This is a genomic window from Actinacidiphila sp. bgisy144 (assembly GCF_057708105.1).
Window position 1 is genome coordinate 1 of record NZ_JBYIRM010000005.1, and the last position, 57,671, is coordinate 57,671.

Below are 57,671 nucleotides of genomic sequence, written 5' to 3' on the forward strand. Positions count from 1 at the left end.
GGTCAGCCGATGAAGTCGGACAGGTCCTTCACCAGGGCGCCCTTCGGCTTGGCGCCGACGATGGTCTTGACGACCTCGCCGCCCTTGTAGACGTTGAGCGTCGGGATCGACATGACGCCGTACTTGGCGGCCGTCACCGGGTTCTCGTCGATGTTGAGCTTCACGATGGTGATGGCGTCCGCGTGCTCCGCGGCGATCGCCTCGAGCGACGGGGCGATCTGGCGGCACGGGCCGCACCACTCGGCCCAGAAGTCGACCAGCACGGGCTTGTCGCTGGCGAGGACCTCCTGCGCGAAGGTTGCGTCGGTCACGGGCTTGGGCTTGGTGCTGCCCGCGGTGTTCTCGGCCACGGTGGGCCTCCTCAGTTTCGGGTGCGGATGGAGGGTCAGAAAGCGCTGACGCGAGGTCAGGCGGTCTTCTCGGCGTCGGAGAGCGCGGCGAGGTAGCGCTCGGCGTCCAGCGCGGCCGAACAGCCGGTGCCGGCCGCGGTGATCGCCTGACGGTAGGTGTGGTCCACCACGTCGCCCGCGGCGAAGACCCCGGGGACGTTGGTGCGGGTGGTCGGCGACTGGACGGTGAGGTACCCCTCGGCGTCCAGGTCGAGCACGCCCTTGAACAGCTCGGTCCGCGGGTCGTGGCCGATCGCGATGAACAGCCCGGTGACCGGCAGCTCGGAGGTCTCGCCGGTCTTCGTGTTCCGCAGCGTCAGGCCCGCGAGCTTGCCCTCGCCCTTGATCTCCTTCACCTCGCTGTCCCAGACGAAGGAGATCTTCGGGTCGGCGAACGCCCGCTCCTGCATCGCCTTGGACGCCCGCAGGGTGTCCCGGCGGTGCACGATCTTCACCGACGACGCGAACCGCGAGAGGAAGGTCGCTTCCTCGATCGCGGTGTCGCCACCGCCGATGACGGCGATCTCCTGGTCGCGGAAGAAGAAGCCGTCGCAGGTGGCACACCATGAGACGCCGCGGCCGGAGAGCTGGTCCTCGTTGGGTAGGTTCAGCTTGCGGTGCTGCGAACCGGTGGTCACGATGACCGCCCGTGCCCGGTGGACCGTCCCGGCCGAGTCGGTGACCGTCTTGATGTCACCGCTGAAGTCGACTGCGACGATGTCGTCCGGGATCAGCTCCGCGCCGAACCGCTCGGCCTGGGCCCGCATGTTGTCCATCAGGTCGGGTCCGAGGATGCCGTCCCGGAACCCGGGGAAGTTCTCCACCTCGGTGGTGTTCATGAGCGCTCCACCCGCGGTCACGGAGCCTTCGAAGACCAGCGGGTTGAGAGAGGCACGCGCCGTGTAGAGCGCCGCGGTGTAACCCGCGGGCCCTGAGCCGATGATGATCACATTACGGACGTCGGTCACGGATGTCTTCCTCGTCTCTGCGAACTGCTGCGGGGCCCTGGCTGGACTCTCGTCCTGCCTAACGGATACTACGGGCCGCGCATTCCCCTGTCGGTACGCCGCTCGTGCGCGCCCTCGGGGCCGGGGCGGAGGCGCCCCCTAGCGTCGCGGGTAGGTGCTCTGGAAGAGCACGGTGCCCGGACTGCCGGCCGAACACGAGGCATCGACGACATACGCGTCCACCTGGCTGCTGTCGGCCGGGTGCGGCAGCACCACGAGATAGGACGCGGTGCCCTGGAAGCGGTCGGCGCCGACCGCCAACGGCGTCTCGCTCCGCTGTGTGGCCTTGAGCACGCAGGAGGGCGCGTCGGTCCCGTTCTGGTCCTGCTTCTGCCCGTGGCTCGGTGTGCGCGTCTCCGGACCGGTGCCGTTCCCCTCGATCATCGGGGTGTTGCCGAGATCGGGTGCCACGGTCGTGCCGCCGTCACCGCCGGCGGCGCGGTTCGGCGAGTAGGGCGTGGCGAGCAATTGCCGCACCTGCTCCTCGATCGACCCCGACACCTGAGCGGAGGCCACCCGCCGGGCATCGGACGTGCTGGAACCCTCGCTTGACGAGCTTCCGGCCGACACCACGCCGTAGACGACGCCGCCGAGCACCACTGCACCGGCCGCCAAGCCGGCCGCAAGCACGATGCTCCGGCGCCGTGTCCGGCCGGCCCGTCCGGGACCCGTGCCCGCGGCAGGACGACCGTCCGGGGCCGCGGGGAAGGTCGACGTTCCACGTGGAACACGACTCGCCCCACCCGCCGATGTTCCACGTGGAACATCGCGCTGGGGAACGTCGGCGGCGCCGCTTTCGGCCGCCGCCTCGACGACCAGTGCCGCGTCGATGCGGGCAGCCACGTCCGCAGGCATGGGCTCGGGTGCCGGAAGCTCCCCGAGCAGCCCGCTGATCTCGGTGAGGGCGGTCAGCACGTCGGCGCAGGTCGGGCAGCCCGCCAGATGCCGACGGACCTGTGCCGCCTGCTCCGGTGGAAGCAGGTCTTCGGTCAGGTCGGAGATCTCCGCGACCTCGGGATGTCCCCCGTTCTCGGGTGCCGATGTCATCGGTGTCCACCTCCGTCCTGCGTCGAGCCTGTCGGTGGGACGGCTGTCCCCTCCGCCCGGTTCCGTCCGCTCCCCGCGGCGGACCGCGGCCCGGGTGGGCGGTCGACGGGCGGACCGTCCGCGGCGGACCGGTCACCCGCGACGGACGCGGCCGGCGACGGCGGCTGTGCCGCCCCGGCCCGCAGATGGCTCAGGAGCGGCAGCAGCCTGGCCCGGCCGCGGGCACAGCGGCTCTTCACGGTGCCGACCGGTACGTCCAGGACTGCGGCGGCCTCGGCGACGGGATAACCCTGCATGTCGACGAGAACCAGGGCGGCGCGCTGCTCCACCGGGAGGGTGGCGAGCGCCGCCAGCAACTCACGGTGCAGCTCACCGCGCTCCGCCGGTGCCTCCGCGGACTCGTGCGGCTCGAGGAGAGCGTCGAGGTGCTGCTCGTCCGCGACCGGCGACGTACGGCGGGAGGCGGCCCGGCGCACCCGGTCCAGGCAGGCGTTCACGGTGATGCGGTGCAGCCAGGTGGTGACGGCCGACTGGCCCCGGAAGGTGTGGGCGGAGCGGAAGGCGGACACCAGGGCGTCCTGGACCGCGTCAGCGGCTTCCTCCCGGTCCCCCAGGGTGCGCAGGGCGACCGCCCAGAGCCGGTCCCGGTGACGCCGTACCAGCTCCCCGAAGGCGTCGGGATCGCCCGCGACATGACGGGCCAGAAGCTCGGCGTCACCGAGCGCGCTTCCCTCCACCGCAGGCCCCCTCATCCGCCGACCGTCGAGTGATCAGCTGCCCGTGACGTGGACCTCGGACACCTGGCCGCGGAAGTGGCCGTCCGAGGTGGGCGGCAGTGCGGTGAGCCAGACCAGCAGGAAGCGGGCGGACACCTTGCTGCTCGGGGTGAGCGTCACCTCGGTGCCGCTCCCACTGGCGACCTTGCTGAAGGCGCTGAAGTCGGTCGGCATCGTAGAAGTCGACGCGGGCGCCGCCATCAGGTCCACCGACGTCTGCCCGAGGAAGTCCACCTTCACGTTGCTGACGTTCTTGGTGCTGCCCAGGTCCAGGATGAGCCCCACCCCGGACTTGAGGTTCCCGAAGTGCGCGTCGGTGTACCAGCTGGTCTCCCAGGAGGTCGACGCCTTGCCGTCGTAGGCGAACTTGACCGAGTCCGGGTTCTCGCTGCCGTCCGAGCCGAACGGGTCGTAGTCCTTGGCCGTGGCGATGGTGAGCGGTCCGGCGGTCGGTCCTGTCTGCGCCTGGCCGCCCTTCTGGCTGGTGGGCGTGGGAGTGGCGGAGCCGCCCTCCCGGGACTGGAGGGTGTCCGCGAGCTGCCAGCTGCCCAGGCCGATGGCGACGATCAGCAGCGCGGCCACGGCCCACTTGAGCGCCTGCCCGGTGCGGCCGGGCAGTGCGGGCGGCGGTCCGGCCGGCACCGGCGCCTGGCGGGGGGCACGGGGGCCCGGCGGTGCGGGGGGCCGCTGGAGCGCCGCCACACCGTAGGCCGGCGAGGGCTGCTCCGGCGGCCGGACACGCGGCAGGCCCGCGACGGCCTTGGCCAGCTCCTCGGGGGTCGTGCAGGGCGGCTCCTCGCGGGAGGCGGTGGCACCGTCGTTGGCGAGGGCGCGCATCGCGATCTCCGACAGGCCGCGGTGGACGCCGGCCCGGACCTGGTCCGGCGCGATCAGCCCGACGCCCTTGGGCAGGCCGGTCAGGCCGTGCTCGTCCTCCTCGTAGGGCCAGCGCTGGGTCAGCGCGGCGTACAGCAGCGCGCCGATCGCCTCGGTGTCCTGCCGGCGCGGCTGGTCCGAGGTGATGCCGCGCAGGGCGGCCGCGACGGCGAGGCCGCGGATGCGGTACTGGCCGGATACCGTGCGCAGCACCGCGCCGGGGTCGAGCCGCAGGTGCGACAGGCCCTCGCGGTGGGCGGCCGCCATGCCCTGGGAGACCTGGCTGACCATCTGGTAGGCCTCGTGGGCCTCCAGCGGGCCGGTCCTGAGCAGGTCGGCCAGCGAGGTGGCGTCGGGCAGCCACTCGTGGATCACGTAGACGAGGTCGTTGTCCTCGACGGCGTCGAGGACCTGGACGAAGCGGGGGTCGCCGAGTAGCGCGGCGGAGCGGGCCGCGGCCATCACCGGGCGGGCCTGCGGGTGGTCGGCGGGCAGCACATGCACCCCGACCGCCCGGCGCAGCTTCTCGTCGACCGCGCGCCAGCTGCTGAAGCCGTCGACCCGGGTCACGCACTCGGCGAGCTGGTAGCGGCGGGCGAGCTTGTGGCCGCTGTGCAGATCGGGGGCGGCGATCCGGGGCTTGGCAGGGGTCGGTGCGGGCGCGGACGGCGCGTCCGCGGTCTTGGTGGCAGCCTTGGTCGCACTGCCGGCGGCGAGATGCCGGGCCGGTTCGGCCGGCTCGGACGCTTCGGCGGCTTCAGGTTCGTCGTCGGCCGCGGCGTCGAACTGCACGGTGTCCTGCGCTGTGCTCTCGCTCGGCGGCCCCGCGATCGGTTCGACGGCGGGCTTGGTGTCGGGCTGCTCCTGGGCTGTGGTGTCCTCGGCGGTGCCGCTGGTCTGCTCGTCCGTCGTGGTGCCGTCGGGAGTGCCGCCCTGCCGGGCGGAGGATGAAGCCTCGCCGCCCTCGTTGGCCACTCCGACGGCGGCCGTGCTCCGATCCGCCACCGTCGTTCCTGCCTCCCCATCCATTGCACGTTCTCACGTCACGCCGATGACAATTGTGCCCGCACTCCGGCTCTCTGCACGACACACAGTCCACCGAGAAGGTTGTGCGGGAGGGAAGAGGAACGCCCATCCGGTCCGTCAGCGGCCCAGACGGCCGCGCACCATCCCGATCATCGCGGTCATCTCCTCGATCCTCATCCGCTTCGCCGCGATCACGAACACGCCCATCATCAGCCCGCCGCCGACGACGAGGGCGGCCAGCGAGCCGGCCGCGCCCCCGCCGAGCGCCTTGAGGATGACGATCACCGCGATCCCCGCCAGCACCGCCGCAGGCAGGCAGGCGCCGGCCAGCCGGGCGTAGGTGCGCATCACCCTTCTCCCGTCCAGGTCGCCCTGCAGCCGGGCCCGCAGCCGCTTGGCGGCCACCCCGACCCCGACCGCGTACGCGAGGCCGTAGGAGAAGGCCATGCCGACCACGGCCCAGCGGGTGGGCAGCACCAGGAAGGCGACGACGGAGGCGAGCGCGTTCACCGCGGCCACCACCACCGTGTTGTAGAAGGGGGTGCGGGTGTCCTCGAAGGCGTAGAACCCGCGCAGGATCACGTACTGGGCCGAGAACGGGATCAGCCCGACGCCGAACGCCATGACGGTGAAGCCGATGTTGCGGGCGGACTCGGCACCGGTGCTGGCGTACAGCAGGCCGCACATCGGCACGCCCAGCGCCAGGAACGCGAAGCCGGCGGGCACGATCGCCACCGCCGAGGTCCGCAGGCCGTAGGAGATGTCGTCGCGGACCGACGCGATGTCGCCGTCGGCCGCCGCCCGGGAGATCCGCGGCAGCACCGCCGCCATCACCGAGACGGTGATGATGGCCTGCGGCATCTGCCAGATCAGCAGGGCGTTGTTGTAGGCGGTGATGCCGGTGCCCTGGTAGCCGCTCTTGTCGGCGTCCGCGCCCGCCCAGGTGGCGAGCTCGGTGACGACGATCAGGCCCGCCTGGTTGGCCAGCACGAAGAAGAACGTCCACTTGGCGAGCTTGGCGGTGTGTCCCAGGCCGTGGCCGCGCCAGTCGAAGCGCGGCCGGAACTTGAAGCCCGCGTCCCTCAGGTACGGCAGCATCGACACCGACTGGACCACCAGGCCCAGCAGCGTGCCCAGGCCGAGGAGCCGGACGCCCTGCGACGTGATCGTGCCGGAGTCCATCCGCGTGCTGCTGAAGGGGCCGTAGACCCAGATGAACATCACGAAGGTGAAGATCACCACGACGTTGTTGAGCACGGGGGTCCACATCATGGCCCCGAACCGGCCGCGGGCATTGAGCACCTGGCCCATCACCACGTGGACGCCCATGAAGAAGATCGTCGGCAGGCAGTAGCGGGCGAAGGCGATCGCCACGTCGTACGAGTCCGGGTTCTGCGCGATCTTCGGGGACATCAGCTTGATCAGCAGCGGCGCCCCGGCCACCGTGACGGCCACGATGCCGCCCAGCGCCACCATGACGACGGTCAGCAGCCGGTTGGCGTACGCCGAGCCGCCGTCCGCGTCGTTCTTCATCGCGCGGGCCAGCTGCGGCACGAAGACGGAGTTCAGGCCGCCGCCGATGGTGAGGATGTAGATCATCGTCGGCAGCGTGTTGGCGACCGCGTACGAGTCGCCGAGGGTGGCCACGCCGATCGCGGCGGCGATGACCAGGGTGCGCACGAAGCCGGTCACCCGGGAGACGAGGGTGCCCGCGGCCATGAGCGCGCTGGACTTGAGGATGTTGCCGGCCTTGCCGCCGGTGGCGGCGGGCGCGACGACGGGGATCGGGCCGGTGGCGTCGCGCGGCGGCATCTGCATGGTGCCGTCCGCGGGGGCGCCGGCCGGCGCCCCCGCGGGCACGGGCTGCCCGGGCTGCGGCTGGTACGCCGGGGCGTACCGGGGATCGGCCTGCCGCGGATCGGCGTATCCGGCCCCGGTGCCCTGGCCGTACTGCGTGGGGCCCGGCTGCTGGGGGTCGGCGTAGCCCTGCTGCCCGTAGGGGTGGTCGCCCTGGTAGGTCGTCGGCTGGCCGTACGGCTGCTCCTCGTACCCGGGCTGGGCGTAGCCGGCGGCCTCGCCCGGGGCCTGCGGGTAGCCGTAGGACTGGTCGTAGCCCGGCTGCTGGGGCTGCTGGTAGTAGCCCTGCGGGTCCTGCGGCTGCTGGTACGCCTGCTGGTAGCCCTGGCCCTGCTGCTGCGGGTCCTGCTGCGCGGGGTAGCCGCCCTGCTGCTGGTCGCGGAAGAGGTGCTCGTAGGAGTCGAAGACGGGGAGCGCGCCGGTCTGCCCGAGGTCGTCGACGTAGAGCGAGGCGGGGTTGTCGCCGTAGGTCATCGGCTGGTAGCCGGCCGGCTGCCACTGCTGGCCGCCGTGCTGCTGCTGCGCCTGCGGGTTGTACGGGTACTGCTGCTGGTGCTGCTGCGGGGCCGCCGGCCGGCCGTACTGGTCGTACTGGCCGTACTGGTCGTAGAACTGGTCGCCGGAGGGGCCGGGCCCCGCGGGGCCCGGCTGGGGGTACTGCTGCTGCGGGTACGGCTGCTGGTAGGCGTAACCGTCCTGCGCATAGGGATCGGGTGGCGCGGGGTGCTGGCCGGGCGTGTGAGGCATCTGGCCCGCAGCGTCGCGGTCACCGTCGTACGGCGCGTTCATCAGTGCCCCACCTTATTGTCCGCTGGCTACCCGTCCACTTTCTCACCTGCCGGGGACGGCTCGGTGCTGTCCTGGCCGGTGTCAGCTGCAGGGTCACCCGGGTGCTCGGGGCCGGTGCCGTCGGTGTCACCACCGTCGTCGCCGTCCGCTCCGCCGCCGGTGCCGCCGTTCGCGCCGCCTTCGGCGGCCGCGTGCCGCTTGCGCTGACGATAGATCCGTACCCCGGCGAGCACCAGGAGCAGCAGACCGGCCGCGATGATCAGCATCACCAGGTCGGTGACGTTGGTGAGCTGGACCTTGAAGTCCACGGTGTCGCCGTACAGCGCGCCGCTCTGGGTGTAGAGGTGTGCGGTGATCTGCGCCGGACCGTTGGCGCTCGCCGTGGTCTGGAACTTCAGGGTACGGGTATGGCCGCCGTCGATGGTGATCGGCTGCTGGGGGTCCTTGATCTTGAGCCGGATGTTGGAGTTCGAGCTGAGCCGCAGCACCAGGCCGTTGATCTGCTGCCCCAGCTCGTTCTTCACGGTCACCGGGATGGTGCCGCTGCGTCCGGAGAGCGTGAGGTCGGACTTCTGCAGGATGTGGACCGAGCCGATCAGGTCGGTGAGATAGGTGCCGACCGAGTCGCGGTACGCCTTCTCCCCGGAAGCGTCGCCGCGCCACCCGGTGGAGGTCGCCCGCAGCATCGCGTTGCGGAACGGCACGGTCACGCGGTCCTTGATGGTGAGGATCACCACGAAGTCGTTGAGGTTGACCTGGACCTGGTGCAGCTGCCGGAACGCGTCGGTGGGCAGCTCCTGCTTGCGCAGCGACTTCGGGTAGGAGCTCGACGAGGGCACCTTGTGGTTGGCCCGCGGGTCGGCGGTCGCCTTCACCGCGCTGCCGTAGTCGGACGAGTCGGCCCACTGGCTGCCGTCCGCCGCGTCGATCGCGGTCGCCATCGCCTTGGCCTGCGCGATGCTCGGCGTCCGCTGCGGCGCCACCACGATGCTGCGCTGGGTGTCCGGCGCCTCCAGGGTGATCAGCAGGCTCTGCGCGAGGTAGTCCTGCACCGCGAGGGTGGAGTTCTGCTGCGTGCCCATGTCGCCGTCGAAGGCCGTGGACAGCGCCGCGTCGGTGTTCACCGCGGTGGTGCCGCTCCCGATCGAGCGGGCCGAGGTCGGGGTGTAGTCGAGGCTCGCGTGCTCCCGCAGGGAGTCGTTGCGGGTGATGATCTGCTTCGCTCCGGAGGAGCGCGCCACGGACACCACGGACGAGTCGATCGCGCCGTCGACCGGCCAGGCCACGTTGGTGACGGACTGCACACCGAGGATGAGGTCGACCGTGGTCTTGCCGAGCGCGGTGCCGGTCTTCACCAGGTCGAGGTCGCTGGTCGTGCCCTTGGCGTGGTGGGCGAGCGAGGCGATGTCCGGGTCGCCGAACGGCAGCGCCACCACCTGGTGTCCCGCGACCGCCGACTTGAGTGAGTTCAGCCACTGCTTGGCGACCGCCGAGCCGGTGCCCTGGGTGGGGTTGGTGACGTCGCCGCCGGAACCGGCCACCCGGTAGGGCTTCGTCATCGCCTCGACGGTGGCCAGCAGGTCCGGGTCGACGACCCAGGTGACCGGCAGGGTGCTGCCGAGCTTGACCATCTGGCCGAGCCGACCGCCGGGCTTCAGCTCCTTCACCAGGTCGTCGTCGGTGAAGATCGGGCTCTGCTGGGAGTCGCTGTCGCCGCGCGGGTCGATGTGCGGCCGGTCGGTCAGCGGCCACAGGTTGGTGAGCTTGGTCGCCTTGGCGCCGCCGCTGTTGCCGTACCAGGGCAGGAAGATCCGCTTGATGCCGACGACGTGGTCGGCGGCCACGTCGGCGTTCTGGCCGTCCAGGGCGATGCCGACGACGTACACGCCCCCGGAGTCGCCGAAGTAGAGGGCGCTCACCGGGATCTTCATGGTGAACGGCGCGCTCTGCCCGGGCGCCAGGTCCGGCATGTCGACCTGGTGGCCGTTGATGTCCTTGCCGTCCAGGGCGACGTCGAAGCCGGTCCTGGACTCCTCGCTCTCCAGCGCGCTGCGCGTGTGCACCGCGCCGCCGGGCGCCACGTGGGCGGCCATCCGCGCGTCGGTGATCTTGGACTTGCCGTTGTTCACGACGGTGCCGCTCACCGTGATCGTGCTGCCCGAGGTCGGGATGCGCGGGCTCAGGTCGTCGATGGTCACCGCGGCCGCACGTGAGCCGGTGGCGGCCGTCGCGGCGAGTTCCGGGACGGCGTGCGAGGCGGTGGCTCCCACGGCCTGCAGCAGGCCCGTGAGGAGCGCGGCTCCGGCAAGCAGTGCTGTGCCCCGCAGCCACCGCCGGCGCGGTGCCGTCGGAGCCCTACCGGCTGCCTGTGCCGCCTCGCCCACGCGCTCGCCCGTCCCTTGTTCGTCGTCTGCCGGTGAGTGCCACCGGTCGGTCGTCCGTATGTGTTGTGCGTCCTGCGGAAGTGCGTGGTGGCATGTTAACGATCGCGGGGGTGTCCAAGTGCCCGGCGTCCGCCACAGATAGGCCACAGCTCCCGGGAAACCGGCGCGCGGGCGCCCGCCCGGGCCCCGTACCCTTTGACGTTGTGCCGAACGTCAGCAATGCCGCCCAGTCCCCGCAGGCCCACCACCGCGTCGAGCCGGTGGCCGAAGAGCTCGGCGGGCTGTTCAGCGCCGCCGGCTTCCAGCTCGCCCTCGTCGGCGGCTCGGTCCGGGACACCCTGCTGGGTCGGCTCGGCAACGACCTGGACTTCACCACGGACGCCCGGCCCGAGCAGGTGCTGAAGATCCTGCGGCCGTGGGCGGACGCGGTGTGGGAGGTCGGTATCGCCTTCGGCACGGTCGGCGCCCGCAAGGACGTGCCCGCCGCCGGGGACGGCCGTCCCCGGAGCTTCCAGATCGAGGTCACCACCTACCGGTCGGAGGTGTACGACCGGACCTCGCGCAAGCCGGAGGTGTCCTACGGCGACACCATCGAGGAGGACCTGGTCCGTCGGGACTTCACGGTGAACGCCATGGCCGTGGCGCTGCCCGAGACCCGGTTCGTCGACCCCCACCACGGCCTGGACGACCTGGCCGCACGGGTGCTGCGCACACCGGGCACCCCCGAGTCGTCGTTCTCCGACGACCCGCTGCGGATGCTGCGGGCCGCCCGGTTCGCCGCGCAGCTCGACTTCGAGGTGGCCCCCGAGGTGGTCGCCGCGATGACGGCGATGGCCGACCGCATCACGATCGTCTCCGCGGAGCGGGTCCGGGACGAGCTGAACAAGCTGCTGCTGTCCGACCACCCCCGCAAGGGCCTGCGGCTGCTGGTGGACACCGGCCTCGCCGACCAGGTGCTGCCCGAGCTGTCGGCACTGCGGCTGGAGCGTGACGAGCACTTCCGGCACAAGGACGTCTACGAGCACACCCTGACGGTGCTGGAGCAGGCGATCGACCTGGAGACCGACGGCCCCGACCTGGTGCTGCGGCTGGCCGCACTGCTGCACGACATCGGCAAGCCCCGTACCCGGCGCTTCGAGCCGGACGGCCGGGTCTCCTTCCACCACCACGAGGTGGTGGGCGCGAAGATGACCAAGTCCCGGATGACGAAGCTCAAGTACCCCAACGAGCTGGTGAAGGACGTCTCCCGGCTGGTCGAGCTGCACCTGCGCTTCCACGGCTACGGCAGCGGTGAGTGGACCGACTCGGCCGTGCGCCGCTACGTGCGCGACGCCGGCCCGCTGCTGGAGCGGCTGCACAAGCTGACCCGTTCCGACTGCACGACCCGCAACAAGCGCAAGGCGGCGGCGCTGGCCCGCACGTATGACGGGCTGGAGGCGCGCATCGCGGAGCTGCAGGAGCAGGAGGAGCTGGACGCGATCCGGCCGGATCTGGACGGCAACCAGATCATGGCGATCCTCGGGGTGCCGCCCGGGCCGGTGGTCGGGAGGGCGTACCAGCACCTGCTGGAGCTGCGGCTGGAGAACGGCCCGCTCGGCGAGGACGCGGCCGTGGCGGCGCTCAAGGAGTGGTGGGCGGCGCAGGGCTGATCCCTTGCGCGGCCGACGGCCGGCGGCTGCGGCCGGCGGCCGCAGTGGACGACAGGCCGCAAGCATCCGACGGGTCGATGTTCCACGTGGAACATCGACCCGTTTTCACGCCTCCCTGCGGTGCCGCCTGCCGCCTGCCGCCTGCCGCCCTGCCTCGCGCCGCGCCCCCGCGCCTCAGCCGCTCTCCTCCGCTTCATGTTCCACGTGGAACATCACCGGCCGATGCTGCCGATGTTCCACGTGGAACATCGCATAGCCGACCGACGCGTAGATCAGGGCCAGGGCGACCACCAGCGCCGGTGACCGGCCGTCCGACGGCAGGATCAGCGCGGAGATCGCGGCGGCGCCGACGAAGGCGACGTTGAACGCCACGTCGTACAGCGAGAAGACCCGGCCGCGGTAGGTGTCGTCGACGTGGGTCTGTACGACCGTGTCCGTGGCGATCTTCGCGCCCTGTGTGGTGATCCCGAGCGCGAAGGCGGCCACCATCATCGGGGCCCGGGTGAACGGCAGCGCCAGCGGCGGCAGCAGGACCGCGGAGGCGGCCGAGCAGAGGGTGATCCACCGGCTGGTGCCGAACCGGACGGTCGCCCAGGGGGTGATGGCCGCGGCGACGAGGAAGCCGGCGGCGGACAGGCCGAGCGCGGCACCGAGCAGTGCCAGACCGGCGTCGCTGTCGGACGGGTCGGACCAGGCGTAGCGGCAGAGCATCAGCAGCGTGACGGTCAGGGCGCCGTAGCAGAACCGCATCGCCGTCATCGCGGAGAGCGCCGAGCGGGCGGCCGGTCGCCGCCGCAGGTGCCCCAGCCCCGCGGCGAGGCCGCGCGCGGTGCCGGCGAGTTCGGCGAGCACCCGGGTCCGGCCGCTGCGGAGGTCCGGGCCGAGCAGGTCGCGGCCGAGGGTGAGTGCGGACAGGCCCGCGCACAGGTAGAGCGCGGCGGCCAGCAATACGGTGGCCGCGTCGGCGCCCGCTCCCGCGGCGTGGAAGAGGTGCACCACGAACGCGGCGCCGCCGCCCACCGCGGCGGCGAGCGTGCCCGCTGTGGGGGACAGGGAGTTCGCCGTCACCAGGCGCTCGCCGTCCACCACCCGCGGCAGCGCGGCGGACAGTCCGGCGAGTACGAACCGGTTGACGCCGGTGACCGACAGGGCGGACAGGTAGAAGAGCCAGTCCGGCACATGGAGCAGGATCAGCCCGGCGGTGCCGCAGGACAGCACGGCCCGCAGCGCGTTGCAGTACAGCAGCACCTGGCGCCGCCGCCAGCGGTCGAGCAGCACACCGGTGAACGGGCCGAGTAGCGAGTACGGCAGCAGCAGTACCGCCATCGCGGAGGCGACCGCCCCGGGCGACGCCTGCTTCTCGGGCGAGAAGACCACGTAGGCGGCCAGCGCGACCTGGAAGACGCCGTCGGAGAGTTGCGACAGCAGCCGTACCGCCAGCAGCCGCCGGAAGTCCGGCAGCCGCAGCAGCACCCGAAGGTCACGCAGAACACCCATGTGCACACCTTCACACGACGGACAGAGCCCCGGGGACGTGCCCCGGGGCTCTGCTCAGTCGATCGGGTCGGTCCACCGACCGTCACATCGTCGTCCCACCGGCCACCGTTTCAGCGTGCACTGCTGCCGGACGGTGGCCGGCGGTACGGACCGGACGGGGTGTCAGCGCTCGACCTCGCCGCGGATGAACTTCTCGACGTTCTCGCGGGCCTGGTCGTCGAAGTACTGCACCGGCGGGGACTTCATGAAGTACGAGGACGCCGACAGGATCGGGCCGCCGATGCCGCGGTCCTTGGCGATCTTCGCGGCGCGCAGCGCGTCGATGATGACGCCGGCGGAGTTCGGGGAGTCCCAGACCTCGAGCTTGTACTCCAGGTTCAGCGGGACGTCGCCGAACGCGCGGCCCTCGAGGCGGACGTACGCCCACTTGCGGTCGTCGAGCCACTGGACGTAGTCGGACGGGCCGATGTGCACGTTCTTGGCGCCGAGGTCGCGGTCGGGGATCTGCGAGGTGACGGCCTGCGTCTTGGAGATCTTCTTGGACTCCAGGCGCTCGCGCTCGAGCATGTTCTTGAAGTCCATGTTGCCGCCGACGTTCAGCTGCATGGTGCGCTCCAGGACCACACCGCGGTCCTCGAAGAGCTTCGCCAGCACGCGGTGCGTGATGGTGGCGCCCACCTGGGACTTGATGTCGTCGCCGACGATCGGCACACCGGCCTCGGTGAACTTGTCCGCCCACTCCTTGGTGCCCGCGATGAAGACCGGGAGGGCGTTGACGAAGGCGACCTTGGCGTCGATGGCGCACTGGGCGTAGAACTTCGCCGCGTCCTCGGAGCCGACCGGCAGGTAGCAGACCAGGACGTCGACCTTGCGGTCCTTGAGGATCTGGACGACGTCGACCGGGGTCTCGTCGGACTCCTCGATGGTCTCGCGGTAGTACTTGCCGAGACCGTCGAGGGTGTGGCCGCGCTGGACCGACACGCCCGTCTGCGGGACGTCGGCGATCTTGATGGTGTTGTTCTCGCTGGCGCCGATGGCGTCGGCGAGGTCGAGGCCGACCTTCTTCGCGTCCACGTCGAAGGCGGCGACGAACTCGACGTCACGCACGTGGTACTCACCGAACTGCACGTGCATGAGACCAGGCACCTTGCTGTCCGGTTCGGCGTCCTTGTAGTACTCGACACCCTGCACCAGCGAGGTGGCGCAGTTGCCCACGCCGACAATGGCTACGCGGACCGAACCCATACCGGTTGCTCCTTGTGAAATAGTCACGCGGTTCCCCGATCCCGGGTCGGCCGCCGTTCTCTTGGTTGTTGTCTAGACGTCCCGCTCGGAGGCCGGGCGCTCCACGCGTCCGGCCCGCTCGGTCTCGATCAGCTCGTTGAGCCACCGGACCTCGCGCTCGACCGATTCCATGCCGTGCCGCTGGAGCTCGAGCGTGTAGTCGTCGAGCCGCTCGCGGGTGCGGGCCAGTGACCCGCGCATCTTCTCCAGGCGCTCTTCCAGGCGGCTGCGCCGCCCTTCGAGCACCCGCATCCGGACGTCCTTCGACGTCTGGCCGAAGAAGGCGAACCGGGCGGCGAAGTGCTCGTCCTCCCAGGCGTCCGGGCCGGAGTTGGAGAGCAGCTCCTCGAAGTGCTCCTTGCCCGCGGCCGTCAGCCGGTAGACGATCTTCGCTCGGCGGCCGGCGAGGGGCGCGGTCAGCGGGTCGCCGTCCAGCGCGGATTCCTCGATCAGCCACCCCTGGGCGACCAGCAGCTTCAGACACGGGTACAACGTCCCGTAGCTGAAGGCGCGGAACACCCCGAGCGATGTGTTGAGCCGCTTGCGCAGCTCGTAGCCGTGCATCGGGGACTCACGCAGCAGACCGAGAACCGCGAACTCGAGGATTCCGGAGCGCTTGCTCAATCCCTCGTCCCCTCGTCTCCCGATCGGATGTGCTGCGTGTGTGTCGACCCGATGTATCGAGCCGATACATCGTGACGATAGAACGGGCCGAGACATCATGCAAGGCGGGTTACGGTGACCGGCGTCACATCGGCAAACCTGTGAGCAGCCAACTGCCCGATATGTGACGAACGTTCGCGCCGAGCGGCATTTGACCGTGCGTACTCTGTTCGCCATGCGGAGCACCGGGAACCCCGCGGCGTCAGGACGCGTCATGATCCTTGGTGCAGTGCGGCCCGATCCAGCCGCGCGCAGGGGGACCCGACCGGAATGTCACCGATGCCTTCAGGCGATCCCGCCTGTCGAGGAGTAGCTGTTCAATGAGCGAGCACCGTCGCAAGCCGCCGCAGTCGCCGTCAGGCGGCCGTGCTGCCGCCCGGCGCGGGGGACAGCAGCCGCCGACGCCCCCTCCCCCGGGTGGCAGGCGCGCCGCTGGAGGGCCCCCGCCCGGAGACACCCCGCAGGCCGGCGGTGCGTACTCCTCGTCGTCGCCGTCCGGCGGCGTGGGCGGCGGCGTGGGCGGCGGCGACGAGCCGCAGCAGCCGTACGAGGGGCGCGCGGCCGCCCGCCGGGCCGCTCAGGGACGCGGCAAGGGCGGCCGGCGCCGTGCGGCACCCGGTGGCGGCGCCGCGGCCGGCAGTGCGAGCGGCCCCGGCGGGCGCGGCGGCCGCCGCCCGGGCAAGAAGCGGTTCATCGACTACCCCCGCTACGGCAAGGTGGGGTGGCGCCACTGGATGCCGTCCTGGCGCCAGGTCGCGGCCCTGTGCGTGGGCTTCGTCGGCGGGCTGGTCGGGCTGATCGGGATCGCGTACGCCATGGTGAGCGTGCCCAACGAGAACCTCGCCGCCCAGGCGCAGAACAACGTCTACTACTGGGCCGACGGCAGCCAAATGATTGCGACCGGCGGTGAGGTCAACCGCCAGAACATCACGATCGACGAGATCCCCCAGGCGATGCAGAACGCGGTGATCGCCGGCGAGAACAAGACCTTCGAGACCGACCGCGGCATCGACCCCAAGGGCATCGCCCGCGCACTGGTCAACATGGCCAAGGGCGGCGAGACCCAGGGCGGCTCGACCATCACCCAGCAGTACGTGAAGAACACCCGGCTCGACCAGCAGCAGACCCTCAGCCGGAAGTTCAAGGAACTCTTCATCTCGATCAAGGTCGGGGCGACGATGAAGAAGTCCGAGATCATGGAGGGCTACCTCAACACCTCCTACTTCGGCCGCGGCGCCTACGGCATCCAGGCGGCGGCCCGCACGTACTACGGCGTCGACGCCATCAAGCTCAACCCGAGCCAGTGCGCCTTCCTCGCCGCGCTGCTCAAGGGCCCGACGTACTACGACCCCGCCGGCAACACCAGCATCGACCCGATCGCCACGGCGGCGAGCAACAAGAAAAACTCGATGATCCGGTGGAAGGACATCCTCGACCTCGAGGTCAAGGACAAGCTGATGTCCGCCACCGACCGGGCGAAGTACACCACCTACCCGATGCCCGACCCGGTCAAGCAGAACGCGCAGATGGCCGGGCAGATCGGCTACATGGTCAACCTCGCCAAGAGCTACGTGATCAACAACAAGATCCTCACCGCGGACCAGTTGGCCCAGGGCGGCTACCAGATCCACACCACCTTCCAGAAGAAGAAGGTGGACGCGATGGAAGCCGCGGTCAAGAAGGTGCAGAAGCAGTACATCAAGCCCGGTGGCACCCACGTGGTCAACGGCGAGGACATGGACAAGTACGTCCAGTTCGGCGGCGCCTCGGTGAACCCGTCGGACGGCGCGATCGTGGCCATCTACGGCGGCACCGACGCCACCAAGCACTTCACCAACAACGCGGACGAGACCGGTGCCCAGGTCGGTTCGACGTTCAAGCCGTACGTGCTGGCCGCGGCGATGACCTACGGCGTCCGAGATCCCTCGGGGCCGGCCACCCAGAGTGTGAGCGAACGGACCCTGGTCTCGCCGGACAGCGTCTTCAGCGGTAAGGACAACCAGCTCATCGACGACTACACGGGCAAGCCGTGGGTGGGCTACGACAAGGACAACAAGCCGTTCCAGTGGCGCCAGCCCAACGACGACGGCGACGACTACGGCCGGGTCACCCTGCGCGTGGCCCTCGACAAGTCGCTGAACTCGCCCTACGTCCAGCTCGGCCAGGACGTCGGCACGGACAAGGTGCACGACGCCGCGATCTCCGCCGGACTGGTCGCCGACGCCTCCAACGGCCTGGACGACTACAAGAACAGCGTCACGTACTCCATCGGCACCTCCTCGCCCAGCGCGATCCGGATGGCCGACGGCTACGCCACGTTCGACAACCAGGGCCGGCAGAACGACCCGTACTCGGTGTCCACGGTCGTCCACAACGGCAAGCAGATCTACAAGCACCAGCTCCAGACCAAGGTCGCCTTCTCCCCGACGGTCGCGGACACCATCACCGACATGCTCACCGACGTGGTCAAGAAGGGCACCGGTACCCCCGCGCAGCTGCCCGACGGGCGGCCCGCGGCGGGCAAGACCGGTACCACCGACGACAACAAGTCGGCCTGGTTCGACGGCTACACCCCGCAGCTGTCCACCTCGATCGTGATGTTCCGCCGCGACGACCAGGTGCACAACGGCAAGCAGAACTCCTTCCTCGCGATGTACGGCACCGGTGGCGCCCAGAAGGTGCACGGTGACTCCTTCCCGGCGCAGATCTGGAAGGACTACATGTCCTCCGCGATGGCCGGTCAGCCGAAGAAGGACTTCGAGAAGCCGTCGGAGGAGATCGGCAAGATCATCTACGGCAACGTGTCGAGCCCGACGCCCACGCCGACGATGACCACCCCGCCGACCACCACGATGACCACCCCGCCGACGACACCCCCGACCACCCCGCCCTCGCCGACCGACTCGCCCACGCCGTCGGACACCCCGACCACGCCGTGCACCTCCATCTTCGGCTGCCCGAGTTCGCCCACCACGTCACCGACCACCAGCGACACCGGCGGCGGCAGCAGCACCGGGACGAGCAGCGGCAGTACCAACGGCAACGGGAACGGCGGTACCGGCCGCGGGGGGACCACCAGCACGCAATGACCCACCCGGCTGCGAGGACCCGGCGGTGACGCCGGCACCGAACAGCCGGTGCAGGACCCCGAGAGCCCCCGGGACCGTGACGACCGTGACGGTACCGGGGGCTCTCGCGTACACAGTCCGGTACGGCAGGATGGCGCCATGACGAGCGTGCGCTACCGAGCAGACGACGACCGGCGGCGGGCCGCCGTCCGCCCCACGGACGAGGACCCGGTGGCCGCGGCGGGCAGTGAGCTCATCGGTGGTCCGGCCGGCCGCTGGGCGCTCGCCGGGCACCCCTGGTGGAACCCGCTGCGGATCATGGTGCTCGTGGTGATCGCCATGTTCGCGCTCGGCATGGCGCAGAAAGCGTCCTGCTACTCGGGCGGCTGGTTCCAGCCGCCGCCCGGCGACCTCCAGTACGCGCACGCCTGCTACTCCGACATCCCGCACATGTACACCCAGCGCGGCTTCGGCGCCGACCTGGTGCCGTACTTCGACCGCATCCCCGACACGCTCAGCGGCTCGGCGGACATCCACTACCTCGAGTACCCGGTGCTGACCGGGCTGTTCATGGAGGTGGCCTCCTGGCTGACCCCGCCCGGCTCGGGGCAGCACAGCGCGCAGGTGTTCTGGATCGCCAACTCCGGGATGCTGATGGTCTGCGCGGTCGCGCTGGTGGTGTGCGTGGCCCGCACCAACCGGCGGCGCCCGTGGGACGGCCTGTTCGTCGCCCTGTCCCCCGCGCTCGCGCTGACCGCCACCATCAACTGGGACCTGTTCGCGGTGGCGTTGGCGGCCGGCGGGCTGCTGGCGTGGTCGCGCAGCCGCCCGGGCCTGGCCGGTGTGCTGATCGGGCTGGCCGCCGCCGCGAAGCTCTACCCGGTGCTGCTGCTCGTCGCGCTCTTCCTGCTCTGCCTGCGGGCGGGCCGGATGCGGGAGTTCGGCCGCACCACGGGCGCCGCGATCGCCGCGTGGCTGGTGGTGAACCTGCCGGTGATGGTCCTCGCGCCGCACGGCTGGGCGCAGTTCTACACCTTCAGCAAGGACCGCGGCACGGACTACGGCTCCCTGTGGATGATCGTCCGGGACCGCTCCGGCGACACGCTCGACGGCGTCAACGAGTACGGCATCGCCCTGATGCTGCTGCTGTTCGTGGGCATCGCCGCGCTCGCGCTGTACGCCCCGCGCCGCCCGCGACTGGGCCAGTTGAGCTTCCTGGTGGTCGCCGCCCTGCTGATCAGCAACAAGGTCTACTCGCCGCAGTACGTGCTGTGGCTGCTGCCGCTGGCGGTGCTCGCCCGGCCGCGCTGGCGCGACCTGGCCATCTGGCAGGGCGCGGAGGTGCTGTACTTCCTCGGCATCTGGTACCGGCTGGCGTACCTCAACAGCGCCAAGCACCACGGCCTGACCGCCGACGCGTACCACCTGGCGATCGGCGTGCACCTGCTCGGCGTGCTCTACCTGTGCGCGCTGGTGGTCCGCGACATCCTGCGCCCGGAGTACGACGTGCTGCGGCAGGACGGCTCCGACGACCCGGCCGGCGGGGTGCTGGACGGCGCCGAGGACGTCTTCGTCCTCGGCTCACCCGTGCACGAGCCCCAGCACGCGTCGGTGCCGCCGGTGCCGTACGCCGACGGCGGGCCCCGTCCCGAGGGCGGGCCGTACGGCGGCTGAGCGCCCGTGTGCGGCTCCGGCGGGCCCCGGGGGCGGGGCCCGCCTGGCCCGCGGGGCCGGCCGGGGCCGGTGGGCCGATGAGCCGCTGGGGCCGGCGACGCGTCAGGCGGACTGGCGGTCCACGATGCGGTCGAACTGGGTGGTGGTGTGCCGCAGGTGCGCCACCAGCTCGTCACCGACCGCGGGCGGCGCCACGTCGCTGGGCAGGAACAGGATCGACACCTGCATGTGGGGCGGCTCGGCGAACCACCGCTGCTTGCCCGCCCACACGAACGGCGACAGGTTGCGGTTGACCGTGGCCAGCCCGGCCCGGGCCACGCCCTTGGCGCGCGGCATCAGCCCGTGCACCGCCTTCGGCGCCTCCAGGCCCACCCCGTGCGAGGTGCCGCCCGCGACCACCACCAGATGCCCGTCGGCGGCCGCCCTCTCCTGCCGGTAGCCGTAGCGCTCGCCCTTGGCGATCCGGGTGACGTCCAGGACCGCGCCGCGGTACTCCGTGGCGTCGTGGTCGCCCAGCCACATCAGCGTGCCGATCCGCGCCCGGAACCGGGTCTGCGGGAACTGCTGCTGGAGCGCGGCCAGTTCGGACGCGGTGAGGTGGCTGACGAACATCGTGTGCAGCGGCAGCCGGGCCGCCCGCAGCCGCTCCATCCAGCCGAAGACCTCCTCCACCGCGTCGGTCCCGTCGGTACGGTCCAGCGGCAGGTGGATGGCGAAGCCCTCCAGGCGCACGTCGTCGATCGCGGTGTGCAGCTTGACCAGGTCGTCCTCGGAGACGCCGTGCCGCCGCATCGAGCTCATCACCTCGATCACCACGCGCGCGCCGACCAGGCCGCGCACGCCCTCCACCGAGGAGACCGACCGGATCGCCCGGTCCGGCAGCGGCACCGGCTCCTCGCCGAGCCGGTACGGGGTGAGCACCAGCAGGTCGCCGCCGAAGTAGTCCTTGATCCGGGCGGCTTCGTACGTGGTGCCGACCGCGAGCATGTCGGAGCGCAGCCGGGTCGCCTCGTCGGCGAGCCGTTCGTGGCCGAAGCCGTAGCCGTTCCCCTTGCAGACGGGCACGATGCCCGGGAACTGGTCGACCACGGACCGCTGGTGCGCACGCCAGCGTGTGGTGTCGACGTAGAGGGTGAGCGCCATCGCCTGGTCAGGACCTTTCTTCGGTGCTCCGCCCGGAACCGGTCCGGACGGAGAGTCGGCCGGTCAGCGGCGCGACATGTAGATGTCGAGTGCCTTGTGGAGCAGCTTGTTGAGCGGGAAGTCCCACTCGCCCAAGTATTCGGCAGCCTGGCCGCCGGTGCCCACCTTGAACTGGATCAGGCCGAAGAGATGGTCCTTGTCGTCCAGCGAGTCGCTGATGCCGCGCAGGTCGTAGACGCTGGCGCCCATCGCGTACGCGTCGCGCAGCATGCGCCACTGCATGGCGTTGGACGGGCGGACCTCGCGCTTGTGGTTGGCCGACGCTCCGTAGGAGTACCACACGTGCTGCCCCACGGTCAGCATGGTGGCCGCGGCGACCGCCTCGCCCTCGTGCACGGCCAGGTACAGCCGCATCCGGTTGGGGTCCTCGCCGTTCAGCGTGGTCCACATCCGCTGGAAGTACGACAGCGGGCGCGGCCGGAAGTGGTCGCGGGTGGCGGTGATCTCGTAGAGGCTCTGCCACACCGGCAGGTCGTCGTAGCCGCCCTGGACCACCTGGACGCCGGCCTTCTCGGCCTTCTTGATGTTGCGGCGCCACAGCTGGTTGAAGCCCTTGAGGATGTCGTCCAGCGAGCGGTTCTCCAGCGGCACCTGGTAGACGTAGCGCGGCTGGACGTCACCGAAGCCGGCGCCGCCGTCCTCACCCTGCTGCCAGCCCATCCGGCGCAGCCGGTCGGCGACCTCGAAGGCGCGCGGCTCCACGTAGGTGGCCTCGACGTCGCGCAGCCGCAGGACGTTCGGGTCGGCGATGCCGGACTTGACCGCGCCGGCGTCCCAGCGGCGGATGATCACCGGCGGGCCCATCTTCACGGTGAACGCACCCTGCTGCTTGAGGTGCTTGAGCATCGGCTGCAGCCACTCGTCGAGGTTCGGCGCGTACCAGTTGATCACCGGGCCCTCGGGCAGGTACGCCAGGTACCGCTTCACCTTCGGGAGTTGGCGGTAGAGCACCAGGCCGACACCGACCAACTGCCCGGACGTGTCGTCGAACCAGCCGAGGTTCTCCGAACGCCACTCGTTCTTCACATCGGCCCATGCCGGGACCTGGCAGTGGCTCGCCGAGGGCAGGCTCTGGATGTACGCCAGGTGCTGCTCGCGACTGATGGTCCTCAGGGACAGGCTCATACGGGGCGCTCCCCATGCTCCGACTGCGGGCTTTTGCTGGCCCGAAGCCTACTGCGGGAGGGGAGCGCCCCCGCTACTGCTCTAGGAGAAGCCGCCGTGCGCGACGCCCAGGTAGAAGCCGAGGGCGGACATCCCCAGGCCGATGATCAGGGCGAACCGCTCGGCGGTGGTGACCGAGATGTACTGCCCCCAGGCGCCGGTGAGGATGCCGGCCAGCCCGGTCACCGAGCTGACCAGGTGCATGCTGCGGAACCCGGCCGTGACGACCGCGACGACGCCGAGGACGACGGTGACCGTCAGGAGCGAGTTCTCCAGCGGGTGGCGCCTGCCGTCGGTGTTGAAGGTGAGGCGGTGGCGGGTCCGGGGCTCGGACGTCTGGGCTGTGTGCTGCTGTGCCATGGGGCACCTCCGTGATGGAGAGGTGGCGCAAGGTAGCGCCGGCCACACCCGATGTATACAGATTGGGGGCATAACCGGGCGGATTTCAACCCGGGGGACCGACCCGGGTACGCTGGGCGGTCTGCACCGGTACTTTCGCCGGGCTGCGGTGGCGCGGAAGCGTTGTCGGTGGCCCGCGCTACCGTTGCGACGCAAGCCAAACCCTCCTGCCACGGAAACGCCGTGGCCGCTGAGTCCAAAGGAGGTGGGTTCCCCTATGCGTCACTACGAGCTCATGCTCATTCTCGACCCCGATCTTGAGGAGCGCGCTGTCTCCCCGCTGATCGAGTCCTTCCTCGCCGTCGTCCGCGGTGGCGGCGGCAGCGTGGAGAAGGTCGACACCTGGGGCCGTCGTCGTCTCGCCTACGAGATCAACAAGAAGCCCGAGGGCATCTACTCGGTCGTCGACCTCAAGGCCACGCCCGAGGTCGTCAAGGAGCTGGACCGCCAGCTCAACCTGAACGAGTCGGTGCTGCGGACCAAGGTCCTGCGTCCGGAACTCCACTGATCCGGATCTCCCGGACCACCGAGTACCGGGCACGCCCGGACCGGACCACCGAGTAGCAGTCACCACCACCGCACCGCCCCCCAAGCAGTCGAGAGGTCATCCCAATGGCAGGCGAGACCGTCATCACGGTCGTCGGCAATCTCGTCGACGACCCCGAGCTGCGCTTCACCCCCTCCGGTGCGGCGGTCGCGAAGTTCCGCGTCGCGTCCACCCCCCGCACCTTCGACCGGCAGACCAACGAGTGGAAGGACGGCGAGAGCCTCTTCCTCACCTGCTCGGTCTGGCGCCAGGCGGCGGAGAACGTCGCCGAGTCGCTCCAGCGCGGTATGCGCGTCATCGTGCAGGGCCGGCTGAAGCAGCGGTCGTACGAGGACCGTGAAGGCGTCAAGCGGACGGTCTACGAACTGGACGTCGACGAGGTCGGCGCCAGCCTGCGCAGCGCCACCGCCAAGGTCACCAAGACCAGTGGCGGCGGCGGGCGCGGCGGCCAGCAGGGCGGCTACGGCGGCGGTGGTGGCGGTGGCCAGGCCGGCGGCGGAGGCGGCTGGGGCGGCCAGCAGGGCGGCGGCGGGGCTCCCGCCGACGACCCCTGGGCCACCAGCGCACCGGCCGGCGGCCAGGGTGGCGGCGGAGGCAGCTGGGGCGGCGGCTCCGGTTCCTCCTCCGGCGGCGGCTACTCGGACGAGCCGCCCTTCTAGAGGGCGGACCCTCACACACTTCTTGAGCTCACAGGAGAGACACCATGGCGAAGCCGCCCCCGCGCAAGCCGAAGAAGAAGGTCTGCGCGTTCTGCAAGGACAAGACCGTGTACGTGGACTACAAGGACACGAACATGCTGCGGAAGTTCATTTCCGACCGTGGCAAGATCCGTGCCCGCCGCGTGACCGGCAACTGCACGCAGCACCAGCGTGACGTCGCCACCGCGGTGAAGAACAGCCGCGAGATGGCGCTGCTGCCGTACACCTCGACGGCGCGATAAGGAGAGGGTGACCAGCATGTCGAAGATCATCCTCACCAACGAGGTCAGCGGCCTCGGTGCCGCCGGCGACATCGTGGACGTCAAGCCGGGCTACGCCCGCAACTACCTGATCCCGCGGGGCTTCGCCATCGCGTGGACCAAGGGTGGCGAGAAGGACGTCGAGCAGATCCGCCGTGCGCGGCGCATCCGCGAGATCCACTCGCTGGAGGACGCGAACGCTGTCAAGGCCCAGCTGCAGGGCGTCCGCGTGACGCTCAGCACCCGCGCCGGTGACACCGGTCGCCTCTTCGGTTCCATCACCCCGGCCGACATCGCCGCGGCGATCAAGAACGCGGGTGGCCCGCAGGTCGACAAGCGCCGGGTCGAGGTGGGCTCGCCCATCAAGACGCTCGGCGCGCACAAGATCTCGGTGCGACTGCACCCCGAGGTCGAGGCTGTCCTCGACCTGGAGGTCGTGGCCGCGTAACGCGGTATCGGGCCGGTTTCGACCGGCCTGGCCGGCATGTTCCACGTGAAACACGGGGAGCGTGCCGGCCGTGCGAGACCAGTGAGGGCCGGCTCCCGGTGGGAGCCGGCCCTTCGCGTGCCCGGAGTCAGCGGCTGGCCCCCGTCACCACCCAGCGGCCGGACCGGGACCGCAGCCACAGGGCGGCGAAACGGGTGAGCATCATCAGGCCCATCGCCCACCACAGCGCGGTCAGACCGCCGCCCGCCGCCGGTACCGCGAACGCGACCGGTGCGAAGACCGCGAGCGTGACCAGCATCGACCCGGCCAGGTACGGCCCGTCGCCCGCGCCCATCAGCACCCCGTCCAGCACGAACACCACCCCGCACACCGGCTGCGTCAGCGCCACCACGAGCAGCGCCGACGCGAGCGCGCGGCGTACGTCCGGGTCGGAGCTGAAGAGCGGTCCGACCAGCGGCCGGGCCAGCACCACCAGCAGCCCGAGCACGGCGCCGCACATCGCTCCCCACTGGATCATCCGGCGGCAGGCCGCCCGCGCCCCTTCGGCGTCCCCGGCGCCCAGGTAGCGGCCGATGATCGCCTGCCCGGCGATCGCGATGGCGTCCAGCGCGAAGGCGAGCAGCGACCAGACGGTGAGGGTGATCTGGTGGGCGGCGATCTCGGTGTCGCCGAGCCGCGCGGCGACCGCCGTGGCGATCATCAGGACCGCCCGCAGGCTGATCGTCCGGACCAGCAGCGGTACGCCGGCGCGGGCGCAGGCCCGTATCCCGGCGGCGTCCGGGCGCAGCATCGACCGCCAGGCGTCCGGGGCCTGTGCGCGGGCGCCGCGGACCACCATGGCGAGGTAGACGGCGGCCATACCGTTCTGGGCGATGACGGTGCCCCAGGCGGAGCCCGCGATACCGAGCCCGGCGCCGTAGACGAGCGCCGCGTTGAGCCCGGCGTTCGCGGTGAAGCCGGCCACCGCGACGTAGAGCGGGGTGCGGGTGTCCTGGAGGCCGCGCAGCACCCCGGTCGCGGCGAGCACGACGAGCATCGCCGGGATGCCGAGCGAGCTGATCCGCAGGTAGGTGGCCGCGTACGGGGCGGCGGTGTGCGAGGCGCCGAAGAACCCGGCCAGGTCAGGGGCGGTCGGCAGCACCGCGGCGATGACCAGGGCGCCGATCAGGAGGGCGAGCCAGATGCCGTCCATGCCTTGCCGCAGGGCCGCGGGCAGGTCGCCGGCACCGACGCGGCGGGCGACGGCGGCGGTGGTGGCGTAGGCGAGGAAGACGAAGACGTTGACCGCCGTGGTGAGCAGAGCGGCGGCGACGCCGAGTCCGGCGAGCTGCGCGGTGCCCAGATGGCCGACAACCGCGCTGTCCACCATGACGAAAAGCGGCTCGGCGACCAGGGCGCCGAAGGCGGGCAGCGCGAGGGCGACGATCTCCCGGTCGTGGCGGCGGCGCACGGACGTCGGCGGCCGCGCGGGTTCGCGCGGCGCCGGCGGGTGGACGGTGGGGGGCTCGGGGCTCACAGCGGGATATCCTAACCGTCCACAAGTAAGAGGTGAAGTCGCGATCTGATCATTACGGGCGACTGCGCAGAGTGATCTCCTCCGCGTTGTTTGTCATGATCTTGATCCGGGGGCCGAAGTTTTTCTCCTGCACAGGCTATGGACGAAGAAGTCGCAGGTCAGAGCCGCCGTGATGGCGGGTTCGCAAGGTTGTCCACAGCACTGTCCCAAGGGTCGTGCACAGGTTGGGGCCAGTTCTCCACAGGTATGCGCCCGTCATCCACACCCCCTGTGGATAACCGGCTTGGTGTGGGCCGCCGGTGGGCCTAGCGTGGACCGTCCCCGACTCCGCGAAGCGCGTGCGCCGGGAGGCTCGTTGGTCGGCTGTGCCGCCGTGAAAACCGGGGCGCCGCCGTGAAAGAGTGACACGCACGCGGGGTCCGGCCGACCCGGCCGGACGGGAGGAGGTGGCGGGAATGAGCCAGCCCGAACCCGCGGACGACCACTGGGCGGACCACCCCCCGGACGAGCGCCCCGCGGTCAGCCAGTTCCGCAAACGCGGCGGCGGCGCCGGCGGCGCGGACGAGGGCCGGTTCGCCGAGGGCGGCGGCTTTGAGCGGGTTCCCCCGCAGGACCTGGACGCCGAGCAGTCCGTGCTCGGCGGCATGCTGCTGTCGAAGGACGCGATCGCCGACGTCGTCGAGGTGCTCAAGGGCGCCGACTTCTACCGGCCCGCCCACGAGACGATCTACAGCGCGATCCTCGACCTCTACGCGCGCGGCGAGCCCGCCGACCCCATCACCACCGCCGCCGAACTCACCAAGCGCGGGGAGATCGCCCGCATCGGCGGCTCCCCCTACCTGCACACCCTCGTCAACGCGGTGCCCACGGCGGCGAACGCCGAGTTCTACGCCGAGATCGTGCACGAACGCGCGGTGCTGCGCCGCCTCGTGGAGGCCGGCACCCGCATCACGCAGATGGGGTACGCCGCCGACGGCGACGTCGACGAGATCGTCAACAGCGCCCAGGCCGAGATCTACGCCGTCACCGAGCAGCGCACCTCGGAGGACTACCTGCCGCTCGGCGACATCATGGAGGGCGCGCTCGACGAGATCGAGGCGATCGGCTCCCGCAGCGGCCAGATGTCCGGCGTCCCCACCGGCTTCACCGACCTCGACTCCCTCACCAACGGCCTCCATCCCGGCCAGATGATCGTCATCGCCGCGCGCCCGGCCATGGGCAAGGCGCTGGCGCTGGACACGCCCCTTCCCACGCCGGCCGGTTGGACGACGATGGGCGAGGTGCGGGTCGGCGACCAGCTGCTCGCTGCCGACGGGACACCCACCCTGGTGGTCGCCGCCACCGACGTCATGTCCGAACGCCCCTGCTACGAGGTCACCTTCGATGACGGTACGACCGTCATCGCCGACGCGGACCACCAGTGGCTCACGGACACACCGGCCTCCCGCCACTCGGCTCGGCCGCACGCCCAGGACGACAGCCGACGTGTCCGTGCCGAGGTCCGGACGACCAAGGAGATCGCCGAGACACTGCGCTGCCTCACCGAGCACGGCAACGGCTTCAACCACACCGTGCGGAACGCCGCGCCCCTCGACCTTCCCCCGGCCGACCTGCCCGTTCCGCCGTACACGCTGGGCGCGCGGCTGGCGGACGGGCACAGCGGTTCCGCCCGGACCACCTCGGCGGACGGGAACAAGCACATTCCGCAGGCGTACCTGCGGGGTTCGGTCGAGCAGCGGCGGGAGCTGTTGGCCGGGCTCCTCGACACCGGTGGGACGGTCACCGGCACCGGTTCGGTGCGGTTCTCCGCCGCCGACCGTGCGTTGGCCGACGGCTTCCGCGAGCTGCTGACGAGTCTCGGATACACCTGCGACACGGCGACCGGCCGGGTCGAGGGCCGCTCGCAGGAGCCGTCCACGGCGTACACCGTCGACTTCACGACCGGCGACGACGTCTTCGCCCTCGACCGCAAGCGGCGCCTGCACGAGGAGCGGCGGGGCCCCGGCACCGCGCGGCTGACGCGGCGCGTCATCACCGGCGCGCGCGAGGTACCGAGCGTCCCGGTGCGGTGCGTGCAGGTGGACAACCCCGACCACATGTACCTGGCCACGCGTTCGATGGTGCCCACCCACAACAGCACCCTGGCGCTGGACTTCGCGCGGGCCTGTTCCATCGCGAACAAGATGCCCAGTGTGATCTTCTCCCTGGAGATGGGGCGCAACGAGATCGCGATGCGGCTGCTGTCCGCCGAGGCGCGGGTCGCGCTGCACCACATGCGCTCGGGCACCATGACGGACGACGACTGGACGAAGGTCGCGCGCCGGATGTCGGACGTCACCGAGGCGCCGCTGTACATCGACGACTCGCCGAACCTGTCGATGATGGAGATCCGTGCCAAGTGCCGCCGGCTCAAGCAGCGCAACGACCTGCGGCTGGTCGTCATCGACTACCTCCAGCTGATGCAGTCCGGCGGGTCCCGGCGCCCCGAGAGCCGACAGCAGGAGGTCTCGGACATGTCCCGCAACCTCAAGCTCCTCGCCAAGGAGCTGGAGGTCCCCGTGATCGCCCTCTCCCAGCTCAACCGCGGGCCCGAGCAGCGCACCGACAAGAAGCCGATGGTCTCCGACCTGCGCGAGTCCGGCTCCATCGAGCAGGACGCCGACATGGTGATCCTCCTGCACCGCGAGGACGCCTACGAGAAGGAGTCCCCCCGCGCCGGCGAGGCCGACCTGATCGTCGCCAAGCACCGCAACGGCCCCACCGCCACGATCACCGTCGCCTTCCAGGGCCACTACTCCCGCTTCGTCGACATGGCCCACACCTGACGGCCTCCTGTAGGTTCCGCGTCCGAGTGACCCTTTCCGCGTCGCCGTGTCCCCTGATTGGCCCTTGGGACAGATTTCACGGAACGGCAGATCAGTGCGTTCGCTCGATCGAGTGAAGGGCGGTGACTGCCAAGACAGCGGGTGGGGGTGCTCGCCATGGTGAATGCACCAAGGGCGTAGCCGCGTTGGGGGTGGGACCGCTTATGCCGGACTCCATAGCCGTAACCTCTGCGGACATCCACGTCAGGGGACTGGGTGGGGACATCGCGGTGGAGTGCCCATTCGACGCGGTGGATCTCGAAGATCTACTGGCGGCGGGGCCGTGGCGGACCCTGCGTTGGTACAAGGGGCAGAAGCATTTCTCGGGGTCGTTCTGGTCGGCCACCGAGGGCGCACTGGTGATCTACGAGTCCTTGCTGGAACTGGCCTGGCTGCTGGAGGCGGACTTCGACTGGTCGGTTTCCAGGATCATCGCCCAGCCGTTCTTGATGACCGCTCGGATCGACGGTACCGAGCGCAAGCACATCCCCGACTTCCTGTTGATGACCACCTCGGGTCCCTTGGTGGTGGACGTGAAGCCGGCGAAGCGATTGTCGCGGCCGGAGGTGGCGTTCACCTTCGCCTGGAGCCGGCAGGTCATCGAGTCGCGGGGCTGGGAATACGTCGTGCGGAGCGAGCCCGACTCCGTGCGGCTGGCGAACATCCGCATTTTGGCGAGGCATCGTAGGGCGTGGTTGTTCGCTTCGGAGATCGTGGACAGGGTCGAGGCCGCGGTGATGGACGGGATGACGTTCGCGGACGCGTGCGGGTCGGTGCCAGAGCTCGATGAGTCGCTGGTGCGTTCGGCGGTTCTGCGCTTGATGTGGATCGGGCGACTTATGACGGATCTCGACAAGCCCCTGGCCTCTGCCAGTCTGCTGCGGAGGCGGCCGTGAGTCGCGGGACGGTGCGGCTCCAGGTCGGGTCGCTTCTGGTGTACGACGGCGAGGCGGTAGAGGTCGTCGAGTTCGCGCCGACCGTCGCGGGCAACGAGGTGGTACTGAAGGACCGACGGGGTGGTCTGCGACGGGTCGCGGTGAAGGAACTGCTGTTCTCGGATCGGGCGACCGTGGTGTCAGAGAACCCGGGTGCCTCATCGAGTGACCTGGAGGACATCGCCTCGGTTCTCCTCTCGCGGCTCAAGCCAGCTGAGCTGGGACTCTTGGCGGATCGTGCGGGTCACGTGCGAGAGGCGTGCAGCGGGTACAGGTCGGGCAGTGCTGAGCTGGCCGGTCAGGGGGAGCCGAGACCCCAATATGATCCGAGTCTGCCGAAAGTGGTCCGCTACCAGGCGAAGGCGGATGAGCTCGGCGTCTCCTTGCGTACGGTCAAGCGCTGGGTGGCCGCTGTCGAGGCGCACGGGGAGGCGGGGCTGGCGCCGCGCGCCCGCGGCACTTCGGTGCTCGACCGTTGTGACCCGCGCTGGGTGGAGACAGCGCTCGAAGTGATGATCGAGCACACTGACCAGTCCAAGCCGATGCGAAAAACCGTGATCGAACGTGTACAGGCGCTTCTCGCGGCGCGGTTCGGTGAGGGCGTGGTAGCCGTCCCGGCGCAGACCAAGGCTTACGAAGCGCTGGAGGAGCTGGAGCGGCAGCATCCGACGTTTCGTTTGAGCACCAAGCGCAACCGGGACATCGCTGAGCGGCCGCGTACGGTCTTCGGTCGGTTGCGGCCGACCAGGCCGGGCGAGTACGTGCTGATGGACACCACCCGGCTGGATGTATTCGCGCTTGACCCACTGACATTGCGGTGGGTCAACAGCGAGTTGACCGTGGCGATGGACTGGTACACCCGCTGCATCGTGGGGGTCCGGCTTACGCCGGTCTCCACCAAGTCCGTGGACGCGGCGGCTGTCCTCTTCCAGGCCTATCGCCCGCTCAAACCTGCGGCGCACTGGCCGCCGCAGGCCGTGTGGCCTGAGCACGGCATCCCGCGGTCCGTCCTGCTGGACCGGGACGCGATTGACGGGCCGATGGCAAAGTCCGCGACTCCTGCGCTGGTGCCGGAGACGGTGGTCGTCGATCACGGGAAGATCTACGTCTCTGAGCACCTTCGCAGCGTGTGTGATCGTATGGGCATATCGATCCAGCCTGCGCGGCTACGTACGGGCAGGGACAAGGGGCCTGTCGAAAGGTTCTTCAAGACCCTGCGTCAGGGCCTGCTGCACGCCTTGCCCGGCTACAAGGGCCCGGACGTCTTCTCGCGCGGGGAGGCGGTGGAGCGGCAGGGGTACTACTACCTCGACGAGTTGCTTGAGCGGATCGTGGTGTGGATCGCGGCGACCTACCACCGCACGCCACACTCCAGCCTGGTCGATCCGGGGGTCCCGAAGTTGCGGATGTCCCCTGTGCAGATGTTCGAGCACGGTATGGCTCGCGTGGGATACATCGAAGTCCCACGCGACAAGCACCTGGCGCTGGAGTTCCTGCCGACAGTGTGGCGCACCATCCAGCCCTACGGTGTGGAGATCGGCAAGAGGCGCTACAACGGCAGTGGTCTCTACCACGACGGCCGGCCGAGCCCCTATCTGGGCGGTCGCTGGCCCATCCAGGTCAACCCCGACGACATCGACCACGTGTACTTCCGCGACTTGGACGGGGAGCCACACGAACTCGTCTGGGAGCACGCGGCAGCCCGTGACTTCCCGCTCAGCGAAGACGCCCTGGAGTTCGCCCGCAGTCTGGCGGCTCAGAAGCATCCGTATCCCGACGACCGCCTGGCAGTGGTTGAGTTGCTGGAACGTTGGCAGATCGGGTTCGGCACGACGCTGGCGGAACGACGCATCGCCCTGCGGGCGATGCGCGAGCAGCCAGCCTTCAACCTCCAGCCGCACCAGCCGGCCCCGCACCGGGCTGAGCTGCCCGGAGAGGAGTTTGAGGGCGATGACGACGTGGCCGACACCGAGGACTTCGCCGACGAAGAACCGGTGCCAGGCGACGACGAGGAGTTCTATGCCGAAGCCTTGGAGGACCTGTGACCACGCCCGGAGCCGGGAGCACGGAGGACCCGGACTGGAAGTCCCTGCCTCTCGACGACCTGACCTTGACCAGGAAAGAGGGCTTTGCGGCATTTGCTGAGGCTCTGGACCCCCAGCGCCCGCCCGATATGACCATGGCAGCGCTGCAGGCCCTGTCACCAGAGGCCAAGGACGAACACGACCGCGCCCGCCGTGCTTACCTGGCCAATCTGCGCCCGATCAAGACTGCTCAGGCCGATGCTCTCGTCGGGGACTTGGCGGACATCCTTGAAGCAGGGCTGGATCAGCCGTACTGGGAAGCCAAGGGCATGGCCGCTGTCGACGCTTTTCCCGGGTTGGGCAAGACCACCGTCGGCCTCTCGTTCGCCAAGCGTGTGCACAACGACATGATCCGCCAGCAGGGGAGGTTCACCGCCGGTGGTCACGAGCGTTGGCCAGTGATCAGGGTGGGCATGATGGGCGACACCAAGGTCAAGGACTTCAACTGGGCGATGCTGGAGTACTTCGCCCACGCCGGCCGAAGCAGCGGCACCGCGAACTCGTTCCTGGCCCAGGCCCTCGACTGCGCCGTTGCCTGTGAATCGAGGCTGCTGCTCGTCGACGACCTGCAGTTCCTCAAGTTCCGTTCCAAGAACGGGGCCGAGCTCGCCAACCAGTTCAAGACCATCGCCAACGAGTTCCCCGTGATGATCCTTTTCATCGGGTACAACCTTCGGGAGAAGGGCCTGTACGAGGACCCTCAGCTCGGGCGCAGGATCACCCCGCTCCGGTTGGCCCCTTTCACGATCGAGAACGAGGCTGCGCGCCGGCAGTGGAGGAGCTTCCTGCTCACCCTGGAACAGCGTCTCGTGCTGGCCCGCAAGTACCCGGGCATGCTTGCCGACGATCTGTCTGACCACCTCTATGCCCGCTGCAGCGGGCACATCGGCTCTCTGATGACACTGATCAAACGCGCGTGTCTTCGGGCCGTTCGCACCGGCGAAGAACGTCTCACTCTCGACCTGATGACCCAGGTCAAGCTCGACCAGGCCGCCGATGAGCAGCGGGCCCGGTGGGAGGAGATGCTCGCGTCCGGCAAGAAGACCAGCAAGCCGAAGCGGACCAGGAGGCAGCGTGGAGGTCGTTCGGACTCTGCCGATCCGGATGGCACCGCTACCGGGTGAGTCGCTGGACTCCTGGCTTGAGGCGCTCGCCCGTCGGCTGCATACCCGCTATGGCAGCCTGCTGTCTCACCTCGGACTCGTCAACCAGCCAAGAGACAATGGCCGCAGCGGCGCGGTCAACTGGACCGTCGCGCTGAGCGACGACGAGGCCTCGGGCATAGCCCACGCCACGGGCGTGAACCGTGAGGTGATCCACGCGCTGACGCTGGCCCGCTTCGGCGGACGAGCGGTGCTGATCGATCGCGAGAAGCGCCAGGTCAACCGGCATCGTTTGTGGGGCCGCGGTGCCGGGTCGCGCTACTGCCCCGACTGTCTGGCCGAAAGCTGCGGACGGTGGCAGCTGAACTGGCGCCTGGGCTGGTCGTTCGCCTGCGTGCGCCACTGCCTCCTACTCGCGGACGCCTGCCCAGCCTGCGGGCGCCTTCCCCGGCGCTACCCGTTCTCCCGCCACAGCGTCCCGCTGCCGGGAGTGTGCGGATTTCGGCCTTCGCGAGAGCTGCACCCAGCAGCGCCCGGTTGCGGTCAGGACCTGGCCCGAGCTGAGATCCTCCGCCTGCCCAAGGAGCACCCCGCGCTCACGGCCCAAAACCTGCTCTCCCAATCGATCGAGACAGGCACAGCCGACTTCGGCCAGTATGCCCATCTCCCTCAGACATGTGCTGTGGCACTCTCCGAGGTGCGCGCGGTCGCGGGCCGGATGCTGACCTCCTTGGACGCCGATGGCCTGGCCGCCCTGGTTCCGGGCGACGTCCTTGACGCTCACCTCCGCCTGGTGACTGGCGCGCGGCCCCTGCGGCAGGAAGGGGAGCGAGCTGGCTTCATGGCGCCGCCGACAGCGGCGATGACAGCGGTCGGCGTCATCGCTGCCTTGCGAGTGTTGGGCGAGGAGGATCTCGCCACCGCCGCACGGACCCTGCGGCCACTGACCAGCACGGTCAGAGACGGGTTCGAGAAGAGCACTGCCACCACTGTCGGCACTTGGGGCCGCGGCACTGGCCCGGTCCTGCGGAAGGTGCAGTTGGCAGCCCTCGCAGCTTCGATGCGCCCCAGCGACCAACTGCGCTACCGGAGCGCCGAGGACCCGGCGCCCCCGTCCGCCGCCAGGCAAGGGCAGCGCCTCCGCCGGCGCGCAAGCCGGCTCCCCGCAGCCATGTGGCCACAGTGGGCCGTGCGCCTCAGCCCCACCCGCGGAGCATATCCGCGGGTACTTGCCCCCGCGCTGGCCGCCGCCACGCTGCTTGTCGGCAGCAGAATCTCGTTCGACGAAGCCGTGGCAATGCTCGGTCAGGCCACCGATGCCCTGGCTCTGTCGCGCATGCTCCAGATGCTGGAGCAGACCCCGCGCTGGGAGACCACCGCCTCAGCCCTGACCCGCCTCGCCGACTACCTGGACGCCCGTCCTTCCCCCATCAACTACGAGCGCCGCCGCAGCCTGGACTACACCGACCTGCTGTCCGCTGAGACATGGGCGCAGATCTGCCGGGACGCCGGCCAGCACCCAGGCACCGGACGACGACTCCGCATCGCCCAATGCGTCGTCTTCACCCAGATCAGCGGCACCCCCATCGACCATGCGCCCGAGTTCCCGACCGCCGACCAGGACGTGTTCCGCGCGGAAGCCGAGCGCTTCACGGAAGTGTGGACGCCGCGGATCCGGCAGGCCTTGCGCGAGGCCGCCCGTGCCTTCCTCCACCGCCATGGCATACGGCGAGAACCCCTGACCTGGCACCCCCAGACCAACCTGCTCGACGACCTCGACCTACCTGGGCGCGACGCCGACGGCATCGACATCCAACGCCTACACGACCTCGTCCGAGGACGCCGCAGCCCGACTCGCGCCGCAGCTGCGACGCTGGGCCTCAGCATCGAGGCCGTGCGCCTTGCGCTGGAAGAGCATCCTGCGCCGGCCCAACCGCTCACGCCGTCGCAGGCCCGCGCCCTGGGACGAGTCAGCCACGCCATCCGTCGGATCCTCACCGAAGAGGAACTGCGGCGCCGATACCTCGACGAGCGTCAGTCCGCGAAGGCCATCGCTGACGACCTGGGCGTCTCGCGGCAAACCATCACCCGTCTCGCCCTGGAGTACGGAATCCCACTGCAGCGAGGACGCCGCAGCCACCACCCTGTCGACCGCGAGTGGCTCTTCGAGCAGTACGTCACCTGCCGACGGCCGCTTCCCGAACTCGCACGTGAGATGAGAGTAAGCACCGCCACCATGAACCGGTGGGCCCACGATCTCAACGTTCCGCTCCGCCCTCGCGGAGGCGCCAGCCACCGCGAAGCCCTGCGCCCGGATACCGGAAGTCCGAGCTGACTCACGACCAACTGGGCGATCATGTCGAGGTGACCATCGCCTACCCCGCCGAGTTTTTCTTCTCCAGCCGTGCCACCGTCTACCGCGACTTCGAACGCCACCAGAACACATCCGCGTCGTCGATCTCCGGCGGGCAGTGACGTGCTGCCTTACGTCTACCAGGTGACGAAGTACAACCCGGCGGACCGCGACCAGTACGGGCACTACACCGGCACTGAGCCCGCGACCAGCGACCACGGGCCGATCGAAGCCGCCTATCTTCAGGCCGTCGCCGCCTTCGCCGAGGACACCGGCATCGATCAATTGGCTGTCCGCGAGCCGCAGCTCGGCGGCTTCGCTCACTTCGGTCTGGAGCCACCGGTCGACGGCTACGGCCTGGCCGACCACTTTCCCGCCGGCCCCGCCGGGTTCCACGACGGTGCACTGGTGCCGATCGCCCTTGGCCTGGAACTCGTACGGGCCATGCTCCGCGACAACGGCGCCTGGTGCCGCTTGGAGGACGAGGGAGAGTTCACGGTGCACGTCGGCTGGGACCAGTACCTCTACCTCGGCAGCAGTCGGCCCTGCGAAGCCGCGCTGACCCGTGCCCGCGCGCTCGGCCTGTTCCCGGAACGCCTGGACGCATCGCCCTACGACTTCGCCCCCGACGATCCTGCCTACGTGCAGCGTCCGGCCGACGCTGACTTCTGGGCCCGCCTGCACTGGACCGTCAGCGCCCACCGTGCCGTGTTCCTGGAGGAGGTCTTCGCCGGCAACGCCTCCCGGTGGCACCGCCTGACCCGCGACAGCATCGAGACCGTGCGCTCCCGGCTGGTCCCACGCTCGCGGTTGGCGGTCTGGCCGGACCTGCTCACCGACGTCGCCACGGCCGTGGCCGCTCTGACCGACAAGGACTTGGTGGAGGTCGTCTGGGAGGACGAGGACGGTCAGATCACGAGCACGGTCGTGGATGAGACCCAGTTCGAGGAAGTGGCCTCCGAGCTCGCCGGCGCGCGTGCTGCCGGTGTCGTATCCCTGTCTGCCGGTGAGGATCTCCCGCTGTTCACCGCTGTGCTGCCGGACGGCGACGGGGTTCTGCGCGCTCGCTGGCAGACCGAACCGACGCCCAGCGACCGGGACTGGGCGTTCCTGAAGACCCTGCGGCGGGGCCAGGTCGTCACCGGCACCGTGACATCCGTCGCCAGCTTCGGCGTCACCTTCGTGGACATTGGCGGCTTCACCGCGATGATCAACATTCCGGAGCTGTCCTGGCGTCCCTTCAACCACCCGTCCGACATTGTCAGCGTCGGCCAGCAGATCACCGCCGAAGTCCTCGACGTCGACATGGTCTGGGAACGTGTGCCGCTGTCGCTGCGAGCAGCGCAAGAAGACCCGTGGCCACAGGTCGCGCAGCGGATCGGTCAGGTAGTCACCGGACCGGTCACCAACATCGTGCCGTTCGGCGTCTTCGTCCGCATCGAAGACCGAGAGGACGGCTTCCAGGGGCTCGTACACACCAGCGAGCTGGACCAGTCGCCGGAGGACGTCATGGAGGTCGGCGACGCCCTCACTGTGAAGATCATTGAGGTCGACATCGCGCGCCGTCGCATTTCCTTGTCACATACCCAGGCCCGTACAACCCGCTCTGAGGGCGGCATTGAGGCTGGATCGGCATGAGGAGTCAGGAGGCCGAGCTCGACCGGGACATAGCCGCGCTCTTGGCGGCCATGGCGTTTACCGAGATACGGCATCTGGCCGGGAGGCCACAGCGCGGGGAGCTGGACACCTCCCATGACGAGGTTCTGGACCGCATCAGGTTCCTGGCCAACTTGAGCCATAACCTTCCGGGTGTCGCACGGCCACGGGCCAGGAGGCCCTCCCGCCAGGGCAAGCCCATCGGGAGCTTCGATCAGGCGATGACCGAACGGCCGATGAGCTGGGTGTGGAATTCCGCCGGCCCGGACGCCCGTGCATGGATGCTGCGTCACATCGAACAGGCAGGCCGAAGCTGGACGCCACCCCCGCCGCTGCCGCAATCCCGGAGGGCCCCGTCGCCGATGACGCCGCGGCAACGGGTGGGCCTTCTGCTCAGACGCTGGCCGGTCATGACCCCTGCCGGGCGGCAGCCGCTACCCGCAGAAGCGAACGTTCTCAAGGCCCTCGACACCGAAGCGGTCTGTGCCTTGAACGACGAGGCCCGACGGCTTCGGCTCGGCCTGGGCGGTGGGGGATCGTGGTTCCGGTCCCATCTCGCCCCCGACGGCGTCCATTATTTGCTCCCGGATCCGGCGAACTACTACTGGCCCGGTACTCCGAACGGCCGCGGCGGCGAGATCGATTGGTGGCAGTGCGCAATGCTGCTGCAGATGTGCAACGGCGAGCAGGTCCGAGGCATGGTCGCCGTACTTCCGGAGACCTTCGTGGCATTGCCCTCGACACTGCTCCGGAAGGATCAGCTGCGACTCGTCCACCGAGTCCGCTCCATTGAGCGCGACACCTCCCAATGGGGCCGCGACCACGAGGCCGAATGCGCCCCGCAACCTTGTGGCTTCGTCCCCGAAGCAACCGATAGTGCCCCGACGACCACCTGACCGCAGCGTGGTTGCATCGCGACTGAGAGCTACTTTTCACTCGGCGGCAGCTTCGGGAATGCAGGGCCGAGGCAGCTGGCCAACGCGCTTTTACATGCCCACATACCCAGGGGGAATTATGAGGTGAAGCTGGGCCATCGAGTGCTTAGGCTCAGGGCCGTGGTTGATCAGATACAGAAGATCGTGACGGAGCTGCCGGATCTCGAAAACGTCACTGGCGTGTGGGCTGTGGCCGACGGGTGGGTCGCGCAAGGGGACGCTGTCTCCGCCGCTGACCTCGGTATCGCTCTCGCCAAGACGTACGGGTCCAGGGAGCAGATGTGGCAGTACAGAAGTGTCTTCGACCATGTGCTTCGGCTGCTGGCCACCACAGGCGGTTCTGGGAACGCCACCCAAGCAGTGCGGTTGGCCTCCTCAACGGCGGACACCAGCAGGGAACTGGACCGCTACGCTGCCTCGTTGCTGGCTTCCGGTCACGAGGCCACGGACCTGAGCGTGGCGTTCACAGGCCGTGCTTCGGAGGAGCTTCGAGCCTGTCTGGTCCACGAGCTGGTTCTCAGGGGTGTGGTCGTTGAGGAAATCCCGGCGATCGCGGGGTGGGCGGCGTCGCCGCATTGGAGTCATCACCCGTTGCGTTGGCTGCCCATGACACTGTCCCACGTCGAAGGATCTCTCGATCTACCGAGCTACAGCACCCGTGGCAGCAGTCACTCGATGCCGTACAAACCGTCCAAGAGCAGCAAACTGGCGGTGCTCGCCCACACGGACGTCCCGCCGTGGGTGGATGTGACGACAGAGGCGGTCGGCACTGCCATGGCCGCGGCCGTGGCGAACTGGGCCGAAGAGTCCAACGGGCGCATCGAAGCGAGAGCTTTCGACCTCGCCGCACCTCTGGACACCGCCTCGGTCATGAACGCGCTCCTGGCTCTGGGGCTGGATTGTCTGCGAGGCGTCGGGAAGAAGGCCCCCCTGTCCGTCGCGGTCCAGTCAGCGGCCCGGGTATGGCGAGTGCTCTTCGCGGCAGCATCCACCGGCGGGGCGTACAACTCCGGATCCCGCGGTGCTTACGGCCGCTTGGCGGCCTGGCAGTCCTTCGCCGCTCTGGCTGGATGCCCGGAAGGCGCTCCCTTCGACGAGGTGGAAGCCCGGGCAGCGGACTGCACCTGGTACGGCTTCGAGGCCAATACGAAGTGGTTCGAGCAGGTGGCCTGGGATGTCGGTCTCGCCGCTCTCACTCCAGACCGCCGACGACTGCTCGTGCTGGCTTCAACGGATACTGACTGAGGTGCCCGAAGCTCCCGCGTTCGGGAGCTGAAACGCCCAGCACCGCCTGGCTCAGCGGGTTCCCAGGGGGTCCGCCCGGCCGAGCAACTCCACAAGCGGGGTACCGGTCCGTGCAGCGACGACGCGGCGGGCGCGGAGCTGGGCGCGGGTCCGGGGGGCGGAATTTCGGATCCCGTCCGCAACCACACGGTTCGAAGCCGTCGTAGCGCAGTCCGGCGTTGAGAACTGCCGCGACGACCGACCATGCCTTCCGATTACTGCGGCGGGGCGGCGCGAAGTCGTGGCCGGCGCACAGCAACGGGCCTGAGCAGTGCGGGCACGAGTGTCCACCATCGCGAGGATGACGCTTGAAACTGACTCGGCACAAGACGCAGGCGTAGTGCAGCTTGTAGTGGGCGAAGGCGTATCGGCACACAGGCCGACTGTAGCGATGACACTTCGCCACCTACCAGGGGATTCCACATCTAGGGTGGTGTAGGAGACGCGTCTGCGCTTGTCGTCCGTCCCGCCACGACGCGGAACCCATGTGTAGGCCGGGGACTGCTCGGCTCCAAGCTCGGTGGGAAAGGGACATGCGAACGCGGAACGGCCAGAGGGCCACGATGCGCGGAATGCGCGAAGCCCCAGGCTGCAGCGTCGGCGTGTGACACCGAAGTCGGGAACCTACACCCTCCTCGTAGGGCCGCCGCGGGCCCCATGGGCTGCTCAGCGCCTCGTCTCGTACCTGGTCAGCACCACGCCGCCGGGAAACGTCCGGGTCTCCAGCAGGTCCAGGTCCATCCAGTCGTCCAGCGCGGTGAAGAACGGTGTGCCGCCGCCCACCAGGACCGGGTGGGTGGCGATCACGTACTCGTCGATCAGCCCGGCGCGCATGGCCGCCGCGGCGAGCGTCGCGCCGCCGATGTGCATCGGGCCGCCGTCGTCGGCCTTGAGCCGGGAGATCTCGGCGACCGCGTCGCCGGTGACCAGGCGGGTGTTCCAGTCGACTTCCTCGAGCGTCGAGGAGAACACCACCTTCGGGGTGTCCCGCCAGTTCCGCGCGAACTCGATCTCCGCCGCGGTGGCGCCGGGCTGCCGGTCGCCGGTCGGCCAGTAGGAGCTCATCGCCTCCCACATCTTGCGCCCGTACAGCGACAGGCCGGTCGCCTGCTCGTGCTCGAGCCACCACTGGAACAGCTCGTCGCTCGGCCCGCTCCAGCCGATGTCGTCACCGGCCGCGGCGGTGTAGCCGTCCAGGGTCAGGTTCATGCCGTAGACCAGTTTCCGCATGCCCCAGCCTTCCGTCCGTGGGTGCCCGGTGTATGGGACCCGCTCGGCGCGGAAAACTCATCGGCGCGACCCGCGCCGCCCGGGAATGGTCGCGGGAGCGGATCAACGGGTGGTGAAGGCCCCGCCGTTGACGTGCAGGGTCTGGCCGGTGATGTGCCGTGCGCCCGAGGAGGCGAGGAAGAAGGCGGTCTCGGCGATGTCCTCGGGAGTGCCGGGCCGAAGGTTGTGTGTCTCCTGGACCAGTGCGGCGTGCCGGGCGCCGGTCATACCACCGCGGAAGAAGTCCGTGCCGGTGACGTAACCGGGGGAGATCACGTTGCTGGTGACGCCGACCGGTGCGAGTTCCGCCGACAGTGAGGTGCTCCACGCGCCCAGGGCGGCCTTGGCCGCGCCGTACGACCCGCCGCGCCGCTCGGCGCCGATCGAACCGATGCTGATCACGGTGCCGCCATCGGTGAGCCGGTCGCGTACGGCGGCGGTCGTCAGCACGGCGCTGAGCAGGTTGCTGCTGAGGCTCGAACTCCACTCGGCGAGCAGGGACTCCAGCGGCGGGGCGCCGTCGGGGGCCGCCGCGGGCAGACCGCCGGCCGCGTTCACCAGGACGTCCACCGCGGCGAGTTGCCCGGCGAGCGCCGCGGTCCGCGCCGGGTCTGTCGCGTCGCAGACCACGCCGCGTACGCCCAGTTCCCGGGCGGTGCGCTCGACGCTGTCGGTGTGCCGCCCGGTCACTACGACCTCGCAGTGGTCGGCGGCGAAGCGCGCGGCGACGGCGCGGCCGATGCCGCTGCTTCCACCGGTGACGAGCACAGTACGGGTCAAGAGTCTGCTCCTCGCAGCAAAGGTGTGGCTTCCGAGCTGGTACGTTTAGAGCTAAACATAGTGGGTGTCGCAGCGGCAAGAGGGGAGGAGCCGGCCATGGCCGACCCGGACGTGGACGTGCCAGCGGAGGTCCATGCCGACGTGTACGTCTCAGGAGATCCGCCTCCCGGTGCGCCTCCGGGCGCCGCGCCGCCGTATCCCGCCGGCGCCATCGCCGCCGCCTGGCAGCGGGAGCGGCCCGGCACCCCGACCACGTCGATCGAGGTGGTCACGCCGATCTGGCGGCTGTCCAAGCTCTTCGCCGATGACCGCGCCCGGGTGCTGCGCGCCGCCGGAATCGACGCGGCGACCCTCGATCTGCTCTCCGTGCTCCGCCGCGCGGGACCGCCGTACACCCTCTCCACCCGCGAGATCGCCCGGCGCACCCTGGTCACGGCCGGTGCGGTGTCGCAGCGGGTGAACCGTGCGGAGGACGGCGGCCTGGTACGGCGCGGCGCCGCACCGGCCGGCGGCCGTACGGTGCTGGTCGAACTGACCGAAGAAGGGCACGCGCTGATCGAGCGCTCGGTCGACGCGGTGCTCGGGCGTGAGGCGGAACTCGTCACGGGCCTGTCCGCGAGCGAACGGGAGACGCTGGTAGGGCTGCTGGACAAGCTGTTCACGGATGTACGGGCACGGATGGGCTGAGGTCTCCGCGCCCGGGGCGCCGCCGTGGTGGGCGTGTTAGCCTCGCGCCGTGTCTCGTCAGTCCGTGCCTGTGTACCGGCAGTTGTCGACGGCGTTGCAGGGCCGGATCGACGCGGGAGAGTGGGGGCCGGGCGAGAAGCTGCCGTCCGAGCCGGAGCTGGTGCGGGAGTTCGGCGTCAACCGGTTGACGGTGCGGCAGGCACTCGACGAGTTGGAGCGCGCCGGGGCGGTGGCCATCCGGCACGGCAAGGGCACCTACGTGTCCGAGCCCGCCACCACGGTCGAGGTGACGATCGACCCGGGCAGCGAGCGGTGGGAGACCGCGGGCGGCCAGTGGGCGACGCGGGAGGACCCCGCGCCGTCGGTCGTCGAGCACGTCCTGTCCTTCGGCGACAGCAGCGACAGGGAAGCGGCCGGGCACATGGGGGTGGACCCGGGCGAACTGCTGCTGGTGCGCACCCTGCTGGAGGTGCGCGGCCTGGGGCCGGCGACGGCGCAGGCCGGGCAGGCGGTGCCGTGCGACTACTGGCTCGACCGGCGGCGCTTCGGCACGCTGCCGCAGCGCTGGGGGGACGGTCCTCACCTGGCGGTGGTGCTGGCGCGCGAGTACGGCGTGACCTGGGTCAATGACTGGCGGGGCTTCACGGCGGCGTCGGCGGGGCTGTTCGTCGCCGAGCAGCTCAAGGTGCGGGTGGGGACGGCCGTCATGGTCCGCGACGGGGTCAGCGTCGACCCGGACGGGACGCCGGTCTTCTACGTACGGCGCTACGCCCTCGGGTCCCGTTCGAAGTACGTGATGCGCTACCGCCCGCAGGAGGGGCGCGGCGGCGCCTGAATCGGCCCTGGTCGGGCCCGGAGGGCCACCCCAGCGTTCACACCTGCGTCGCCTCCGGGTCATCCGGTGCGCCCGGGGATCTCATCTAGATGAGTTGGGATCGCGGGGCACGGCAACCCACGGGCCGTGCCGCTCACGCTCGGCGTGGGCGCCCGCCCAGGTCGCCGCCTCCCCAAGGGGACGGCAGCCCCAGCCGAAAGACCCGAACACATGACTGAGGCTCACAACCGCGTCAACAGCCCGCGCACCAAGCGGGTCGCGCTGGCCGCCACCTCCCTGCTGGCCGCCGGAACCCTGCTGGGGACGTTCGCCGCGACGGACGCGGCCGCCGCCGCACCGGCTCCGACATCCGGGAAGGCTTCCGGGAAGGTCGCCGGAAACAACGCCGGGAAGCCCGCCGCCAAGGCAGTCCCCTTCACCGCCGCTTCCGTCACCGCGGGAAGCACCGTCGGCACCCTGAAGGTGTCGTGGGCCTCCAGCGCCACGCACGTCTCCGTGTACGCGGGTGCGACCGCCGACGCGCAGCGCACCCTGGTCGGCAGCGGCGCCGGAACCGCCACCCTGACCGTCTCCGGCGCGCACGGCAACTGGGTCCGGCTCGTCCCCTCCACCGGGGCCCCGCTGACCCTCACCATCCGCGACCTGGACCTCGCCAGCGACCCGAACCTGCGCGACGCCGGCGGCTACCGCACCACCGACGGCCACTGGGTCAAGATGGGCGCCGTCTACCGCTCCGCCGCGCTCTCCCTGACCCCGGCCGACGCCGTCGTCGTCAACACCTTCGGCATCACCCTCGACGCCGACCTGCGCACTCCCGACGAGGTCACGGCCGCCGCGGACGTCGTGCCGATCGGTGCGGCGTGGGAGGAGCTGAACATCAGCGGCACCCAGGGCACCGGCCTGCCCAGCGGCATCGACACCGAGGCCGCGGCCGAGAAGATGATGCAGGACGGCGAGGTCAGCATGGCCTCGTCGCTCAACGCCCGCACCGACTTCGGCAAGCTGCTCACCCAGATCGCCGGCAGCAAGGGCGCCACCCTGTACCACTGCTCCGCGGGCAAGGACCGCACCGGCTGGGCCTCCGCGCTGCTGCTGTCGCTGCTGGGCGTCTCGAAGTCCACCGTCACCGAGGACTACCTCCTCAGCAACACCTACTCCTTCGGCTCCGCCGCCACCCAGAGCGCGCTGAAGAGCATCTACGACGCGACGTACCAGGCCGCCATCGCCAAGGGCGCCACCTCCGCGGACGCCACCGCGGCCGCCCAGAACGAGGAAGCCGTCTACACTGCCTTCATGAAGGTCGAGACCTCCTACCTCGACGCCGGCCTCGACTACGTCACCGCCCACTTCGGCACCGTCGAGAACTACGCCACCACCCCCCTCGCCCACGGCGGCCTCGGCCTGACCCGCAAGAACCTCACCGCCCTCCGCACCCGCATGCTCACCTCCTGACCCAAAGCTCACCGCACCCCCGACCGGAAACCCGAAGGAAGGGTGCGGTGCGGCCGTCGGGGCAGCGCTTCACCACCCGCCACGGAATGATCGGGCCATGACCGAGATCGTCTTGATGTCCGACGCCAGGGTGGCCGCGGTGCCGCTCCAGGAGTGCGGTGAACCCCTCACCGACGTACGACGGAGCCCCGCACTTCTGGTCGACGAAAGGAAGCAGGACCCCGCGGGCGCCTTCGCCCACGTACGGCAGGGAGTGCTCGACAGGCTCCTCGACGCACAGGGACACCTGCCCCCGGGGATACGGCTGCTGTTCGTCGAGGGATACCGGCCACCGTCGCTCCAGCGCCGCTACTTCGACGCGTACGCGACGGACCTGCGGGCCGTGCACCCGGAGTGGTCCGCGGCACAGATCCGCTCGGCCGCCAGCCGCTACGTGTCCCCGCCGGAGATCGCTCCCCACAGCGCGGGCGCCGCCGTAGACGTGACACTCGCGGACGCCGACGGACATGAGCTCGACATGGGTACGCGTATGAACGCGACGCCGGAGGAGAGCGCCGGTGCCTGCTACACCGGGGCCGGCAACATCAGCCGGGAGGCGGCCTCGCGCCGTGAGCTGCTGGGCGCCGTGCTGACGGCTGCCGGGCTCGTCAACTACCCGACGGAGTGGTGGCACTGGTCGTACGGGGACCGGTACTGGGCCTTGCAGACCGGTGCGGGGGTTGCGTGCTTCGGAGCTGCCGAGCTCGGCTGATCGCGGTGGGGCGCCCCCGGCCGGGTGGGGGCGGGGGCGCCGGGAGGGGGTGGGGCTAGGTGGTGGTCCAGATGAAGGTGGCGGAGCCTGGGGTGGCGGTCGGGGTGCGGCCGGTGACGGTGACGGTGACGGTGAAGGTGCCGGGCTGGGTGGCGGCTCCGCTGAAGGTGCCGTCGGTGGAGAGGGAGATGCCCGGGGGCAGGCCGGTGGCGGTGTAGGTGGTGCCGTCGGTGTTCCTGCCGTACGCCCAGTCGACCTGCTGGTGCACCGGGCTGCTCATGCCGTACGGGTTGGGCAGGGACAGGGGTGTGGTGGCGGTTGCGGCCGGGGTGACGGTGGTCGGTACGTCGAGGGTGCCGGTCAGCGGCAGGTTCCGCGAGGAGTCGCCCACCAGGATCTGGTAGGAGCCCGCCGCGGTGGTCCAGTTGCCGGCCGAGGTGTTCCAGTAGGCGAGGTCGTGCGCGCTGACGGTGAAGGCCACCGTCTTGGACTGGCCCGGGTCGAGGGTGACCCGCTGGTACCCGCGCAACTGGTGCACGGGCTCACCGGTGGACGCCGGGTCCCCGACGTAGAGCTGCGCGACCTCCGTGCCGGCGCGCGACCCGGTGTTGGTGACCGTGGCGTGCACGGTCGCCGTCCCACCGCTCAGCGCCCCCACCTGGAGGCCGCTGAACCCGAAGGTGGTGTACGACAGGCCGAAGCCGAACGGGAAGAGCGGGGTGATGTTCTTCGCGTCGTACCACCGGTACCCGACGTCCAGACCCTCGCTGTACTGGACCTGCCCGTTGGTGCCCGGCCACTGCGCCGCCGTGTGCGCGGGCACGTCGGCCAGCGACTTCGGGAAGGTGACCGGCAGCTTGCCGGACGGGTCGACGTCACCGAAGATCAGCGCGGCCATCGCCGTGCCGATCTCCTGCCCCGGGTAGAAGCCCTCGAAGACGGCCGCGACTTGGTCGAGCCACGGCATGGTGACCGCCGAGTTGTCGTTGAGCACCACGATCGTGTGCGGGTTGGCCGCGGCCACCTCGGCGATCATGTCGTTGTCGCTGACCGAGCTGCCGCCGTTGTTGGGCAGGTCCAGCGTGGTGGTGTCGTGCTCCTCGTTCCCGTAGTTGTCCGACGCGTAGACGATCGCCACGTCCGAGCCACGGGCCAGCGCGACCGCCGAGTCGAGATCGGTCCCGTTGTCGTACTGCACCGTCGTGTCGGTGCCCGCCACCCGGTCCTGCATGCCGGTGATCGGCCAGACCGTGCCGGAACTGGTGGTGGTGGCGCTGCCGCCGCCGATGCTCTGCACTCCGGCGCCGCCGTCCCAGCCGATCACGGCGATCGACTTGGTGGTGGCGGTGGACAGCGGGAGGATGCCGTTGTTCTTCAGCAGCACCGCGCCCTCCTCGGCCCCCTGGAGCGCGACCTGCTGGTGGGCGGCGCTGGTGACGGTGGCGCCGGTCGAGCCGCTGGGCGCCTTGTCGAACAGCCCGAACGCGAAGTACTGCGTGAGCAGCCGGCTGGTCATCGTGCCGAGAGTTGCCTGGCTGACGGTGCCGTCGGCCACCGCCTGCGCGAGGAAGTCGGCGTAGAAGTAGCCGTTGGGCATCTCCACCGTCAGCCCCGCGTTCGCCGATTCCTGCGTCGAGTGCGTGCCGCCCCAGTCGCTGGTGACGAAGCCGCCGAAGTTCGCCTGCTGGTACAGGCCGACGTTCAGCAGCGCCGGGTTCTGGCAGGCCGGCACGTTGTTGACGACGCTGTACGCGCACATGGCCGCCGCGGGCGCGCCCTGCGCCACCGCCGCCTGGAAAGCGGGCAGGTACAGCTCCTGGAGGGTGCGGTCGTCGACGATCACCGTGCCCGCCGGGTTCTCGATGTTGTAGACGGCCACGTGCTTCATCTCGGCCATCACGCCCTGGCTCTGGATGCCCTTGATGTCGGCGGCGGCCATCTGCCCGTTGAGGTACGGGTCCTCGCCGAACGTCTCGAACGCGCGGCCCCAGCGCGGGTCGCGGACGATGTTCAGCGTCGGACCGAGCGCCACCTGCGCGCCCTTGCCCGCGAACTCGGCGCCGATCGCGGCACCGTACTGCTGCTCCAGCGCGGTGTCCCAGGTGGCCGCCGAGGCGTTCGCGGACGGCATCTGCGTCACGCCGCCGAGCCCATCGCCCACGCCGTGCGGACCGTCCTGGAGCCCGAGCGCGGGGATGCACAGCGACGGGATGCCGCTGATGTTGCCGATGTACGGCGAGGCGTTGTTGTTGCCGTGCAGGATCGACACCTTCTCGGCGTTCGTCATCTGCGCCATCACCTGCGCCACGCGGTCCGCGACCGGCGCCGTCGAGCCGACCCACGGGCAGTCGCCGTCTCCGCCGGTCGGCGGGGTGCCGGTACCGCCCGGGGTGAGGACGGTGAACTCCCAGAGGGAGTAGCCGTACTGGGTGGCGCGCTGGGTGCCGTACATGCGCACATAGCGGCCGGTGCCGCTGAAGGAGAGGTTCTCGGTGCCGCCGGCGCCGGTCGTGGTGGAGTACACCGTGTTCCACGTGGAACCGTCGTCGGAGAGCTGGATCTGATACGCCGTCGCGTACGCGGTCTCCCAGGTCAGTTGGGCGCCGCAGATGCTCTGCGAGGAGCCGAGGTCGACCTGGACCCACTGCGGATCGGCGGCCGCGCTGGACCACCGGGTGCCGGCGTTGCCGTCGAAGGCGGCTGCCGCGGGGGTGCCGGCGTTCTCGGTCGACGAGGCACTGGACGGCTTGCCGAGGGCCGCGTTCGTGTCGCCGCAGGACGTGGGCGGGGTGTCGTCGCCGGAGCCGTAGACCTGGAACTCCCAGAGGGAGTAGCCGTACTGGGTGGCACGCTTGGTGCCGTACATCCGCACGTAGCGGCCGGTGCCGCTGACGGCCAGGGTCTGGACGCCTCCGCTGCCGCTGGTGGTGGAGTACACATCGGTCCAGTCCGTGCCGTCCTGCGAGGTCTGGATCTGGTACGAGGTGCCGTACGCCGTCTCCCAGTTGAGCACGACCTGGGTGAGGGAGTGGCTGGCGCCCAGGTCGACCTGGAGCCACTGGGGGTCGGCGGCCGCGCTGGACCACCGGGTGCCGGCGTTGCCGTCGACCGCCGCGTTGGCGGTGAAGGCGTCCTGGACCGAGGAGGCCGTGGCCGGCTTGCCCTGGGAGAGCAGTTGGGGTGCGGCGGCCTGGGATGAGGCCGGGTTCAGCGAGAGGTACGCCGAGGCGATGAGCGCCAGGACGAGCAGGACGACACTCCGCGGAGAGCGTCGGAAACGTTTACGGGCCGGATAGGAGAGCCCTCTTGGGGTGACCCTCATGTGTACTCCTGGATGTCGGGTGACGGCACGCGCGTTGGGGGGACCGACAGGTGGCGCGGAGCGCGGACATGGCGCGGTGAGAGCGCTCTCGGGCCGACGTGATGGTCACGCCGGGCTGTGGGAGGTGTCAACCGTTCCGACACGTAAGGCCGGAGGGATTCCGGCGGTCCGTACGGGGTGGTCGTGGTGGGTGGGCGCCGGCGCCCCTGCCGTCCGCCTCCCGGGGGTACGGTCGGTGCGGATGTCGATCAGCGGTAGTGCCGGGCGGAGCTCGGCAGAAGGGCAGGGGGCACGTGGTGACGACCGACTCTCCGCAGGCGTACGGGGGCGAGCTGCTGCCCACCACGATGCGGGCGCTGATGCACCGGGTCGCGGTGGAACAGGCCAGGGGCCGTACGCCGTCGCTGATCGGCGGGGTGGTGCGGGACGGAGCGCTGGTGTGGAGCGGCGCGTGCAGCATGGTCGAGGGGCACGCGCCGGACACCGACACGCAGTACCGGATCGGGTCGTTGACCAAGAGCTTCGTCGCGGTGCTGGTGATGCGGCTGCGCGACGAGGGCAGGTTGGCGCTCACCGACCCGCTGGAGAAGCACCTGCCGGGCACGGCGGTGGGCGGAGCGACGATCGGCCAACTGCTCGCGCACACCTCGGGTATCGCCTCCGAGACACCCGGTCCGTGGTGGGAGCGCACCCCGGGCGACCTGCGGCCGGAGCTGGCGGACGTACTCGGCGAGACACCCGTCAAGCATCCTGCGGGGCGGCGGCACCACTACTCCAACCCCGGTTTCGCGCTGCTCGGAGCGGTGGTGGCCCGACTGCGGGACCGGCCGTGGGGAGACGCCCTCCAGAGCGAAGTGCTGGACCCGCTGGGGATGGGCCGGACCGGGCTGCTGCCGCAGCAGCCCGCGGCGGGCGGGTTCGCCGTGCACCCGTGGGCCGATGTGATGGTGCCCGAGGCGGTGCAGCAGACCGGACTGATGGCGCCGGCCGGGGAGTTGTGGTCGACGGTCGACGACCTCGCCCGGTGGGCGGCGTTCCTGGCCGGTGGTCGGGACGGGGTCCTGGCCGAGGCGACCGTGGCGGAGATGCGAGTCCCGGCGGCGCCTGCCGAGGCGAGTGAGCCCGGCGCCGGGTACGGCCTCGGCATTCAGATCACGCGGCACCACGGCCGTACCCTGATCGGCCACACCGGCTCGATGCCGGGCTTCCTGGCGACGGTGTGGGTGGACGTGGAGGAACGGCTCGGCGCGGTCGCACTGACCAACGCGACGTCGGGGCCCGCCGTGAGCGGCCTCGCGGCCGACCTGTTGACGATCACCGCGGACGCCGAACCCGCCTTCCCCGCGCCGTGGCGGCCCGCCGACTCCCTCGACGCCGCGCTGCTCGAACTGGCCGGCGCCTGGTACTGGGGCACCCGCGGGTACGGGCTGCTCGTCCACGCCTCCGGCGACGTGGAACTGCGGCCGCTGGTCGGCCAGGGCCGCGGGACGGTGTTCCACGTGGAACCGGACGGTACCTGGACCGGGCAGGACGGCTACTACGCCGGCGAGACGCTTCGGGCGGTGCGGCGGGACGACGGCACCCTCAGCCATCTCGACGTGGGGTCGTTCGTGTTCACCCGGGAGCCCTACGACCGGCAGGCACCGGTACCGGGCGGCTTCCCCGGCTGGAGCTGACGGCGGACACGGCGGCGACGGGCGCCGACAACTGACACGGCCGGCAGAGGACGGGGGCTGGTCACGCGGAGTGTTCCACGTGGAACACTGGCGGGACGACAAGGGGGCAGGATGGCTCGGCTGCACATATTCGACATGGACGGCACACTGATGCCCGGCACCTCCGCCGGCATGGAGATCGCCCGGCAGATCGGCATGACGGCCGAGTTCCGAGAGCTGGACCGCGCGCTGGGCAGCGGTGAGATCGACTCGCCGCACTTTGCGCGACAGGCCTACCGGATGTGGTCCGTGCTCACGGAACGTCACGTGGCGACCGCCTTCGCGGGTGCGCCGTGGCTGACGGGGATTCGCGAGGTCTGGGCCGACATCACCGCCCGCGGCGACCACTGCGCGGTGGTGTCGCTCTCGCCGGACTTCTTCGTGACCCGGCTGCGGGCGTGGGGCGTCCACGAGGCGCGGGCCTCGGTCTTCCCGACCTTCCCCTTCGCGCCGGACGCCATCCTCGACCTGTCGGGCATCCTGATGCCCGAGTCCAAGGTGGCCATCGCCGACGAGCTGTGCGCCCGCTACGGTGTCCGCCGCGACGACTGCGTGGCCTACGGCGACTCGCTGTCGGACACCGCGCTGTTCGGCGTGGTCCCGCTCTCGGTGGCCGTCAACGGGGATGATCACGTCAGCGGACTGGCCACGCACGCGTACACCGGCAGCGACCTGCGCGAGGCGTACGCGCTGGTGGCGGAGGCCTGACCGCCGCCCTCGCCGGAACGACCGGGGGCGGGGGCCTTGCGGGGGCGGGCAGACGGACCGGGGCCCCGGGCGTGGCGCCTCAGCAGCCCAGGTCGGGGCCGAGCAGCCCGAGCACCCCTTCGATGTTCGCGTCCAGGTAGTGCCGCAGGGTCAGCGGCACGATCTCCACGGAGGCCAGTCCCATCCGGGTGAACGGCACCCGCACGATCTCGTAGCTGCCGCACGGCTCGTCGATCTCCGGGCCGTGCCGCCGGTCCAGGTCCATCGACTCCAGCCGGCAGACGAAGAAGTACTGCACCTTGACGCCGTGCGAGCCGTTGGCCGCGATGTGCTCGACGGTGTCGACGAAGGCGGGCACCGGGTCGGTGATCTTCCCGCCGAGTTCCTCGTCGATCTCGCGGTGCAGCGCGCCGAGCACGCCGGTGTCGTCCTCCTCGACACCGCCGCCGGGAGTGAGCCAGTAGGGGGCGAGGCCGGGCTTGGTCCGCTTGATCAGCACCAGCCGGTCGCCGTCGAGGATGATCGCGCGGGCCGTGCGTTTGACCACCGGCCGGGTGGAGGGGAGTGGGAGCGTGTCCGGAGGCATGCCTGAGATCTGCCGCGACCGGACGCCGGGCAAACGTGGCGCCGCCGGGGAAATCACGGCCGGCACGTCGACCCCGCGGCTCTACCGGCCGCGCGCGGCCTCGTCGAGGGCGCGGCGCACGTCCGCGACGATGTCGTCAGGGTCCTCGACGCCCACCGAGAAGCGGACGAAGCCCGGGGCCACCGCGTCCCCGCCCCAGCGGGCCCGGCGCTCGGCGGTGCACTGCACGCTGCCGAAGCTGGTCGCCTCCGAGGTCATCCGCAGCGCGCCGAGGAAGCGCTCCGCGTGCTCCCGGTCGGGCAGCGTGAAGGACACCACGCTGCCGAAGCGGCGCATCTGCGTCACCGCGACCGCGTGCGAGGGGTCGCCGGGCAGCCCCGGGTGCCGTACCCCCGACACCTCGGGCCGCTCCAGCAGGGCGCGGGCCAGCGCCAGCGCGTTGGCCGCCTGGCGGTCCACCCGCAGGGCGAGCGTGGCCAGGGAGCGGTGCGCGAGCCATGCCTCCATCGGCCCCGGGATGGCGCCCACGGTCTTGCGCCACTTGCGGACGGAGTCGGCCAGTTCGGCGCTGCGCGTGGTGACGTATCCCATCAGCAGGTCGCCGTGGCCGTTGAGCGCCTTGGTGCCACTGGACACGGAGAAGTCCGCGCCCAGTTCGAGCGGCCGCTGCCCCAGCGGCGTGGCCAGTGTGTTGTCGACGGCGACCAGGACGCCCGCCGCGTGGGCGGCGCCGACCAGCCGCCGGACGTCGCACACGTCCAGCTCCGGGTTGGACGGGGTCTCCAGCCACACCAGCCGGGCGCCGTCCAGCAGCGGCAGCTGCGCATCACCGGCGGTCGGCGCCATCCGCACCTGCACGCCGTACGACTCCAGGCGCTCGACCAGGGCGCGCGTCGTCTGGTAGCAGTCCGACGGGAGGACGACCGCGTCCCCGGCGCGCACCTGCGACAGCAGCACCGCCGAGATCGCCGCCATGCCGGAGGCGAAGGAGAGCGTGGTGGCGTCCGGGTCGCCGGGCGCCTCCAGCTCCGCGATCGCCTGCTCCAGCAGGTCCCAGGTGGGGTTGTCGTCCCGGCCGTAGGCGTACGGACCGGTGGGCTCACCGGGCAGGTGGTAGTGCGAGACGAACACCGGACCGGGCAGCGACGGTTCGTACGGCCTGGCCTCGGGGCGGCCGGCGTGCACACTCCGGGTGCTGTCGCCGATGTCCCCCGCCGCCTGCTGCGCCGTGCTGTCCTGCGTCATCCGGCCCTCGTCCTCCGTGTCCGTCGTCCCCGCGGGTTCGTCCGCGTGCTCGTGCTCGGTCGCCCTGCGCTCAGTCGTCCTCGTCCGGGAGGACCAGGTGCATCGCCCAGGCGACGATGCTGACGATCAGACCGCCGAGCACCGCGGTCCAGAAACCGTGCACATGGAACTTCAGGCCGAGGTGGCCGGCCAGCCATGAGGTCAACAGCAGCATCAGCGCGTTCACCACGAGGGTGATCAGGCCCAGGGTGAGGATGAACAGCGGAAACGACAGCACCTTGACGACCGGCTTCACCAGCCAGTTCACCACGCCGAAGACGAGGGCGACGAGTATGAGCGTCAGTGCTTCGCGCCACACCGAGTGGCCGGTGAGCGTGATGTCCTTGAGCAGCCAGACCGCAACCCCCAGGGCCGCGGCATTCGCCAGGGTCTTGACGAGGAAATTCTTCATGGTGAGATCGTCGCAGGTCTGATCATCAGGACAAGAGACGCGACGGAACCGTGGCCGTACCGCAGCGGAGGAGCGAAAAATGAAGGTGTTCCGGCTCGACGACCTGGACGCGGAGCGTGCCGCGAACCAGGGCGCCTACCTGCGCTTCCTGCGGGAACGCACCATGTCGGCCGGGCTCTACGCGCTCGACGCCGGCCAGAGCGACCCGCAGCAGCCGCACGAGCAGGACGAGGTCTACCTCGTGGTCAGCGGCCGCGGCGCGATCACCGTGGGCGAGGAGACCACCGCGGTCGCGCGCGGCAGCGTCGTCTACGTGCCGGCCCGGACCCCGCACCGCTTCCACCACATCACCGAGGACCTCAGGGTCATGGTGGTCTTCTCGCCCCCGGAGCCCTAAGGGTCCGATCAGGGTCGGATGGGGCCTTCCCGGCCTTCGCCGGGGCCCTTCGTGGACCTACAGTCGGAGTACGGCACGCAAGCGGCACCGCGCCGCGACACCGGGGAGCGGAGTGCGCCCCGCACAGTGACCTAGGAGCGAGAGAGCGTCATGAAGAGTCTGCTGAAGAGCCTGCCCTGGTGGGTCAAGTGGATCGGCATCCCGGTCATCGCCCTGGTCGTGTTCGGCACGCTGATCGCGAGCCTGGTGAGCTTCGTGATCGGCCTGCTGTTCAAGGTGTTCGTCTTCGTGGTCCTGGTCGCCGCGCTGGTGTTCGTGGTGAAGCGGGTCACGTCCGGTGGCTCCGGCAAGAAGCGCGACTGGTGATGTCGGCCTCCCGGCGGCCGAGGCCGGGACGGTACCTCGCGGACCGGTGAACGGCTCGGGCCGTTCGCCGGTCCGCTGCTCATTTCTTCCGGCGGTGGCTGTGGCCTGCACTGGAGGGACGGGACTGGCCGGGGAGCGCCGCCGACGGGTCGCCCGGACCGGGCCGCGGCCCGCCCCTACCGCCCCGGTCACCGCGGTCCGCGCTGACCACCAGGGCGGCCAGCGCCGTCGTCAGCGGCACCGACGCGACCAGGCCGATGCTGCCGACCAGGGTGCGGACGATCTCCTCGGCCACCAGTTCGCTGCTCGCCACCTGGAACACCCCGCTGCGGGCGATGGAGAAGAGCAGCAGCAGCGGCAGGGCGGCGCCCGCGTACGCCATCACCAGGGTGTTGACGACCGAGGCGATGTGGTCGCGGCCGATCCGCATCCCGGCCCCGTACAGCTTGCGCCAGTTCGCCGTCGGGTCGGCGTCCTTCAGCTCCCAGACGGCCGCGACCTGGGTGACGGTCACGTCGTCGAGCACCCCGAGCGAGCCGATGATCACTCCGGCCAGCAGCACCCCCTTGATCTCGATGCCCGGGTAGAGGGTGTGGATCAGCCCGGTCTCGTCGGAGGTGTTGCCGGTCAGGTGGGCCCAGCCGATGAAGACCGAGCCGAGCGCCCCGATCAGGAACAGCGAGCAGAGTGTGCCGAGCACCGCCACGGACGTCCGCGCGCTGACCCCGTGGCACAGGTACAGCGCGATGAGCATGATCGCGCTGCCGCCGACCACCGCGACCAGCAGCGGGTTGTCGCCGCGCAGGATCGCCGGGAGGATGAACAGCGTCAGGACCGCGAACGAGATCGCCAGCGCGACCAGCGCCATGATGCCGCGCAGCCGGCCGACCAGGACCACGACGAGCGCGAACGCCAGCGCGAGCAGCGCGATCGGCATGCCGCGGTCGACGTCGGTGACCGAGTAGCGCAGGTTCTTCGGGGCGTCCGGGGCGTAGGCCAGGACGACGCCCTCGCCCTTGGTGTAGCGGCGGGTCTGGTCGGGCTGCACGATCTCGGTGAACTTCGTGCCCCGGTCCGGGCCGGACATCACCTCGATCGTCGCCTTCTGGCAGGCGTCACTTGACGGGGCCGCGGTGGACGAACCGCCCGCCGCCGTACCCGACGTGCCGGTGGAACTGCTCGAACCGTCGCCCGTGCCGTCGGTGTTGGGCAGGGCGCCGGCCTGTTTGCAGGACACGTGCACGAGTTGGACGACCTTGCCCGGCCGCGTCTGCTGGTCGAAGCCGACGCCGCTGCGTGCGTGCGACGGCGCGCCGCCCGGCCACAGCAGCACCATGCCGGCCACCACCGCGGCCGCGAACGGCACCAGTACGGCCGCGATCACCTTCCGCAGATGTCGGGAGACCGGCGGCACCGGGCCGTGCGCGTGCCCGTGGCTGTGGCCGTGCCCGTGCGGTGCGGCGGGATGCGGGCCGTGCTCGCCGGCCTGAGGGGAGTCCACGCACCGATCATCGCAAGGGCCCCTGGTGGATGTCCGCACCCAGCGGCTACCGTTGGCAGCACCTTTGCAAACGCGGGAGCTCGGAGCACCGGGCTGAGAGGGCGCTGACATCGCTTCGGGCGAGCGCTGCGCCGACCGCTGAACCTGTTACCGGGTAATGCCGGCGTAGGGAGTAGGTCTCACATGACCATGCAGGATGCGCACGCGCGGGAAACCGGCTGGCACAAGTCGTACCTCACCGGTCCCAGCGGAACCCGACCGGACCTGCGGGTACCGGTCCGCCAAGTGCACCTGACCGACGGCCGCGACGTGACGCTGTACGACACGTCCGGCCCGTACACCGACCCGTCGGTCGACACCGACGTCCGGCGGGGCCTGGCGCCCCTCCGGGAGCACTGGATCGTCGCCCGCGGCGACACCGAGGAGTACCCGGGCCGCCCGGTCCGGCCGGAGGACGACGGGCTCAGGCACACCGCACCACGCGGCGGCCTGCGCAACCTCGACGCGGTCTTCCCCGGCCGGCCCCGGCTCCCCCGCCGCGGACGGTCAGGCCGGCCGGTCACCCAACTCGCGTACGCCCGGCGCGGCGAGACCACTCCGGAGATGGAGTTCGTCGCGCTGCGCGAGAACGTGCCGGTGGAGACGGTGCGCGCGGAGATCGCCGCGGGCCGGGCGGTGCTGCCGGCCAACGTCAACCACCCCGAGATCGAGCCGATGATCATCGGCAAGCGGTTCCTGGTGAAGGTCAACGCCAACATCGGCAACTCCGCGGTCACCTCCTCCATCGAGGAGGAGGTCGAGAAGATGACCTGGGCGACGCGCTGGGGCGCCGACACCGTGATGGACCTGTCGACCGGGCGGAACATCCACACCACCCGCGAGTGGGTGCTGCGCAACTCCCCCGTCCCCATCGGCACGGTGCCGCTCTACCAGGCGCTGGAGAAGGTGGACGGCCGCGCCGAGGAGCTGAGCTGGGACGTCTACCGGGACACCGTCATCGAGCAGGCCGAGCAGGGCGTCGACTACATGACGGTGCACGCGGGAGTGCTGCTGCGGTACGTGCCGCTGACCGCGCGCCGCAAGACCGGCATCGTCTCGCGCGGCGGGTCGATCATGGCGGCCTGGTGCCTGGCCCACCACCGCGAGAACTTCCTCCACGAGAACTTCGAGGAGCTGTGCGAGATCCTCGCGTCGTACGACGTCACGTTCTCGCTCGGTGACGGGCTGCGGCCCGGCTCGATCGCCGACGCCAACGACGAGGCGCAGTTCGCCGAACTGCGCACGCTGGGCGAGCTCAACACCGTCGCGAAGCGGCACCACGTGCAGACCATGATCGAGGGCCCGGGCCACGTGCCGATGCACAAGATCAAGGAGAACATCGACCTCCAGCAGGAGATCTGCGAGGAGGCGCCGTTCTACACCCTCGGCCCGCTGACCACCGACGTCGCACCCGGCTACGACCACATCACCTCGGGCATCGGCGCCGCGATGATCGCCTGGTGGGGCACCGCGATGCTCTGCTACGTCACCCCGAAGGAGCACCTCGGGCTGCCGGACCGCGACGACGTCAAGACCGGTGTGATCACCTACAAGATCGCCGCGCACGCCGCTGACCTCGCCAAGGGGCACCCCGGCGCCCAGGAGTGGGACGACGCGCTGTCCGACGCGCGCTTCGAGTTCCGCTGGGAGGACCAGTTCAACCTGGCCCTCGACCCCGACACCGCCCGCGCCTTCCACGACGAGACGCTGCCCGCCGAGCCGGCCAAGACCGCGCACTTCTGCTCCATGTGCGGCCCGAAGTTCTGCTCGATGAGGATCTCGCACGACATCCGGCGCACGCACGGCGGCGGGGAGCCTGTCACCGGACCGGGCGCCGAGGCAGGCAGCGAGGAGGAGGTCCGGGCCGGAATGGCCGCCAAGTCCGCGGAGTTCGCCGCCGCGGGCAACCGAGTCTACCTGCCGATCGCGAACGGGCCGGACCCGGCCTCGGCTAGTTGACGGTCCGGCCGACGTTGGGTGCGACCGGCGGCGGCCAGCCCACGGTGGAGAAGCTGTGCCACAGCCCCGGCGTCTCGGCGGTGCCCGCGCTGAAGGTGGTGGGCAGGTAGGTGCTGGGGCGGCCGGACGGGTCGTCGCAGTCCAGGCCCTTGTGCAGCCAGATGTCGACGCCG

General features: G+C 70.4%; 46 protein-coding genes (1 of these 46 running past the window's edge). 24 read left to right on the plus strand and 22 right to left on the minus strand.

Features of this window, described 5'->3' with window-relative positions:
• Positions 1 to 2 precede the first annotated feature (2 nt).
• The 7 genes from trxA to AC3EVP_RS07380 form a co-directional block, all read right to left on the minus strand.
• Positions 3 to 350: a thioredoxin gene (trxA, locus tag AC3EVP_RS07350; RefSeq protein ID WP_335971794.1), complete on the minus strand. Its 348-nt coding sequence runs from the start codon at positions 348 to 350 to the stop codon at positions 3 to 5.
• A gap of 56 nt (positions 351 to 406) precedes the next feature.
• Positions 407 to 1,357, minus strand: a complete 951-nt coding sequence (gene trxB / locus AC3EVP_RS07355; protein WP_335971792.1) for a thioredoxin-disulfide reductase — start codon at positions 1,355 to 1,357, stop codon at positions 407 to 409.
• Between the two features lie 138 nt (positions 1,358 to 1,495).
• Entirely contained in the window at positions 1,496 to 2,443 is a 948-nt protein-coding gene (locus AC3EVP_RS07360; protein ID WP_435127399.1) for an anti-sigma factor family protein, read from the minus strand.
• Positions 2,440 to 3,195, minus strand: coding sequence for an RNA polymerase sigma factor SigM (gene sigM, locus AC3EVP_RS07365; protein ID WP_435127401.1), 756 nt, complete (start codon positions 3,193 to 3,195; stop codon positions 2,440 to 2,442). Before sigM ends, AC3EVP_RS07360 begins: the two co-directional genes overlap by 4 nt.
• 18 nt (positions 3,196 to 3,213) lie before the next feature.
• Entirely contained in the window at positions 3,214 to 5,100 is a 1,887-nt protein-coding gene (locus AC3EVP_RS07370; protein WP_435127403.1) for a protein kinase family protein, read from the minus strand.
• Between the two features lie 138 nt (positions 5,101 to 5,238).
• Positions 5,239 to 7,767 carry a murein biosynthesis integral membrane protein MurJ gene (murJ, locus tag AC3EVP_RS07375; protein WP_435127405.1) on the minus strand — a complete coding sequence of 843 codons (2,529 nt, stop codon included), beginning with the start codon at positions 7,765 to 7,767 and terminating at the stop codon, positions 5,239 to 5,241.
• Positions 7,768 to 7,793: 26 nt separating this feature from the next.
• On the minus strand, positions 7,794 to 10,151 hold the full coding sequence (locus tag AC3EVP_RS07380) for a DUF6049 family protein (RefSeq protein ID WP_435127407.1): 2,358 nt from the start codon (positions 10,149 to 10,151) through the stop codon (positions 7,794 to 7,796).
• A 203-nt stretch (positions 10,152 to 10,354) separates the two neighbouring features.
• Between AC3EVP_RS07380 and AC3EVP_RS07385 the strand changes: the two genes are divergently transcribed.
• Complete coding sequence (locus AC3EVP_RS07385) at positions 10,355 to 11,800, plus strand: CCA tRNA nucleotidyltransferase (RefSeq protein ID WP_435127409.1); 1,446 nt, start codon at positions 10,355 to 10,357, stop codon at positions 11,798 to 11,800.
• A gap of 174 nt (positions 11,801 to 11,974) precedes the next feature.
• Here the strand turns inward: AC3EVP_RS07385 and AC3EVP_RS07390 are convergent, their stop codons facing one another.
• From AC3EVP_RS07390 to AC3EVP_RS07400, 3 genes are all read right to left on the minus strand, one after another.
• Positions 11,975 to 13,297, minus strand: coding sequence for an MFS transporter (locus tag AC3EVP_RS07390; RefSeq protein ID WP_435127411.1), 1,323 nt, complete (start codon positions 13,295 to 13,297; stop codon positions 11,975 to 11,977).
• 162 nt (positions 13,298 to 13,459) lie between these two features.
• Positions 13,460 to 14,542 carry an inositol-3-phosphate synthase gene (locus tag AC3EVP_RS07395; protein ID WP_435127413.1) on the minus strand — a complete coding sequence of 361 codons (1,083 nt, stop codon included), beginning with the start codon at positions 14,540 to 14,542 and terminating at the stop codon, positions 13,460 to 13,462.
• Positions 14,543 to 14,614: 72 nt separating this feature from the next.
• A complete protein-coding gene (locus tag AC3EVP_RS07400; RefSeq protein ID WP_335971772.1) occupies positions 14,615 to 15,205 on the minus strand; it encodes a PadR family transcriptional regulator in 591 nt (196 codons plus the stop codon).
• A gap of 359 nt (positions 15,206 to 15,564) precedes the next feature.
• On the opposite strand from AC3EVP_RS07400, the gene AC3EVP_RS07405 reads away from it, so the two are divergent.
• Both AC3EVP_RS07405 and AC3EVP_RS07410 read left to right on the plus strand, forming a co-directional pair.
• Positions 15,565 to 18,333 (plus strand): transglycosylase domain-containing protein, encoded by a 2,769-nt coding sequence (locus tag AC3EVP_RS07405; protein ID WP_435127416.1) that lies wholly within the window; start codon positions 15,565 to 15,567, stop codon positions 18,331 to 18,333.
• 138 nt (positions 18,334 to 18,471) lie between these two features.
• Complete coding sequence (locus AC3EVP_RS07410; protein WP_435127418.1) at positions 18,472 to 19,986, plus strand: glycosyltransferase family 87 protein; 1,515 nt, start codon at positions 18,472 to 18,474, stop codon at positions 19,984 to 19,986.
• A 102-nt stretch (positions 19,987 to 20,088) separates the two neighbouring features.
• Here AC3EVP_RS07410 and AC3EVP_RS07415 read toward each other — a convergent pair whose 3' ends face one another.
• The 3 genes from AC3EVP_RS07415 to AC3EVP_RS07425 all read right to left on the minus strand — a co-directional run bounded on the left by AC3EVP_RS07415 (position 20,089) and on the right by AC3EVP_RS07425 (position 22,713).
• Positions 20,089 to 21,129, minus strand: a complete 1,041-nt coding sequence (locus AC3EVP_RS07415; RefSeq protein WP_335971767.1) for an alanine racemase — start codon at positions 21,127 to 21,129, stop codon at positions 20,089 to 20,091.
• Between the two features lie 63 nt (positions 21,130 to 21,192).
• Complete coding sequence (locus AC3EVP_RS07420) at positions 21,193 to 22,314, minus strand: lipid II:glycine glycyltransferase FemX (RefSeq protein ID WP_435127420.1); 1,122 nt, start codon at positions 22,312 to 22,314, stop codon at positions 21,193 to 21,195.
• A gap of 81 nt (positions 22,315 to 22,395) precedes the next feature.
• Entirely contained in the window at positions 22,396 to 22,713 is a 318-nt protein-coding gene (locus AC3EVP_RS07425; protein WP_335971762.1) for a hypothetical protein, read from the minus strand.
• 256 nt (positions 22,714 to 22,969) lie between these two features.
• On the opposite strand from AC3EVP_RS07425, the gene rpsF reads away from it, so the two are divergent.
• The 4 genes from rpsF to rplI all read left to right on the plus strand — a co-directional run bounded on the left by rpsF (position 22,970) and on the right by rplI (position 24,705).
• Entirely contained in the window at positions 22,970 to 23,260 is a 291-nt protein-coding gene (rpsF, locus tag AC3EVP_RS07430; protein ID WP_435127422.1) for a 30S ribosomal protein S6, read from the plus strand.
• 104 nt (positions 23,261 to 23,364) lie between these two features.
• On the plus strand, positions 23,365 to 23,958 hold the full coding sequence (locus AC3EVP_RS07435) for a single-stranded DNA-binding protein (RefSeq protein WP_435127424.1): 594 nt from the start codon (positions 23,365 to 23,367) through the stop codon (positions 23,956 to 23,958).
• A gap of 44 nt (positions 23,959 to 24,002) precedes the next feature.
• Entirely contained in the window at positions 24,003 to 24,239 is a 237-nt protein-coding gene (gene rpsR, locus AC3EVP_RS07440; RefSeq protein WP_031512678.1) for a 30S ribosomal protein S18, read from the plus strand.
• 16 nt (positions 24,240 to 24,255) lie between these two features.
• The gene (rplI, locus tag AC3EVP_RS07445) at positions 24,256 to 24,705 is read left to right on the plus strand and encodes a 50S ribosomal protein L9 (RefSeq protein WP_335971751.1); all 450 of its coding nucleotides are present in this window, start codon (positions 24,256 to 24,258) and stop codon (positions 24,703 to 24,705) included.
• A 127-nt stretch (positions 24,706 to 24,832) separates the two neighbouring features.
• On the opposite strand, the gene AC3EVP_RS07450 is transcribed toward rplI, so the two are convergent.
• Positions 24,833 to 26,155, minus strand: a complete 1,323-nt coding sequence (locus AC3EVP_RS07450) for an MATE family efflux transporter (protein WP_335972219.1) — start codon at positions 26,153 to 26,155, stop codon at positions 24,833 to 24,835.
• A 710-nt stretch (positions 26,156 to 26,865) separates the two neighbouring features.
• Between AC3EVP_RS07450 and dnaB the strand changes: the two genes are divergently transcribed.
• The 8 genes from dnaB (at position 26,866) to AC3EVP_RS07490 (ending at position 39,396) form a co-directional block, all read left to right on the plus strand.
• Positions 26,866 to 29,046 (plus strand): replicative DNA helicase, encoded by a 2,181-nt coding sequence (dnaB, locus tag AC3EVP_RS07455; protein WP_435127835.1) that lies wholly within the window; start codon positions 26,866 to 26,868, stop codon positions 29,044 to 29,046.
• 203 nt (positions 29,047 to 29,249) lie between these two features.
• Entirely contained in the window at positions 29,250 to 29,981 is a 732-nt protein-coding gene (locus AC3EVP_RS07460) for a TnsA-like heteromeric transposase endonuclease subunit (RefSeq protein WP_435127428.1), read from the plus strand.
• Positions 29,978 to 32,065 carry a transposase gene (locus tag AC3EVP_RS07465; RefSeq protein WP_435127430.1) on the plus strand — a complete coding sequence of 696 codons (2,088 nt, stop codon included), beginning with the start codon at positions 29,978 to 29,980 and terminating at the stop codon, positions 32,063 to 32,065. The genes AC3EVP_RS07460 and AC3EVP_RS07465 overlap by 4 nt, the downstream gene beginning before the upstream one ends.
• Positions 32,062 to 33,228: a TniB family NTP-binding protein gene (locus AC3EVP_RS07470; RefSeq protein ID WP_435127432.1), complete on the plus strand. Its 1,167-nt coding sequence runs from the start codon at positions 32,062 to 32,064 to the stop codon at positions 33,226 to 33,228. Before AC3EVP_RS07465 ends, AC3EVP_RS07470 begins: the two co-directional genes overlap by 4 nt.
• Positions 33,179 to 35,542 carry a TniQ family protein gene (locus AC3EVP_RS07475; protein ID WP_435127434.1) on the plus strand — a complete coding sequence of 788 codons (2,364 nt, stop codon included), beginning with the start codon at positions 33,179 to 33,181 and terminating at the stop codon, positions 35,540 to 35,542. The genes AC3EVP_RS07470 and AC3EVP_RS07475 overlap by 50 nt, the downstream gene beginning before the upstream one ends.
• A gap of 162 nt (positions 35,543 to 35,704) precedes the next feature.
• On the plus strand, positions 35,705 to 37,198 hold the full coding sequence (locus AC3EVP_RS07480) for a S1 RNA-binding domain-containing protein (protein ID WP_435127436.1): 1,494 nt from the start codon (positions 35,705 to 35,707) through the stop codon (positions 37,196 to 37,198).
• A complete protein-coding gene (locus tag AC3EVP_RS07485) occupies positions 37,195 to 38,112 on the plus strand; it encodes a hypothetical protein (RefSeq protein ID WP_435127438.1) in 918 nt (305 codons plus the stop codon). Before AC3EVP_RS07480 ends, AC3EVP_RS07485 begins: the two co-directional genes overlap by 4 nt.
• 159 nt (positions 38,113 to 38,271) lie before the next feature.
• On the plus strand, positions 38,272 to 39,396 hold the full coding sequence (locus AC3EVP_RS07490) for a DUF6183 family protein (RefSeq protein WP_435127440.1): 1,125 nt from the start codon (positions 38,272 to 38,274) through the stop codon (positions 39,394 to 39,396).
• Between the two features lie 705 nt (positions 39,397 to 40,101).
• Here the strand turns inward: AC3EVP_RS07490 and AC3EVP_RS07495 are convergent.
• Both AC3EVP_RS07495 and AC3EVP_RS07500 read right to left on the minus strand, forming a co-directional pair.
• Positions 40,102 to 40,665 carry a dihydrofolate reductase family protein gene (locus AC3EVP_RS07495; protein WP_435127442.1) on the minus strand — a complete coding sequence of 188 codons (564 nt, stop codon included), beginning with the start codon at positions 40,663 to 40,665 and terminating at the stop codon, positions 40,102 to 40,104.
• A 102-nt stretch (positions 40,666 to 40,767) separates the two neighbouring features.
• Positions 40,768 to 41,484, minus strand: coding sequence for an SDR family NAD(P)-dependent oxidoreductase (locus tag AC3EVP_RS07500; protein WP_335971742.1), 717 nt, complete (start codon positions 41,482 to 41,484; stop codon positions 40,768 to 40,770).
• Between the two features lie 96 nt (positions 41,485 to 41,580).
• Between AC3EVP_RS07500 and AC3EVP_RS07505 the strand changes: the two genes are divergently transcribed.
• The 4 genes from AC3EVP_RS07505 to AC3EVP_RS07520 all read left to right on the plus strand — a co-directional run bounded on the left by AC3EVP_RS07505 (position 41,581) and on the right by AC3EVP_RS07520 (position 45,209).
• A complete protein-coding gene (locus tag AC3EVP_RS07505; protein ID WP_435127445.1) occupies positions 41,581 to 42,171 on the plus strand; it encodes a MarR family winged helix-turn-helix transcriptional regulator in 591 nt (196 codons plus the stop codon).
• Positions 42,172 to 42,220: 49 nt separating this feature from the next.
• Positions 42,221 to 43,006 carry a GntR family transcriptional regulator gene (locus AC3EVP_RS07510; protein WP_435127447.1) on the plus strand — a complete coding sequence of 262 codons (786 nt, stop codon included), beginning with the start codon at positions 42,221 to 42,223 and terminating at the stop codon, positions 43,004 to 43,006.
• Between the two features lie 210 nt (positions 43,007 to 43,216).
• A complete protein-coding gene (locus AC3EVP_RS07515) occupies positions 43,217 to 44,458 on the plus strand; it encodes a tyrosine-protein phosphatase (protein ID WP_435127449.1) in 1,242 nt (413 codons plus the stop codon).
• 97 nt (positions 44,459 to 44,555) lie between these two features.
• Complete coding sequence (locus AC3EVP_RS07520; protein WP_435127451.1) at positions 44,556 to 45,209, plus strand: M15 family metallopeptidase; 654 nt, start codon at positions 44,556 to 44,558, stop codon at positions 45,207 to 45,209.
• A gap of 55 nt (positions 45,210 to 45,264) precedes the next feature.
• Here AC3EVP_RS07520 and AC3EVP_RS07525 read toward each other — a convergent pair whose 3' ends face one another.
• Complete coding sequence (locus AC3EVP_RS07525) at positions 45,265 to 48,531, minus strand: discoidin domain-containing protein (protein WP_435127453.1); 3,267 nt, start codon at positions 48,529 to 48,531, stop codon at positions 45,265 to 45,267.
• A gap of 347 nt (positions 48,532 to 48,878) precedes the next feature.
• On the opposite strand from AC3EVP_RS07525, the gene AC3EVP_RS07530 reads away from it, so the two are divergent.
• Positions 48,879 to 50,207: a serine hydrolase domain-containing protein gene (locus tag AC3EVP_RS07530; RefSeq protein WP_435127837.1), complete on the plus strand. Its 1,329-nt coding sequence runs from the start codon at positions 48,879 to 48,881 to the stop codon at positions 50,205 to 50,207.
• 111 nt (positions 50,208 to 50,318) lie between these two features.
• Positions 50,319 to 50,954 (plus strand): HAD family hydrolase, encoded by a 636-nt coding sequence (locus AC3EVP_RS07535; protein ID WP_435127455.1) that lies wholly within the window; start codon positions 50,319 to 50,321, stop codon positions 50,952 to 50,954.
• Between the two features lie 79 nt (positions 50,955 to 51,033).
• Here AC3EVP_RS07535 and AC3EVP_RS07540 read toward each other — a convergent pair whose 3' ends face one another.
• From AC3EVP_RS07540 to AC3EVP_RS07550, 3 genes are all read right to left on the minus strand, one after another.
• Positions 51,034 to 51,540 carry an NUDIX domain-containing protein gene (locus AC3EVP_RS07540; RefSeq protein WP_335971728.1) on the minus strand — a complete coding sequence of 169 codons (507 nt, stop codon included), beginning with the start codon at positions 51,538 to 51,540 and terminating at the stop codon, positions 51,034 to 51,036.
• A gap of 81 nt (positions 51,541 to 51,621) precedes the next feature.
• Positions 51,622 to 52,785: a cystathionine gamma-lyase gene (locus tag AC3EVP_RS07545; protein ID WP_435127458.1), complete on the minus strand. Its 1,164-nt coding sequence runs from the start codon at positions 52,783 to 52,785 to the stop codon at positions 51,622 to 51,624.
• 70 nt (positions 52,786 to 52,855) lie between these two features.
• The gene (locus tag AC3EVP_RS07550; RefSeq protein WP_335971722.1) at positions 52,856 to 53,236 is read right to left on the minus strand and encodes a phage holin family protein; all 381 of its coding nucleotides are present in this window, start codon (positions 53,234 to 53,236) and stop codon (positions 52,856 to 52,858) included.
• A gap of 79 nt (positions 53,237 to 53,315) precedes the next feature.
• Between AC3EVP_RS07550 and AC3EVP_RS07555 the strand changes: the two genes are divergently transcribed.
• Both AC3EVP_RS07555 and AC3EVP_RS07560 read left to right on the plus strand, forming a co-directional pair.
• On the plus strand, positions 53,316 to 53,633 hold the full coding sequence (locus tag AC3EVP_RS07555; RefSeq protein WP_335971719.1) for a cupin domain-containing protein: 318 nt from the start codon (positions 53,316 to 53,318) through the stop codon (positions 53,631 to 53,633).
• 150 nt (positions 53,634 to 53,783) lie between these two features.
• Positions 53,784 to 53,999 (plus strand): DUF5326 family protein, encoded by a 216-nt coding sequence (locus tag AC3EVP_RS07560; protein ID WP_335971717.1) that lies wholly within the window; start codon positions 53,784 to 53,786, stop codon positions 53,997 to 53,999.
• A gap of 79 nt (positions 54,000 to 54,078) precedes the next feature.
• Here AC3EVP_RS07560 and AC3EVP_RS07565 read toward each other — a convergent pair whose 3' ends face one another.
• Positions 54,079 to 55,611 carry a YibE/F family protein gene (locus tag AC3EVP_RS07565; protein WP_435127461.1) on the minus strand — a complete coding sequence of 511 codons (1,533 nt, stop codon included), beginning with the start codon at positions 55,609 to 55,611 and terminating at the stop codon, positions 54,079 to 54,081.
• Positions 55,612 to 55,683: 72 nt separating this feature from the next.
• Here AC3EVP_RS07565 and thiC point away from each other — a divergent pair, with 72 nt between their 5' ends.
• Positions 55,684 to 57,498, plus strand: coding sequence for a phosphomethylpyrimidine synthase ThiC (thiC, locus tag AC3EVP_RS07570; protein WP_435127463.1), 1,815 nt, complete (start codon positions 55,684 to 55,686; stop codon positions 57,496 to 57,498).
• On the opposite strand, the gene AC3EVP_RS07575 is transcribed toward thiC, so the two are convergent.
• Positions 57,491 to 57,671, minus strand: partial view of a hypothetical protein gene (locus AC3EVP_RS07575; RefSeq protein WP_435127465.1) — the 3' end only. 206 nt of this gene lie beyond the right edge of the window; 181 of the gene's 387 nt are visible here — the last part of the coding sequence; its start codon lies beyond the right edge, outside the window; it ends in the stop codon at positions 57,491 to 57,493. The genes thiC and AC3EVP_RS07575 overlap by 8 nt on opposite strands.

Coding starts and splice junctions, on each gene's coding strand:
- AC3EVP_RS07360 (WP_435127399.1), bottom strand. CDS start 2,443: ATGACATCGGCACCCGAGAACGGGGGACATCCCGAGGTCGCGGAGATC.
- sigM (WP_435127401.1), bottom strand. CDS start 3,195: ATGAGGGGGCCTGCGGTGGAGGGAAGCGCGCTCGGTGACGCCGAGCTT.
- murJ (WP_435127405.1), bottom strand. CDS start 7,767: ATGAACGCGCCGTACGACGGTGACCGCGACGCTGCGGGCCAGATGCCT.
- AC3EVP_RS07390 (WP_435127411.1), bottom strand. CDS start 13,297: ATGGGTGTTCTGCGTGACCTTCGGGTGCTGCTGCGGCTGCCGGACTTC.
- AC3EVP_RS07395 (WP_435127413.1), bottom strand. CDS start 14,542: ATGGGTTCGGTCCGCGTAGCCATTGTCGGCGTGGGCAACTGCGCCACC.
- AC3EVP_RS07405 (WP_435127416.1), top strand. CDS start 15,565: ATGAGCGAGCACCGTCGCAAGCCGCCGCAGTCGCCGTCAGGCGGCCGT.
- AC3EVP_RS07410 (WP_435127418.1), top strand. CDS start 18,472: ATGACGAGCGTGCGCTACCGAGCAGACGACGACCGGCGGCGGGCCGCC.
- AC3EVP_RS07415 (WP_335971767.1), bottom strand. CDS start 21,129: ATGGCGCTCACCCTCTACGTCGACACCACACGCTGGCGTGCGCACCAG.
- AC3EVP_RS07420 (WP_435127420.1), bottom strand. CDS start 22,314: ATGAGCCTGTCCCTGAGGACCATCAGTCGCGAGCAGCACCTGGCGTAC.
- AC3EVP_RS07425 (WP_335971762.1), bottom strand. CDS start 22,713: ATGGCACAGCAGCACACAGCCCAGACGTCCGAGCCCCGGACCCGCCAC.
- rpsF (WP_435127422.1), top strand. CDS start 22,970: ATGCGTCACTACGAGCTCATGCTCATTCTCGACCCCGATCTTGAGGAG.
- AC3EVP_RS07435 (WP_435127424.1), top strand. CDS start 23,365: ATGGCAGGCGAGACCGTCATCACGGTCGTCGGCAATCTCGTCGACGAC.
- rpsR (WP_031512678.1), top strand. CDS start 24,003: ATGGCGAAGCCGCCCCCGCGCAAGCCGAAGAAGAAGGTCTGCGCGTTC.
- rplI (WP_335971751.1), top strand. CDS start 24,256: ATGTCGAAGATCATCCTCACCAACGAGGTCAGCGGCCTCGGTGCCGCC.
- dnaB (WP_435127835.1), top strand. CDS start 26,866: ATGCTGCTGTCGAAGGACGCGATCGCCGACGTCGTCGAGGTGCTCAAG.
- AC3EVP_RS07460 (WP_435127428.1), top strand. CDS start 29,250: ATGCCGGACTCCATAGCCGTAACCTCTGCGGACATCCACGTCAGGGGA.
- AC3EVP_RS07485 (WP_435127438.1), top strand. CDS start 37,195: ATGAGGAGTCAGGAGGCCGAGCTCGACCGGGACATAGCCGCGCTCTTG.
- AC3EVP_RS07495 (WP_435127442.1), bottom strand. CDS start 40,665: ATGCGGAAACTGGTCTACGGCATGAACCTGACCCTGGACGGCTACACC.
- AC3EVP_RS07505 (WP_435127445.1), top strand. CDS start 41,581: ATGGCCGACCCGGACGTGGACGTGCCAGCGGAGGTCCATGCCGACGTG.
- AC3EVP_RS07515 (WP_435127449.1), top strand. CDS start 43,217: ATGACTGAGGCTCACAACCGCGTCAACAGCCCGCGCACCAAGCGGGTC.
- AC3EVP_RS07520 (WP_435127451.1), top strand. CDS start 44,556: ATGACCGAGATCGTCTTGATGTCCGACGCCAGGGTGGCCGCGGTGCCG.
- AC3EVP_RS07525 (WP_435127453.1), bottom strand. CDS start 48,531: ATGAGGGTCACCCCAAGAGGGCTCTCCTATCCGGCCCGTAAACGTTTC.
- AC3EVP_RS07530 (WP_435127837.1), top strand. CDS start 48,879: ATGCGGGCGCTGATGCACCGGGTCGCGGTGGAACAGGCCAGGGGCCGT.
- AC3EVP_RS07535 (WP_435127455.1), top strand. CDS start 50,319: ATGGCTCGGCTGCACATATTCGACATGGACGGCACACTGATGCCCGGC.
- AC3EVP_RS07540 (WP_335971728.1), bottom strand. CDS start 51,540: ATGCCTCCGGACACGCTCCCACTCCCCTCCACCCGGCCGGTGGTCAAA.
- AC3EVP_RS07545 (WP_435127458.1), bottom strand. CDS start 52,785: ATGACGCAGGACAGCACGGCGCAGCAGGCGGCGGGGGACATCGGCGAC.
- AC3EVP_RS07550 (WP_335971722.1), bottom strand. CDS start 53,236: ATGAAGAATTTCCTCGTCAAGACCCTGGCGAATGCCGCGGCCCTGGGG.
- AC3EVP_RS07555 (WP_335971719.1), top strand. CDS start 53,316: ATGAAGGTGTTCCGGCTCGACGACCTGGACGCGGAGCGTGCCGCGAAC.
- AC3EVP_RS07560 (WP_335971717.1), top strand. CDS start 53,784: ATGAAGAGTCTGCTGAAGAGCCTGCCCTGGTGGGTCAAGTGGATCGGC.
- AC3EVP_RS07565 (WP_435127461.1), bottom strand. CDS start 55,611: ATGTCAGCGCCCTCTCAGCCCGGTGCTCCGAGCTCCCGCGTTTGCAAA.
- thiC (WP_435127463.1), top strand. CDS start 55,684: ATGACCATGCAGGATGCGCACGCGCGGGAAACCGGCTGGCACAAGTCG.